This window comes from Paenibacillus tyrphae (assembly GCF_000722545.1).
GTDB lineage: Bacteria > Bacillota > Bacilli > Paenibacillales > NBRC-103111 > Paenibacillus_G > Paenibacillus_G tyrfis.
Genome location: NZ_JNVM01000012.1, coordinates 57,672 through 114,987 on the forward strand (window position 1 = coordinate 57,672; position 57,316 = coordinate 114,987).

The following is a 57,316-nucleotide window of genomic DNA, read 5'->3' on the forward strand; positions in this document are numbered from 1 at the left end:
GCTGCGCAAGGTCGGCCTGCAGGACAAGGCGGAGGCCCGTCCGTCCAGCCTGTCCGGCGGACAAAAGCAGCGGGTCGCCATTGCCCGCGCGCTCGCCATGAAGCCGAAGGTGATGCTGTTCGACGAACCGACCTCCGCATTGGACCCGGAGACGGTCGGCGAGGTGCTGCAGGTTATGCGCACCTTGGCGAAGGAAGGCATGACCATGGTCATCGTCACGCACGAGATGGGCTTCGCCCGGGACGTCGCGGACCGCGTCGTTGTGATGGACGGCGGCGTCATTATCGAGGAAGGCAAGCCGTCCGAAATTTTCACGAAGCCGACGCACCCGCGCACCCAAATGTTCCTGAGCCAAGTGCTCGAAAACAAGTAAGGAAGCGCGTAAAATCATACAAAGGAGAAGAAAAAGCGTCATGCACAAATTCACTCATTTGCAGCGTCCCGGCGTTATGTTTACTCCGGGCGCAGGGGACCCGTATGTGACCCGGCTCTGCGACTGGATTACGGAATGGGACGGGCAGCGGCCGCTCGACGCCGCAATAGTCGGGGCTCCGCTGTCGAAAAGCTCGATCAGCTTCTCCGGCGCCCACCTTCATCCTGCTACGCTAAGACAACTGTTCAGTGCCTTTACGACGTACAACTTCGAAGCGGATTTGGACCTAAGCAGCCTGCGCGTCAACGACCTCGGAGATGTCGGCATGCACGTCACCGACATCCCGCAGTGCCACCGCAATATCGAACAGGCGTTTCAAGAAATTTCGCAGCAGCTCCCCTCCACGATTCCGTGTCTGGTGGGAGGCGATCACTCGATTACATTCCCGGCGCTGACGGGCATTCAGAGCGTGCGCCAAGAGCGCATTGGGCTGATCCAATTCGATGCGCACCTCGATGTCCGGGATACGGCCTACGGCGGCAGATCAAACGGAACGCCCATCCGCAGTCTGGTGGAAAACAGCGTTATCCGGGGCGAAGATATCGTGAATATCGGCCTGCGCAGCTTCGCCAATTCCAAAGCGTACCGCGACTTCGCCGAGCAGCAGGGCATTACGCTTTATACGGCAAGACAAGTCCGGGAGGAAGGCATCAAGCCGATTCTGGAGCGGACGATCCGCGAGCTTGCCGCCAAGACGGATTCTGTCTACGTCACATTCGATGTCGACGTGCTGGACCAAGCCGATGTACCCGGCGTGCCGGCGATCGGGCCCGGCGGTCTCTCGCCGGTCGACCTGTTCACCTGCGCCGAGCTGCTCGGGGAGTGGAACCGCGTCATCGGCATGGACATGGTCTGTGTGGACCCGAGCCGGGATACGCGCGACAGGACGTCGCGCATAAGCCTGCACGTCCTGCTGTACTTCTTGACCGGACTCGCCAGACGACGGCACGCGCTCGCTTAATGCAGCTTTACGATGGGACCTGCTGCCGTGACAGCAGGTCTTTTTGTCACAAGCTTGATTTGCCCTGCATATAGTTGTCGTACGCCTGCTTGACCCAATCGAACAAAAAGGCGCTGCCGCCGTGATCGGGGTGAAGCTTTTTCATTAATGTCCGATAACGCTGCTTCAGCTCCTTGGGCGAGGCGTCGTCCGTAGCTCCGATCAGCGCCGGAAAGGACACCGGTCCCCTGCTTGGCCCCGCCGTTCTCGCAGAGTCCGACGAGCTGTCCCCGTAATGCCGGTTATACGACTTTTTCTCGTCCGATGCTTGCCGGTGCAGCTCCTGAAAATCGGCTTCCAGCCTGTCGAGATACGGCGCCAGCTCTTCCTCCGCCCCAGGCCATTCCCCTTCCCAAAATTCGTGTTCGAACTGTTCGTAGAGCGCGTCGAACCGGTCCATCAAATCGTTCAGCATGATCATCGAAGCCCGGATCTTCTCCGTGAGACGGAAAATACGGATGACCTGATGCACCGCCCACTCCGGCATGTTCAGCGCAAAGGCATGAAGCGCCCTGTTCATATATTTGTCGGGCAAGCGAGTATCCTCCCAGAACTCCAGCAAGGCCTGTTGCTGCTCATGGCTGAGCTTCTTTCCGATCTGTACGGCTACCGGCAGGCTGACGGCGCCTTTGCTTAGCTGGGCCTTCCAGCTCTCCGTCAAATTCGTTAGCGCAACCACAACCGGAATCAGCCGATCGTCCGTCACCGTAATGATCTCCGGATCGGGACGGTTCTTCATCGTATCGTCCATTCGCTGTACTCCTCTTCCGCTTCCAAGTCTAGGCCTGACCCGAATTGATCGTATATTGGCACTTCCGCCCGCCTTCCGCCATACATTCCTTACGCGCAACGGGCACGGCAAGCAGGGCTTGAAACAGCGACAGCTCGCACTGGCAGGCCTGCCGGTGGCGGACGGCCACTTGATAGATCGGACAATTCGCTTCCTCGAAGACGAACGTTCCGTCTCCTCTTTTTTCGACTTTAACCATATACCCTTCCTGCTCTTGCAGCCGGGCCAGCCTCTCCACACGTTTCTCCAAATCCAAGCCTCGAAACGTATCCTCATGTCTCTGCAGCCATCTTTCTTTCCGCCGCTGAAACAAGCGGCTGACTTGACCGTCGCCGAAATTATCCTTCACTTCGTCGAGCAAATCGTTGACGATCGCGTCGTAGCCGTTCGCAAACAAAGCCCCGGCCTTTTCCGTCAAGCTGTATAAATAAGTCGGTCTCCCCGCGCTTTGACGTAGGATGTTCGTCTGCACATATTGATCCTTTTGCAGTTCGTGAATATGACGCCGAACAGCCACCCCCGATATGCCCAACTTCTCGGCCGCTTCCTGAATGCTGATTTTGCCCCGCTTTTTTAGCAAAATCAGCAGCGCTCTCCGTGTCGAGCGGTCCTCTTGATACGAGCTTCGAATATTTATCATGCGTTTTCACCTGCCTGATTTTAATCAGTTAATTCGATCTCCGGACGATTCCATTATTCCCCATTATATACCTAACGGATTAGTTTTGTACATGGTAAACTTTTTTGCCCAAAGGAAAATATCACAAATCCATTGTTCATCCCAAAATCTACGTCATTATATTAAAGAAAACTCTCGACGGTGAAGACCATCTTGTGCGAATGGGAAACAACAGGGGGAAATGGTAAAATATGCAGTACCTATCATTTTATCTATTAAAAGGGGATCGGGGCATGAGCCGAAGAAGATTGCAGATTGGCATGTGGATAGCATTCAGCGAAGAGGGTATGGAACGTTTCGGTTCCGATGCGATTAGCGGAATTGAAATTTGCCAGTATCGCGATAACGAAAGCTTATTGTATACAACGAAAGTCTGTAAAGAGAAGGGGCTTTCCTTTGGCATTCATACGCCGGTTTTCGGCGGACAGGCGTACAGGCTCCCGCGAATCACTTCCATAGACCGCGAGGAGCGGGAAGAAGCCTTGCACCGCGTAGAACGCGAAGTCCGTATAGCAGCGGAATATGGCGCCGATTATATTTTGTTTCATTATCCTTTTGTGCCGATATTCCCATTGGAAACGAAACAGGTTTACGCCAACATGCCGAAGCCGGGCGAACGCTATGAAGCCGATCAGATCGATACAGCTCAGTTGCGGGACATTTCCCTTCGATTGTTTGATGCGCTTTGCGAGCTTCAACACCGCTATGGGCAGCGTATCGTATTAGAGCATGATTTTTGGGGAGAGCATGAGGAGCTGCTTACGATGATGTTCCGGGAGCATCCGGAAATCGGGCTGGTTGTGGATACGTCGCGGCTGGATATTTCCGCCAAAGCGTTTCACAATGTCGAACCGATGCGCTGGCTCGAAGCCGTAGCGCCATATGTTTATTTGGTCCATTACAGCAACGTCCGGTACGAAGAGGACCGGTTCATTCATCATCTTCCCGTTCTGCCGGAGCATGATGATGACGACCGCTGTGGGGATGCCTACGCCTATCTCGCCTATTTAGCACAGCGGAACGAACGGTTTCACGTGACCTTCGAGCACAAAGCCAACCTGATCAACCGCAATCAGCTGCTTGAGCTTTATGCCCGAACGGAACGGCTGCTACAAACCTCGCTGAAGAAATCTGACCCGGTTCTAAGTGAATGAATGCAGCCCCCTTGACCTTCACGTAACGGAAAGGTGTACGCTATCGGTGCAACGACATCCGATGAAGGAGAGGTACTTATACTTATGCCGAATCATGATCAAATTTATGCCGAGCAAGCAGGGTGTTACCACCGCTTAATCAGCAAACAACCCGAACTGGCGCATATCGTGCAATCCATCAAGCCGTTCGCAGGACTCGACATCGTCGATCTGGGCGCCGGAAGCGGCAGGTTATCGTCCGTCTTGATCGGACAAGCACGGTCGCTGACGGCAACCGATGCATCCGCCGCGATGCTGGACGTCTTGAAGGAGCGCATCGCCGAAACGGACCGTCCCCGCCTGTGCACAGTCGTCGCGGATCATCGCGAGCTGCCTTTGCCGGACGCGAGCGCGGACTTGATCGTTTCCGGTTGGAGCCTGGGCTACTTGGCGAACAGCAACGATCCGATGTGGTCGTCCAATCTGGAGCGCATCCTGCAGGAAATAAACCGGGTGCTTCGTCCCGGTGGAACCGTCATCATCTTCGAAACGATGGGCACAGGCTTCGAAACGCCGAATCCGCCGGATTTTCTCTTGAACTATTATGCGGCTTTGGAGCGGCAGTATGGCTTTACCCACCAATGGATTCGCTCGGATTATACATTCGAGAGTCTGAGTGAAGCGGAAGAACTAACCCGCTTTTTCTTCGGCGAAGAAGTGGCCTCCCAAGTCGCCGCAAAAGGCTGGACGACCGTTCCCGAATGCGCCGGCATCTGGTTCAAACATTATTAAGCGCTCCCGGCAAGGCAAAGAGGCTGTTCTGTCCGAGAAGTATTCTTCTCGGACAGACAGCCTCCCTTTAGTGTAGAACGTCCTACAACCCTAAAATCGCATCAATCATCGGCTTCGTATCCCCGCCCGGGTACAACAGATAGAGCAGAATGTACACGGCCACACCGGTTGGCGCCGTCAGCAGCCACATGACCGCCGTCCAGCGGCCGATTTTGCGGTGCTTGGCAAACTTCTTATTGAACGCGTGCAGCAGCGTTACAATGCCGAAAACACCTGCGAGCGTTGCGAGCGTAATATGGAAAAACAAAAACAAGTGATAGGCCAGCTTCAAATTCTCCGGTCCGCCGAAAGACGTGTTGCCGATAAAGATCGTCCGGCTGGCATAAATCAGAAAGAATGCCAGCGCAAATCCCGAGCCCCAGAGCATCAGCTTTTGGTGCGTTTCCCGGTTCCCCTTCACAATGTGGTACCAGCCAAACGCGACAAAGACGGCGCTTATCACAATAAAAGACGTACTAATCGTTGGCAAAATCGCTATTTTCACGTGTACCCCACCCGTTCACTTTGCAATAAACATTCCACCTTGCAATTAGGCCCGATTGGCGCTCCCTGCCGGAAAATAAGGCTCATCGGGCAGCTCGTCTTCCTGCTTGCGCTCCCGCCGATACCAACGGAAAAAGGTATAGCCCAAAGCCATGCCGTACACAATCTCCTGCACGATCTTCATGATGACGCCGCCAAGCTGCTGATCGTCGAGCATCGGCAGCAGCAACAGCTGCTCCGGAACGGCTGAGTACATCGCATACATTGGATCATTGGCGAAAATAATCAAAGCACAGGCCGGCGTCAGCAAAATCCCGTTCACGAAAATGTATGCCATCCGCTTCAACTCGGACAACGTGTTGTACTCCGGCAGCGGGCAAAATACCGGGAACCACATTTGGAACGCGGCCAGCAGGAAAAAGATTTTATAGATGAACAACGCTGCGGCGTTGGCCATCAAGGCATCCATGATCATCGGAATATGATACATGGAGAAGATGAAGTTAAAAACGAACAGCGATAGCAGCGGATTCGTCAGGAAACGCACGATCCGTTTGGTCATCTGACCTTTCAACGCGGGACGCAGCAGCCACCCTGGCAGTCCGAGCAGCAAACACGGCGGCATGACCAAGTACAAAATGGACTGCTGGAACATATGAACGCTGAAATAGTAGTGATGGCCGTAATAGGAAAGCGGACTGCCTTCCGCCGCGTACCATAAAGCCAGTCCGGACCAGAACCACATCTTTTGCTTCAATTCGACGGGCTCGCTATCCGCAAAGTCTTTACGCCAGCGGCCTACCGCGAGCGTGTATAATACACCGACAACAATCAACAGCAGCAAAAAACCGGGGCTCCATAATGCAGCGAACGTAGGGCCGGTTTCATGCCCTCCATGGGACATCGTAGGGTCCAAGACGATTATACTCCTTTCCCAACCCGGTTTTTGCGCCGGGAATTGTGTCGAAACGGTGAAAATGTTTGTCGTTACGCAAAAGAGAGGGGCTTACGTACGCAGCCTCCTCTCTCCTCTATCCTACCACCAAACCCAATATACGGCCATGATGACCGCGGTTAATGCGATAAACGCGCCGAATGCCAATCCCATAATCGGGAATAAGTGCCCCCGATCTTTCATGTGCATCCAGTAAGCCAATTGAAATATAATCTGAACAATCGCCAAGCCGACGATAAAGAACAAGATAAACGAACGGTCCAACCCGCCGTACAGCACGACGGCAAATGCCAGCATCGTGAGTACGATGGAGATAATGTACGATAAGTAGTGATTCTTCGGACCTTCCAAACGATGACGATCACCGGCAGACGACGAATGGTGTTGGTTGCTCATTTATGGACCCACCTTCCCCATCAGGTATACGACCGTGAAGATGAATACCCAAATGACGTCGATAAAGTGCCAGTATAAGCCGGCAACGTAATATTTGGGCGCCGTAACTACAGTCAAGCCTTTTTTGAAGCCGCTGATGATCAAAAGCGAAATCCACAGAACACCGAAAGCAACGTGAGCGCCGTGAAAGCCTACCAACGTATAGAAGGAAGTAGCGAACGCGCTTTTCGAGAATGTATGACCTTCATTGACGTAGTGTACGAACTCGTAAATTTCAAGGCCCAAGAAGGCGAGGCCGAGCAAGACGGTAACGGCCATCCAAGCTTGAAGCTTTTGGAACTGGTTGCGATGCAGTGCCATCGTGGCGAACACGCTGGTCAACGAACTGGTAAGCAGGATGAACGTCGATATACCGACCAAGTCGAGCGAGAACAAATGCTGAGCTGTCGGGCCGTCCGGCACTTGGTTGCGAAGCGCGATGTAGGAGGCGAAGAGCGAACCGAACAGTACGCACTCGCCGCCAAGGAACAGCCAGAAGCCCATAACTTTATTTTTGCCTTCTAATGTTGCCGTTTCGGCGTGAGGTGGCAAAGCGCCGCCCGCTTCATGATGTGCTGCACTCATGCCTTCGCCCCCTTATCGTTTAACTCCTCCGGCTCGATATGGAAACCGTGATCATCATACACCGAACGGAAGAACATGCAAATTAACGTCATGCCGATACCGAGGATGCTGACAATATATGTGTGATACATAAATCCGTACCCTGCGATGAACAAGCCGACGGACATCAGGAACGGCAGAATCGAAGGCGACGGCATGTGAATCGAACCGATAGGTTCGGCCGGCGTCATTTCTTTGTTGCCTGCCATTTTTTCTTTCCAGAATGCATCATATCCGCGAACAAGCGGAGTTTGCTTGAAGTTGTACTCCGGCGGCGGCGAAGGAATCGTCCATTCCAGCGTACGAGCATCCCACGGATCTGCCGGGGCCGATATCGGTTTTCTCAACGAAGAGAAACAGTTGATCAGGAAGACGATCGTACCGATCCCCATCAGGAACGCGCCGATGGTACTGATAAAGTTCCCTTGTTCAAGCCCGACGCCCGGCTGATACGTAAACACGCGGCGCGGCATCCCCATCAAGCCCAAGAAGTGCTGCGGGAAGAACGTCATATGGAACCCGATAAAGAAAGTCCAGAAATGAATTTTACCAAGCGTCTCGTTCAGCATGCGGCCGAACATTTTCGGCCACCAGTAGTACGAAGCTGCGAACAACGCGAGGACAAGACCGCCGACGATAACGTAGTGGAAGTGAGCTACGACGAAGTACGTATCGTGATATTGGAAGTCAGCTGCCGGTACGGCAAGCATAACCCCGGTGACACCACCCATAACGAACGTCGGAATAAATGCCGTTGCAAAAATGTTAGCCGTCGTAAAGCGGATTTGACCGCCCCACAGCGTAAACAGCCAGTTGAAGATTTTAACCCCGGTCGGTATCGCAATCGCCATCGTAGCGACCCCGAAGATCGCATCCCCGACAGGACCGATCCCTGTCGTAAACATATGGTGAGCCCATACCATGAAGCCTAAAAATCCGATAAGAGCCGTTGCGAATACCATGGAGCTATATCCGAACAAACGCTTTTTCGAGAACGTCGACACGATATCCGAAATGATACCGAACGCCGGCAAAATCAAGATGTAAACTTCGGGGTGCCCGAAAATCCAGAAAAGGTGTTCCCAAAGTACCGGGTTACCGCCCTTCGCCACATCGAAGAAAGCGCCGCTAAAAATCCGGTCGAACATCAATTCGACAAGCCCTACCGTAATGGCCGGGAAAGCGAAAAGAATGAGCAAAGAAGTAATGAACGCGGCCCAAGTAAACATTGGCATTCTCATGTAAGTCATGCCAGGTGCACGCATGTTGATGATCGTGACGAGGAAGTTAATCCCCCCGATCAGCGTACCGAGACCTGCAATCTGCAAGCCGAGAACGTAGAAGTCTACGCCCTTGAATACGCCGGATGGGTCAATGATGCCTGCAAGCGGCGGGTAAGCCGTCCAGCCCGCTGCCGGCGCGCCGCCGAGAAACCACGAGGTGTTCAACAGCAAGCCGCCGAAGAAGAACAACCAGAAGCCCAGTGCGTTCACGAACGGGAACGCTACGTCGCGGGCTCCGATCTGAAGCGGTACGATCGCATTCATAAAACAGAAGATGACCGGCATCGCCGCAAGGAAGATCATCGTCGTACCGTGCATGGTTGTCAATTGGTTAAACGTATCTCCGATGAAGATTTTCTGATCGGGATAAAGCAGCTGAATCCGGATCAAGATGGCCTCAATGCCGCCCATCAGAAAGAAGATCCCGCCCGCGATCAAATATAAAATTCCGATCTTTTTATGGTCCACCGTGGTAAGCCAATCCATCAGCCCAGTGTACCGTTTTGCCGTGTGTCCGTGAGCCACCGTATAAACCTCCTTTTTCCGCGATGCTCGTTACTTTAACTTCAACGAATTCAAGTATTTGATTACATCATTGATTTGGTCGTCCTTCAATCCAACTTTAGGCATTTTGTTGCCTGGTTTCACCGATTGAGGATCGGAAATCCACTGCTTCAAACTTTCATCGTTGTGCGGCAAAATGCCAGCAACGAGCTCACGGGAAGCAAAGCCGTTCAAGTTCGGACCCGCGCCGAGTCCCTGTGCGTTAACCGCGTGACAGGACAAACAGTTGTCTTTGAAGATCTGTTCACCTTTTTGCGCGTCGGCCGGAACGGAAGCAGGCGTTTTCATTTTGGTGACCCATTGATCGAAATCGGCTTGATCCATCGATTTCACTTTAAAGTCCATCAGGGAGTGAGAGGCGCCGCAAAGCTCCGCGCACTTTCCTTTGAAGACGTCCACTTCGTCTGCTTGCAAGTAATACACGTTGGTGTTTCCGGGGTTCGTGTCCATTTTACCGCCGAGCGACGGAACCCAGAAGGAGTGCTTCACATCGGAAGCGGTTAATTCGAAGGCGATCTTTTTGTTTGTCGGAATGACTAAGTCTTGAGCTGTTGCGATCCCCAATTCCGGATATTCGAATTGCCACCAGAAGGCGTGAGCCGTCACTTTAACGTGCACCGCATCTTTGTTGTCTCTGTGGTCTTCCAAAAGCTTAAAGGTGTACTGTACGGTAGGAACGGCCAAAATGAGGAGCAATACGATCGGAATAACCGTCCAAATAATCTCCAGTGTGTGGCTGCCTTCCACCTGCTTCGGGATGATGTCTTTGTCGCCTTTTTTCTTTCTGAAGCGGACCAAGACATACAAATAAATTACAAAAACGACCACGACAACCAGAAGCATGATCCCGAAGCTGAGCTTCATCAGGAATAGCTGATCTCTGGCGACCGGTCCCCTTGGCTTTAAGGCGGAAATCGTCTGGTCTCCACACCCCGTTAACAGCAACATCATCAACCCAAAAAGAGGGATGAATCGCCACAGATTTTGCCATCGAATCATCTTAATCAATCCCACCTTATAAAGCAAATATTTTTCGATCAAAATAGGTCATAACTTGTCAATGAACCTAATCACCATATTAACTATAAATTCGGACCCGTTTTTTGTCAATGAATCTGAAGAAGTTCACAAATTGTTCGGAACTCTTTATTGGCTAGGGTTTAAGCGTTTTCGCCTCTACTTGGTTATTTCCATATAGCGGTGGTTTTATGCATCATTTGGACCTCGCTTTCCTGCGCATAAATCCTTCCCGATAATCAATCCTAAGAAGGAGATTTTCAAAGGAGGGCACTCATGATGCGTTATTTCCGATGGATCGGATCGGCAGCGGCCTTGGGCCTCGCCATGACGATGACCGGCTGTTTTTCATGGTACGATTACAACAGCGCCCAGAATTACGGCAGCAAGCGAGATATGCCAAGGCAGGACACGTCGCGCGCTTATCAAACTCAGCAGCAGTATGCCCCCGTATCCCACAAAGTAACCAAACTGGAGATGAATCAGCATTTGTCCGATCAGGTGGCCGCTATGGACGGGGTCAGCAGCGCGATCGTCATGATGGGCGATAACACCGCCTATGTCGCCATCACGATGGATAGCACCGCCAGCGGAACGCGGGGGGGCGAAGGCAAAGGAACGGAAACGAATAACTACGGCTTGGTAAAAGGGCTGTACAGCACGTACGACGATCAAAGCGATTACGCCCCGTCCGACCAGTTGATCAGCAGAGGCAGCGGCGGGGAAACGGAGATGCACCACGAGCATTTGTCGCATTTGTTCAAGCAGAAGATTGCAGAAAAAATCCGTCTGAATCAGCCGACGGTACATGACGTCTATATTTCGGCGAACCGTATCGTCGTCAACGCGTTCAACAAGATGGCGCAGGACAGCTGGAGCGGAAGAAGTCTGGAGCCGTATCATGCTCAATTCACGGAAATGATGGATCGGACGTTCGGAACGGACGTTACGGTTCCGAATCAAGCGGAAGGGAACGGCCGCGAGTATTGAGCCGGGGTCCCGCCATCGCATTGGCGCAAGGCTGCTGCACCCGGCTTTTTCAGCCCCGTGCAGTTTCTTTTTGCCGCCGGTTCCTGTAGAATTGCTTTTATAATTGAAGGTTCTCTTAGAAGAATAATTCGAATTACGGGGAGATAATATAATGAAGAAAAATAATTTTGCCCTGCTCGGAATCGGAAGCGATTTGGCCGAGGCTATGCAGAAACATGGATATAACGAGCCGACGCCGATCCAAAGCGAGGCGATCCCGGTTGCTCTAGCCGGCCACGACATCATCGCTCAAGCGCAGACCGGTACGGGCAAAACGCTGGCTTTTGCGCTGCCGATTCTGGAAAACGTCAATCCCGCCAACCCAAACGTGCAGGCGCTGATCGTTACCCCGACCCGCGAGCTTGCCATTCAAATTACGGAAGAAATCAAGCGCTGGGCTCCGCTCAAAGGCTTGCGCGTGCTGTCCGCTTATGGAGGGCAGGATGTCGAGCGCCAGATCCGCAAGCTGGAAGGAAATATACATATTATTGTAGCGACGCCTGGACGGCTCCTCGATCATTTACGTCGGGAAACGGTGCAGCTTCATAAGCTGTCCGTTCTCGTGTTGGATGAAGCGGATCAAATGCTGCACATGGGCTTCTTGCCGGAGGTCGTGGAAATTATTTCGGTGACCCCAAGCCGCAGGCAGACGCTGCTGTTCTCGGCTACGATGCCTCCGCGCATCCGTCAGCTGGCTAAAGAGTATATGCGGCAGCCGGTTGAAATCGAAGTGAAATCGAAACGCGTGACGCTGGACGAAATCGAGCAGGTCGTGATTCAGACCACGGACCGCGGAAAGCTGGAAACGCTCTGTAAATTGATCGATCAAGAAAATCCGTATCTGGCGATGATTTTTTGCCGTACGAAGCTTCGAGCGAGCAAGCTGATGAACGAGCTGGAGGAACGCGGGTATTCGTGCGACGAGCTGCACGGAGACTTGACCCAGGCGAAGCGCGAGCAGGTCATGAAGCGGTTTCGCGAGGCCAAAATCCAGCTGCTCGTAGCGACCGATATCGCGGCGCGCGGGCTCGACGTCGAAGGCATCACGCACGTGTTCAACTACGACATCCCGCATGATGCCGAAAGCTATATTCACCGCATCGGGCGGACGGGACGCGCAGGCCAGACTGGCAAAGCGTTTACGTTCGCCGCGCCGCGGGATGCGATGTACCTGGAGCAGATCGAGCGGGGCATTAAAGCGACGATCGCGAAGCGGCCGGGCAAAGCGGCGGCGGAGCACGGCGACGCGGGTGAGGGCACGGCACGCGGACGCAGAGGCGGCGCGGATGCGAGCGCTGGCGCCACGCGCGGACGGCGCAGCGGCGCGGATGCGACAGCGGGCGCAACGCGTGGGCGGCGCAGCGCAGCGGACGCGGCTGCAGGCGCAACGCGCGGGCGGCGCGGCGGCGCGGACGCGGCAGCGGGCCCAACGCGCGGGCGGCGCGGCGGCGCGGACGCGGCTGCGGGCCCAGCGCGCGGGCGGCGCGGCGGCGCGGACGCGGCTGCAGGCGCAGCGCGCGGGCGGCGCAGCGGCGCGGATGCGGCGGCGGGCGCAGCGCGCGGGCGGCGCAGCGGCGCGGACGCGAGCGCTGGCGCAGCGCGCGGGCGGCGCAGCGGCGCGGACGCGGCAGCAGGCGCAGCGCGCGGGCGACGCGGCGGCGCGGACGCGGCTGCAGGCGCAGCGCGCGGGCGACGCGGCGGTGCGGACGCGAGCGCTGGCGCAGCGCGTGGGCGGCGCAGCGGCGCGGACGCGGCGGCGGGCGCAGCGCGCGGACGCCGGGGCGGCGACGCGGACGCGGCAGCGGGCGCAGCGCGTGGGCGGCGCAGCGGCGCGGACGCGGCAGCAGGCGCAGCGCGTGGGCGGCGCAGCGGCGCGGATGCGAACGCTGGCGCAGCGCGCGGGCGCCGGGGCGGCGGAAGCGGGAAGCAGCGGAAGCGCTGAAACGCTTTCAAGAGCATCTTTACCTCGTCTGAGAAACCATGTAAAATAAAGGGTAGCACTCGGCAAGGAACTGCACTTCCCAAATGAAGGAGGGTTTCTATGTACGAACTGAAAGACAAGGAACTCATTTTTGTATTCACGGGTCCGAACGGGGCCGGTCGCCGAACCGTCGCTCAGATGTCCGGCAGCACGCTCGGCATCAAACAGGTAATTTCGTACACGACCCGCCCTCCCCGCTCTTCGGAGGTCGACGGGCAAGATTACCATTTCGTCGCTCGGAAGCAATTTGAGGAAGCCGAAACAAACCGGGAGTTCATCGAAGTGATCGAATTGGACGGGAACCGGTACGGGGTTAAAGAATCCGACGTAGCCGATATGGTCCAAAAGCACGGAGCCGTCTACTTGATTTTGAACCGTCAAGGCGCGGAGACCCTGAAGTCCCTGTACGGCGATCGTATCGTGCGAATCTTCATTTACGCCGATCGGGATACGGTCAAGCGTCGCGAGAAGGAGCGCGGGGATTCCCCCGAGCTGATCGACCGCTATATGTCCCATTACGAGGAAGAAATGGCGTATAAAGACTCCTGTGAGCACACGTTCGAAAATTTGGATCTGGCACACACCGTCTTTGATCTGACCAAAGCGTTGGACGACAACTACCTGCACCGCAATTTGCTTGACCTGGATTAAGAGTAACTCCCAAGCTAATGCAGACAAGAGACCGGCCTGCTCTTTCGAGAGCGTCGGTCCTTTTTATTCAACCGGAGGAGAGAAGCCGAACGAATGAACAGACCCGAAACGATAGAATATGGAGCGCATTATCAGGAGTATATTGCACAGGTTCCCGATGGGGATATTCAGGAACTGCTCCGTACCCAACTGAAAGCGACGACCGAGCTGCTCCACTCGCTAACCGGGGAACAAACCCTCGTTCGTTATGCCGAAGGCAAATGGAGTCTGAAAGAAGTGCTCGGCCACATCACGGATACCGAGCGGGTCTTAAGCTACCGCTTGCTGTGCATCGCGCGTGGGGATCAGACCACGTTCCCTTCCATGGACGAGCATCTCTACGTTTCCGGTGCAAAATTCGATGACCTGCCGCTTACTTCTCTGTTGGAAGAATTCACGGCAGTCCGGCAGGCGACGCTGACCCTGCTTGCGGGCTTGCGTCCGGAAGTCTGGCTGCGCCAAGGAACGGCGGCAGGCTGTAATACATCCGTGCGAGCCCTGGCCTACATTATCGCGGGGCACGAGCTTCACCAAGTTCGAGTCATCCAAGAACGGTACCTCGCGGCGCAGCCATAATCCCGGCCGCACGGAAAGCATCAAAATCCCAACAACCAGGCAGACAGGAGGTATGACCATGCCTATTCTCTCGATCGAACCGACGCCCAGCCCGAATACCATGAAAATCAATTTGGATACTTCCTTGCCCAAAGACGTCCGCGAAACGTTCAGCCGCGAGCAAGCCGGCCAACTGGCAGATCCTAAGCTTCGGCAACTGCTCGCCATTGATGGCGTCAAAAGCTTGTACCGCGCGGCGGATTTTATCGCCTTGGATCGGACAGCCAAGGGCGATTGGCAGCACATTCTCGCCGAAGTCCGGGACATTCTGGGTGTCGTCCCGTCCGGCGCAGCGCAGAACCAGGCGGATGCAGCCGCCCAAAAGCCCGCTTCCCCGGATAGCTCCGCGGAAACAACCGATGCGACATTCGGCGAAGTCAAGGTACTCCTGCAGCATTTTCGCGGCATTCCGCTGCAGGTCCGGGTAACGAATGGCGTGGAAGAACGGCGGGCCGCCCTGCCTCAACGGTTTAGCGACGCCGCCATCCGCGGGGCGGCAGCCGCGCCGAACCTGATCAAAGAGCGTTCCTTGGACGATTGGGATACGCGCTACGGCGAGCTTCAAGACGTCTTGGACGAAGTGGTTCAGGAGCTGGACGCCGCCTACAGCGACGAACAGCTCGAACGGTTGATTGCCCAAGCCGAACAGGGGCCGGCTCAAGGCGACGTAAAGGAGCTGGCAGCTTCCGGCCGTACGACGCTGAGCTACGAAGAAACCGAGCGAAGGCTTCAGGACCCGGATTGGAAGCAGCGATATGCGGCACTGGAGCAGATCAAGCCCTCCGAGGAAACGCTGCCGCTGCTGCTCAAAGGTCTGGAGGACGAACGTTCGACGGTTAGGCGCTTAGCTACCGTCTATTTGGGAGATTTGAAAGAACCGCATGTGCTTCCCTACCTGTACCGTGCTTTGCGAGACTCTTCCTCTTCCGTCCGCCGGACTGCAGGAGACACACTCTCGGATATCGGGGACCCTGCAGCACAGGATGCGATGATCGGGGCTTTGCAGGATTCCAATAAGCTGGTGCGCTGGCGGGCAGCCCGCTTCCTCTATGAAGTAGGCGACGAAGGAGTGATTCAATCCCTGCGAGCGGCACAGGACGACCCGGAATTTGAAGTGCGGATGCAGGTGCGCATGGCGCTGGAACGCATCGAAGGCGGCCAAGCGGCCGTCGGATCGGTCTGGCAGCAGATGGCCCGACGCAATGAGAATGCCTGAACGACAAAAGGCCAAGCCTACGGATAACCACCGGAGGCTTGGCCTTTTTACCATCTGCTCGAATAATGCAAGGCTTGTTGAACCGATCAGTATCGCAGTAAGCGGCTTCATATATAAGCCTCCAAATGGCATGCCTTCAAAAAAACACCTTTTTCATAACGGCAAGCTACTGCCGCTTAACCAGCTTCACGGCCCGCAGCTTCACCGGATCGGCCTGCCATATTTCCGTAAATCCGGATTTGGGACGGATTAGCGCAGAGCAAAGCGAGAGCGTGCACGTGCCCGGCTGGTCGAAGACGATCGTTCCCAGATGCGAACGGACTTCGCTGTACGGATGCTGGCAGGCCGTGGAATTTTTGATCACTTGATCCGGCTTCGGCTGCGCCGTGAACCGCCGGTTCCCGGAAGCCGCCTCGACGCCTTCCCGAAACGCCTCTTCCCATGAAGCGCCATCCTTCTGAAAACAAACAAGCTCAAGATCAAATGTGCCTGGAGCTATGATTTGAAAGCTCCACTCTACTGTTTTCGCATCCGCATCGATGCGGCCGTTTGCCCACTCCAGCTTCACATGACCGGACGGCTGCTGGCTCAAACGCGTATCGACGGAAAGCTCCCCTTCGATGTCTACGGCGATAACCGTCATGCAATCGTTGGCCGGCTTGTCCGGCAGTCTGATCGCCAGCGTGTGGTGATCGAGCCCGGCATCGTAGCTTTGTGCGGTCTCAAGCGGCGTTCGGCTTGGATCGCTTAGCACATAAGCTTGTTTCACTTTGTTTTTGAGCCCGTACAAGCGCAATTCTCTCTGCCAGTCGTCGCTTGTCAGATGTAGGTAGACGCGGCTAGGCTTCACGGTAACAGAGCCCCATTCCATCTCGTACGGAAAAGGACTGGCCGCCGCGCCGTACACCGCTTCCCCATAAACGCTCAGCCAAGCGCCCACCTCGCGCAGCCTTTCGGCGGATAATTGCGGGATAAGCCCTCCGGCGTCCGGCCCGACGTTGAGCAGGAGGTTGCCTCCCTTGCTCACAATATGAACCAGCTTCCGGATGATGGCTTCCGGCTGTTTCCAGATCTGGTCCTTCGTGCTGAAGCCCCACGATTGGTTCAACGTCATCGGCGTCTCCCACGCGCGGGAGTCTTCACCATACATCGGAATTTCGTTATCGCCCTTCGATTGGTAGTCCCCCATGCCTGGGTAATGACTGACCCGGCTGTTGATCAAGCAGTCCGGCTGGAGGCTTCGCACAAGCTCCACGAGCTCCTCGCTATCTTCTTTTGACAGCCCGCCCGCCGTATCGAACCATAGCAGACCGACAGGTCCGTATTGGGTAAGCAGCTCCCGGATTTGAGGCTTCGCCAGCCCGTTCCAATATGTCGGAAAATGCTTCGAGTCCGTATCATAGTCCCACACGTTGTTATATTTGTTGTGCACGGCATGCGGATGATGCCAATCAATGACGTGGGAATAATAGAAGCACAGCACAATGCCTTGCTCGCGGCATTCTTCGGTCAGCTCCCGCATCGGGTCGCGCCTGAACGGCGTAGCGTCCGTGATGTTGAACGGCTCCGCCTGCGAACGGAACATGGCGAACCCGTCATGATGCTTCGCTGTGATGACGATATATTTCATGCCCGCCGCTTTGGCCAGCCCTACCCATGTCTTGGCGTTGAAGCGAACGGGATTGAACGTCTCCGCGAGCCGCTCGTAATCGCGAACCGGAATGTTCAATTCGTACATGACCCACTCGCCCCGGCCCAAAGCCGCATACAAGCCCCAGTGGATAAACATGCCGAATTTGGCATCCTTCCACCATTTGATTTTGTCCTCATCGCTTGTCACCGTCATCGCGCATCTACCTCTCGCTTCTACCAATATATATTCCAGTCTTTCAACACCCGAACAAGCCCTTCGAAATAGTAATAGTCGCCCCAGATGCAGCATTCGTCGATCCCATTGCCCAAAGGCTTACCGTAGACCGCATGAAGCAGGATGCCGTTCGAATGCGGAACCCCGGCCGTCGTATACCGCCGCGCCAGCGAGTCCAGCATCCCCAAAGCGGCATTCTCGTAGGCTCGCTTGTATTCGTTAGACAATGGCAGATGCTTGGCCACTTCGAGCAAGCCGCAAGCGGCGATGGCCGCTGCCGAGCTGTCCCGCTCCTCCGGCCCGTCCGTAAAGATCAGATCCCAATAACACACCGAATCGTCGGGCAACCGGTTTAAAAAGTAGTTGGCCGTCTTTTGCGCGATAGCGAGATACGAATCATCCCGCGTATAGTTGTAGCTGAGCGGAAAACCATAAATGGCCCACGCCTGCCCGCGCGACCAGCACGAATCGTCGGAGAAGCCTTGCGACGTTTTGCCGTATTTCGGCTGTCCCGTATCCACGTCCATGTAGAACGTATGATAGCTTGAAGCATCTTCGCGAATGATGTGCGCCGCCGCTTGTGCGGCGTGATTGATGGCGATCCGGCGGTATTCCGGATTGCCCGTCGTCTCCGTTGCCCAGTACAGCAAGGGTAAATTCATAAGGCAATCGATAATCATCCGCCCGCGCTGGTTCGGCTGGTTTAAATTGCCCCACGCCTGAATGATGCCCGCCTTCTCAAAATAACGTCCGATCAGCAAATCGGCGGCTTGAAGCGCCGTGTCCTTGGCCTGTTCGTTTCCGGTCAATTTATAGGCCGCTACGCAGGATAGCGAGTACAAGAATCCGAGATCGTGCGTCTCGGTTGCGATTTTTCGCTCGATCCGCTCCCGGTAGCTGTCGAGCTGCGCTTCCGCCGCCCGGCGGTAACGGTCATGACCGGTCATCTCGTAGGCCAGCCACAGCATTCCCGTCCAAAAAGAGGACGTCCACTCGGTATTGCCGATCGGCTTGTACACGTTCCCCTCGCTTGCAGGCGACGGAAATTGCAGCGCGAACGTCCCTAGATTGCGGTCGATTTGCGCCAGCACGTATTGTACGGCGCGCTCCCAATCGTCCCGCCGCGCCGCAGGCGGTTCCGCGTAGCGATGCCGGGCTTTCAGCCCTTCGTCGACGACTTGTTTCATGGCAGCCTCCCCATTCTTCTTGCGTTTCCGTTCCCGTGCGTTAATCCAGCGAAATTTTTATGACGTAAACCTTTTATCCTCGCAAACAAATGAAACGGCTCATACGGTCCACAGCATCGTCTCGCCCTGCTCTCCGTCCCTAACTTCCAGCAATAGACCCTCGCTGTCCGACGGATCGCCGATCAGCCGGAGCGAGAGCGGAGCATCGCCTTTCCGGCAAGCCCGGAAGACGGTAACAAACGCCGTGCGGATGCACGACGGCACCCTGCGAATGCAGGCGCTGCGGACTTGAACGGGGGGCATGAACGGCGATTCGGCCAAATAGACGCTGGCGCCCCACGGCTCGGCCAAGCCGTAAACCTGCAGCCGCTCGTCTTCCCCGTCTTCTCCGTTCCAGCTCCATTCGAGCATCCAATCGTCCTGCAGACCTTCGAGACGCCTCACCTGCCGTAAATGCGGGTAGCCGTCCGTATCCGACAGCGATTCCGCCAAATCAGCGGTATACCGAACGGGCAGCGCTTCGACTGGGTTTCCCTGCGTATGCATCACCCAGTCTACGGTCGAAGGCTCGCCCGCGGTCACCCGGAATACGTCCACCAGCAGCCCGCCGGCCAGTGTCAGCCGCCGGTTCAGCCGGACGCCTTCGTAAGCGTCCTCCGCTTCGGCCTCGACCCGGATGATGCCGGAATCGCTCACCGCCTTGCGCAGCCGGCCGCAAGCCTCCTGCTGGGAGCGGCCGTTGACCGTCACCGTGTTGTGCGCCACGGTATGCACGTACCAAGCCTTGTGCAGCTTGTGTCCGTACGGAACCATGCCCGCGTCGGCCAGCCAACTGCGGCCCCTTGCATAATACAGCAGATTCAGCTTGTCATAATGTCCATGCCAATCGCCATGCTCCCCGTAATCGACGAGAAGCGCCTGCGCCTCTTCACCTGCGCCGCATGTCACGCTGACCATCCCGGGCTTGCTCAATACCGTAATCGCAGCGGCCTCGCCTGCTGCACCTGTCTCCCCAGCGCACCCTTTCATCGAAAGCTCCGCCTCAGACAACGGCAACGGCAACGTCTCCAACGGCGCTCCAAACAACACGCCGTACAAAGAACCGCGATCGCTGCTCCGCACAATCTCTTCTCCGATGCCGTAAAACGCATACGCCCATTCATACAAATGTGCGTAAGACCGAATATCGACGACCTTGGAGTCGTGAAGGGCGGGAAACGTGCCGTCCGGCAGCATCGCCTTGAGCGGAATATCAAACATCGCACGCAGCCTCGGATGCTCGTACAGCTTCTCGCCGAACCCCATAGCGGCCCAAGCGATCACCGCCTGCGCTTCAAGCGTATAGAAATGGTAGCTCCATGCGCCTTCGAACCAGAACCCGTCTTCGCCGACGCCGCTTTCCATCTGGAAATGGAATCCGTTCGCTTCGTCATCCAGCGCTCGCTTCAATAGGGCGAGATCGCCGAGCGCTTCGGCGATCGCCGCCAGCGCCGCATTGTGGTACGTCTGCCAGTTGGAGCGGTCCCTCGGATTGCGGTCGATGACCCGGACTACCGGACGGAACAAACGTTCCTCAATTTCATCCAGCTCCCCCGCGCTCAGTATTGAAGCATGGCGCAAGATCGTGCACGCTTGGGCTAGCGGATAAATCCAGCTAGCTTCGGACAGCGTCTGGTTTTGGACTTTAGCCCCGTACTTGCCGGCCTCCTCGCCCACCTTGCCGAAAATATCGTGAAGCGGGAAGCGGTCGTAATGCCGGGCGTAAAACAGCAGCACGGTTTTCGCCCACTGCGCGTACGCAGCCTCACCCGACGCCGCGTACACCACAGCGGCCAGCCGGGCGTCCTGTGCGAAGCGGTTATGCTCCTCAGCCATGGCCGCTTCGTCCCACGGGGACCCGCTCCAGACGCGGAGGCAGCACGGACATTCGTGATGATGCCGGTCCACGCGCACAAGCGCAGAGCCGTCATCGGGGCAGATGTAGCGATGGCTCCAGCCCCCGCCGAGCAGCGGAATGTCCGGAGGCTGGTTCACTTGAGCGATTAACCGCGCTTTCCACTGTTCCACGCCCCGCTTCACCCAATCGCAATCCTGCATCCGGGCTCGGAGGCACTGCGTCCATGCCGGCGTGCCTATTCCATCCATCGCTTTCCCTCCTCCCTAAGCGGCAAGCCGGAGGACGGAGAACATCCGTCCCCGGACTGCCTTACGCCCATGCCGAAGCACGACGGGCTTACTTATTTCTTTTTGCTTTCGTTATATTGGTCCATGTACTCTTTCATGATCTGGGCACCCAAGCCTTTGCTCCAAGCCTCGATTTCCGCCTGCACAGCTTCCCAATTGCCGGTGCCCATTACATAGTTGACCGCGGCGGCCGACAGCTTTTTCTGATGATCCGGATTTTTGCTGGCCGTTTCGGAGACGAAGGCGATGAACGGGTTCGGCACGCCGACTTGATCGAAGCCGTCCAGCACTTCTTTTTGCGCCTTCTTGATCTCGGGAACCTGGGAATCCGCATAAATGTATTTGTCGTAAGAGTTCTGCAGCACAAGCAGCATCGGTTTTTCTTTGTCGTACAGCTTCTTCTGTTCCTCGTTGCGTTCCACGGCGCCGGACTCTTTGTCGTACTTGGTATAGTGCACGCCCGGTATGCCCGCCTTCGCCATCTCCGTACCTTCATCGGAAGCGGTCCAATTGAGGAACTCGACGATTTTCTTCACTTTATCCTTCGCCACGCTCGTCGGAACGACCCAGATGCCGTAATAGCCTTCGATCATCTGCACGCCCTTTTTGCCGCCCGGTCCTTCCAGATAAGGCACCCCGACCAGCTCCGCTTTCGGATCGGTCTTTCGCATCACCGCCAGGTTGTTCTCGTTCATCATACTGACGTTGTCGACCATCGCGCCGGCGACGCCGGACTTGAACTTGTCCTTCACCTGACCGGTCTTCAGCACCGGGGCGTCCTTATCGATCAGCCCTGAGGTGTACGCCATGCGAAGCCAATCGAGATAAGCCTTGTATTCCGGCGTTTGGAAATAAGCCACCGGCTTATCCCCTTCGATTTTGTACGAGTACGGAAGGCCGAAGGCAAAAGCGACCGGGTTAACCGATCCGAACCACGGCGTCGTGAACGGACCTGCGATCATCGGGACCGTCTTGCCGCCCCCAGCCGGGTCTTTCTCTTTGAACACCTTGAGTACGTTCGTCAGCTCATCTACCGTTTTGGGCACCTGCAAATTGTATTTGTCCAGCCAATCCTTGCGTAGGAAGAAGTTAGCATTGCCCCCGCCGTGCGTGCTGCGCGGTCTCGGAATGCCGAAAATCTCATTTTTCACCGTCGTGTTGTCCCATGTGTATTGAGGAATCTTTTGCAGATTCGGCATGTCCTTCGCCAGCGCCGTCAAGTTGTGAAACGCTCCCTGCTTGACGAGCTTCGTGTACTTCTCGTCCTTGCCGTCCGTCAGCAAAATGAGGTCGTACTGGCTTCCCGAGGCGATGGCAATGTTCACTTTATCCGGATATACGTCGCCCGGCACGAATTCGAGATTCAGCTTGACGTTGGCTTTCTTTTCGATCTCTTTGAGCGCTTGGCTGTTCTCAAGCACGGGTGGCTCCCCGGCGGACAGCACCGCAAGCGCCTTGATCGTCGTCGGTTCGTTTGAAGCCGCTGCGGGCTTGCCCGCTTCTTTCGTTCCGGCGCCGGACGAACAGCCAACGACGCTGCCCAGAGCCAGAATGGTGACGCATGTCCCTGCGAGCCACGGTTTCGTTTTCATCGTAGAAAACCCCTCTCATCGACTTGGAATAGTTACTCTTTAATCGAGCCGAGCATGGCTCCTTTGGCAAAATGCTTCTGCAGGAAAGGATAGACGACGACGATCGGAATCATCGCTACGATAATGGCCGCCATCTTCACATTGTCGCCGACCTTGCTGGCCAGCTCGAAATCCAGATTGTTCTCGGAAGCAATGTTAGCTTCACCGGCGATGACCATCAGGCGCAGCAGCACTTGAATCGGCCATTTGGCGTTGTCGCTCAAATAAATGATCGCCCCGAAAAATTCGTTCCAATGTCCGACCATAAAGAACAGCGAAAACGTAGCGATGATCGGCATCGATAGCGGAATGACCACGGAGAGCAAAATGCGCGGTTCCCCTGCCCCGTCGATGCGGGCGGCTTCGTCCAAGCTTTCCGGCAAGCTTTGAAAAAACGTCTTCATGACCAGCACGGTAAAAGCATTCGTCGCGCCCGGCAAAATCAAGGCCCAATAGCTGTCCAGCAGCCCGATCGACTTAATCAGCAAATATTTCGGAATAAGCCCGCCGCTGAACACCATCGTAAAGAGCATCATCAGCAGCATGAGCTTTCGGCCGGGCAGCGTTTTTTTGGAAAGCGCGTAGGCGAGCGTAATCGACACCAGCAGGTTAACGGCCGTCCCGACCACCGTAATGTAGACCGTATTTCCGATGCTCCGCACGAAACGGTCCGTCGAGAACAAATAGCGGTACGCCTCGAAATTCAGCTGCTCCGGGATCAAATAAAACCGGCCGCCGAGCGATTCGCTAACTGGACTGAGCGAGACGGTCAGCATGTACCAGAACGGGATGACGACAGCCAAGCACAGCACAAGCAGCAACAACATATTGACGGCATCAAAGACGGAAATGCGCCTCAGCCTCAGTCCCATGGTTCCCCTCCTAGAATAGGCCTTCTTCTTTAAACAGCTTGGATACGAAATTCGCCGTCAGCATCAGAATGAGTCCGACGACCGAATTGAACAGACCGACGGCGATACTGAAGCTGAACTCGAACCGCTGCAGCCCCACTTTGTACACATACAGATCGAATACGTTCGATACGTCATCGTTGAAATTGTTCCACATCAGGAACACCTGCATGAAGTTCGAGTCCAGGATCGAGCCGAGCCGCAAAATCAGTAGCACGATGATCGTGCTTCGAATGCCCGGAAGCGTAATATGCCAGATCCGGTGCCAGCGGTTCGCGCCGTCGACCGTCGCCGCTTCGTACTGCTCGGGGTTAATTCCTGCAAGCGCTGCCATAAAAATGATCGTGCCCCACCCGGCATCCTTCCATATTTGCTGCATGACGATTAAGGGACGGAACCATTCGCTGCTCATCAGGAATGGAACGTTCTGATCAAGCCATTGGCCCAAGTAGTGGTTGATCACCCCGGACGGCCCGAAAAAAATGAACGTGATGCCGACGATGATGACCCAGGATACGAAGTGCGGAAGATAGACGACCGTCTGTACGAGCCGTTTGTACAAGCTGAACCGGACCTCGTTGAGCAGCAGAGATAATACGATCGTAAAGGGGAAGAAAAAAATCAAATTGTAGAAGCTGAGCAGCAGCGTGTTTTTTAATAATTGAAAGAACGTCGGCTCCGAGAAAAATTGCCGGAAATGCTCGAACCCAACCCATTCGCTGCCCAGCACACCCTTGTACGGGCTGTAATCCTGAAACGCCAGGAGCACGCCCCACATCGGCACATAATGAAAAAGGATAAAGTACGCAATGCCCGGGGCCGCCAGCATATAAAACCAGAGGTGCTTTCGAAACGCCTGCTTTTTGAATAAAGTCGCTTTCCTGACGGACAGCCGCTTGTCCGACACCGCATGCTCCATGTCCGAACCTCCTTCGCTTGTCTGGTGCTGTAGCTCGACTATATCCGCTCTGCGAAAGCCGTTGCAACAGTAAACTTTTACGGCAGGTGGACTTTTTCGTCCGTAAAAAAAGTGCAGTCGGCTGCAAAATAGTGCACATCCCGCCGGATCAGCGCAAAAAACCCGCAAAGCGGTTAAGCTTCACGGGTATCGCTCCGGAACATTTCGCGGTATCGGGTCGGCGTCACTCCTTCGTGCTTTTTGAACACGCGGTAGTAATACGATGGCTGGTAGCCGACGCGATAGGCGATGTCATTCACTTTTTCGTTCGAATAAAGCAGCAGTTCCTTAGACTTATCCAGACGCAGCTTGGTCAAATAGTCGATGAAATTGACGCCGGTCGTCTCCTTGAACCCGACACTGAGCTTGGACAAGCTGATGCCGTACCGGTCGCAATACGTCTCTAGCGAAATATCAAGCGCGTACTCCTCCGTCAGCGACTGCTTCACTTTCTCGACCGTTTCCTGCATGAGCCGGTCCTGCGTATCGTTCAATGTGCTCGACAATGCCCCCATGTAAGCGCTTAGCTTCGCATGAAACCAAGAAGCCATCTCATCGGGCTCGCGCAGACGGTTCAATTGCTCGTACAAGTCGACATTCGGGTAGAGGAGTTGCGGGCTAAGCCCCGACAGCAACATATGATGCAGCAGCGTTCCGAGCAGTTGGTTCATGCCCTGCCGGACCTGCATCTCGGTCTGACCGTGCTCCGTCAGCTCCTTCATAAACGTCTCCAGCGCGCCTGCCACCGCTTCCCGGTCGCCGGAACGCATATGGCGGATCATCTCCTTCTCCGCGGAGAAGGGGTACAGAATCGGGGCGTCATGGACCACCAAGCTTTCCAAATCCAGAATTTGATTCATTTCGTTCAAATTCCGGTAGCCGAACGAGCGGACGACCTGTTCGTATACCCGCGGCAGCTCGGACAGCAGCTCCGTTTCCTTCGCCAAGCCGACCAACAGGTTCATATGCAAAATCGCATGAAGCGAATGAATCAGCTCCTCGCTGAACGCATGCAGCTGCTTCCGCACGTCGCCCATGTCCTCATCCTTCGGCACGAGCAGCAGCAGGCTGACGGACAGCTCCTGCTCGTTCACGACACCGAACTGCTCGAACCGCTTCTCCGCCAGCTCCCCGATCACATTGGCCGCGGCAAACGTCACGAGCTGCTCGTCGCCTTCGCCGAACCGGCCCTGCAATTTGGAGAAGCCGAGCAGCCGGACATTTATGAGCACGAACGTCTTGTCACTGAGCTCCCACCCGTACTGCTCCATCCGGTGCCACAGCTCCTCCTCGTTCAGATGGGACAAGTGGTCGTTCATGAGCTGGAACAAGAACAATTCCCTGAGCGTAAGCAGATGCTGCTCGACCCGTTCGTGCAGCTGCTTGCTCTGGCTGTTCAAGTGGAGCCACTGCCGTTCGATGAGCTCCAGCTCGTCCTGCCCCTTCAAGTCGCCCAAGCCGTGCTTGTCCGACCGGAACAGCTGAACCACCCGGGCAATGGGCCGGACCAGTCTTCGCGAAGCGATCCACGACATCAAGCCCGCGACCGCGATCCCGAGTCCGCCCATCGCCAGAAGCGCCCGGGAGGTGTTGACGACCGGCTGCGTCAGCTTGGAAACCGGAGTGGCGGAGACGTACTGCCAGCCGTGCTTCTCCAGCGTACCGAACGAAACGGCGTATTTCTCCCCGCTCCACTCCCGGAAGAACGAACCCGACTTCGCCTGAGCCGACTCCTTCGCCACTTCGTCGCGGAGAAAATACTCGAACCGGTGCTTGTCCGGTTCCTTGGTCACGTTCGCATCAAGCCAATCCCCGTTCGTCTTCAGCAAAAAAGCCGCTCCCTGCAGCTCCCCGTCCATTTGCAGCAGCCGGTTCATCTCGGCCGCATTGAACTGGACGAGCAAATACCCGAAGGGAGACCGATCCGGAATCGTCTGCACGAGCGCGAGCGACCCTTGGGAGAAGGTCCAGTACTGCTCCATGTCTTTCAGGAATAACGAACGAAAAAATTCATTTTCTTCGGGATTGTCGATCGGTATCGCCACTTTACTGTTCAGCGCCGAGACGTACAAGGACGAATCGGGCAGGAACAGGCGCACTTCGCGGATTAGGGGGCTGGAGTTGCTCATGACGAGCAGCGTCCGGGCCAGCTTCTGTGTGAACACGATTTCCTGCTGGAACGATTCGAGCGTCATATCGCCGAGCGGGGGCTGCAGCATCGGATTGTACTTCCACATCGTCACCATCTTTTCGAGCTGGCTCAATTGGTCGTTCATTCGGAGCACCGTTTGCTCCAGCCGGACCTCATGCGTCCGGTTCACTTCCTGCTCGATTTGCCGGACACCGACGTAATAGGTCAGGAACGCCAGAAGTGCGGCCGGCACGCTGGCGACCAGCAGGACGAAAACGAGGCTTTTACGGTAAAAGGCGTTTTTCGGGTTCATAAAATAATTGAGCATGGCGGCACCTCGATCGCGTTTCTACCTCCAAAATAACGGGCAGCGCCTCCTGAAGTCAAGAATGCGTTTTCATTTCGGCGCTGACGCGGGGCGGCACATCACCTCCCGCCCTCGCCCGGCTATTGCCGCATCGTCTCCCCGTGATGCAGCACCTGCAGCCGCTCCGGCTCAAGCTTCTGCCTCGCCCATTCTGCGAGCAAACGGTCGAGCGCCTCGCGCGGCGTGTCGTCCGCGAGACGGAACGCGCCGTAATGCATCGGCACGAACAGCTCGGCCCCGCAGTCGAGAAACGCCTGAACCGCCTGCTCAGGGCTCACATGCTGCTGGGACATAAACCATTCCGGCTCGTAAGCGCCAATCGGCATCAGCGCCCACTTGATCGGGAAGCGGTCGCCGATCAGCTTGAAGCCCGGGAAATAGCCGCTATCCCCGGCAAAATAGATCGCGTCCTGCTCCCCGCCATGACTCGTCGGCCGAACAATCCAGCCGCCCCAATGCGACGTATTCATATCGAACAATGTACGGCGTGTCCAATGCTGCGCCGGGACAAAATGCAGTTCCAGCGACCCGAGCCGGAATTCCTCCCACCAGTTGGCTTCAGTCACGTGCGCGAACCCGCAGGAGCGCAGCTTGGCTCCCAGCCCGGCCGGGACAAACAGCTGCATCCCGGCGTTGGTCCGGGCGAGCTGACGCAGCGTCGGCAGGTGCATGTGGTCGTAATGACTGTGCGACAGCAGCACCGCGTCGATCGGCGGAAGCTCCTCCAGCCGCAAGCCGGGCGGCGCAAGGCGCTTCTCCAGCCCCATTCGGGTCGCCCATACCGGGTCGGTAATCAGGTTTTGGCCCCCCATCTGCACCAAAAACGTCGAATGCCCGATCCAAGTAACCGTCGTCTGCGTCCGGTTGCTGCGCAAGTAATCGAGCTGCCGCGATTCGGCCTGTGGCACGCGGTAGGACAAATCTTTAATTTTCGCTTTGCGCTCCTTGCGCCATTGGCGCAGGTGGGCCAGCTTTTTGCGGTTTTGGCTGCCGTCCAAATTTTCGTACCGCCGACGAGTAATCAAGTGCTGTCCTCTCCCTTTTCTCCAGCCTTAGCTGCTCTTTTATCAAAACTATACCTTACTCGCCCCCTTCTTCTCAATTTCACCTGCGTATTCTCTTGATCTCGATCATGGTATAATGGATTCCACTAAGTTTGGTAGGAGGCAACGGACGGATGGAACGAAAACGGGTGCTTATTTTCTCAGGGGGCCGACTGGGGGGCTGGGCTTTGCGGGAAATCCGCACAGGCGACGTGCTGGTCGGGGCGGACCGCGGGGCGCTCTTTCTGGTGCGGCACGGATACCGGCCGGATATGGCGCTCGGGGATTTCGACTCCGTCAGCTCGGTGGAGCTTGAAGAGATACGCCAGGCTAGTCGCGAGTTCGTCGCCTGTGATCCGGTGTGGAAAGACTTGACCGACACGGAGATGGCTTTCACCTGGGCGCTTGAACAAAACCCCGAAGAGATTGTGCTGCTGGGCGTGCTTGGCACCCGATGGGACCATTCGCTCGCGAATGTCCATCTGCTGCGCAAGGCTTTGGCCGCAGGCATCCACTGCCGCATCGCCGACGCCTGCAACGAGCTGATGCTGATGGACGGCAGCGTGCCGCTAACGGTTAAGCGGAGCCGATTCACCCATGTGTCGCTGCTCCCGCTCAGCATCGAGGTCACGGGAATTACGCTCGAAGGGTTCCAGTACCCGCTACACGAGGCGACACTGACGATCGGGCAATCGCTCGGGATCAGCAACGTGCTGCTTGGCGAAGCCGGGCAAATTCGCATCCGGGACGGCTTGCTGCTCGTGATTCAGAGCCGGGATGAAGAGGAAGCGGAGTCCGAGTAAGCAAGCGAACAGGAATTCTTGCTTTTAAGTCAGCATAAACTCCTCCAGATATTTTTCAATCTTTTCGATAGAAGCTATGGAAAATTTTTTATTTTTATAATGGATCAGCCCCTCATGGATACACTGAGCGATCGAACGATTTAAGCTTCGAATGGGCGCGCAGACCTCGCTGGACAGCACTTGCTTGGTGAGGTTGTCCAAATCGCCGATTTTATAATGATTTAGCACACTAAATAAAATCCGGTCTTTCAAGGTCAGCAGCGATAGCTTCGCCGCGGTATCCGTACTCAGCATTAATTTGGAGGCCAGTTGCTTCACAAGATATAAATTAAAATCAAAATCGAGCGTCATCCATTCGTACACCTTGGTTTTATGGAGAGCTATCGTTTCGCAGTTTTGTTTGGCAATCACGCCGAGCGTTTTGATTTGGTCGTTAAAAATCTCGATCTCCCCGAAGCAGCTATACGCATCGTAGATATATACGGAAAGCATCGCTCCCGCATAGCTTTGTCTGTACACCTCCGCTTGACCCGCGGTTAAAATATATAGATAATGATTTTCCTCATGCGGCCGAAGAATCAGGCTGCCTTTTTTATGCGTTCTATATCTAAATTCCTTTCTAATCTGCTCCGGCGCGGCATTCACAATCTCTTTGAAATCCATGTGCTCCACCTTCTTTTGCCTTTTGGTCATTTGACCTATTTTCATGATCATTGGATTTATATAATTAGACCACACTGAAACAGGAGGTCTTACTTATGAGAAAATTAATTATTGATACGGATACCGGCAGTGACGATGCTGTAGCCATCATTATGGCATTAAAATCAGCCGATGTTAAGGTCGAAGCGATCACGACCGTGTGCGGCAATGTCCCGCTTGAATTGGCCACCAAAAATGCGCTGATGACCATCGAAGTGGCGAATGGGCAGAAGCCGCCTCTTTATGTTGGAGCGGCCAAGCCGCTGATGCGCGATCTGGTTACCGCCGTCAATGTACATGGCGAGGATGGGATGGGAGATTGCGATTTGATTCATCCTACGCTTTTGCCGGAAAGCCGGCATGCCGTGGATGCGATTCTGGACCTTGTTGAAAGGAACCCTGGAGAAATCGAATTTGTCACCATCGGTCCCGTGACCAATATTGCCCTTGCGATTCTAAAAGCCCCCGAGACCATGAAAAAGGTAAAGCATATTTACACGATGGGCACTTCCGGCTTTGGCCCTGGAAATACGACACCGGTTGCCGAGTTTAATGTGTATGTCGATGCGGAAGCTTATCGTATTATGCTCAGCTCAGGTATCCCTATGACCATTATTGGATTTGATGTTTGTTTAGGTGAAGCGGCTTTGACTCAAGACGATATGGATGTATTGCTGGCAAGCGGCAAGCCGGAAGCCGTATTTTCCGTGAAATGCAACCGTTCCTTGCTGGAATACAATATCCAAAGATGCAATGAACCGATTGTGGACTTGCCCGATGCCGTGGCCATGGGTGTCGTGCTCTGGAATGAAATCGTCGTTGAAGATAAATGGTGTTACTGCTACGTCTGCACGATGGAAGAAGCCGCTTATGGTCAGGTAATCCTCAATGACGGCAGCAAGCTTGCCATTTCCGACGGTTTTGCAGGCCATACCCCGAATGCCAAAGTATACAAAACGATTAACAATCCGTTATTCAAACAAAAATTAATCAGCTTGCTTGTAAGGTAACAGAGGATATGATGAAGATCAACTATGTGCATTGTTTTATTACTCAAGATCAACAATTTCTGATGCTTCAAAGGAACAACCCTCCTTTTAAGAATATGTGGAATTGCGTGGGTGGCAAGATTATGCCGGATGAAACGCCCCGGGAGGCCGTCATTCGTGAAGTCAAGGAGGAAACCGGACTGGACCTCCAGTCTGTGCAATTCAAAGGAATTGCCACCTGGAATCAGGCAGGCGGCATGTACATTTTTGTTGCCGAGACATTTACAGGAGAATTAACGGAATGCACGGAGGGAACACTGGCTTGGAAAAGCAAGGAGTGGATTCTGCAGTCGCCGGAAGTTGTGAGCAGCATCCGGACGATCCTGGATGATGTTCTTGCGACGGATGTCCCTGTGGAATATGCCCTCTTTTACACGGGAGCGGAATATGAAGGAAATATATGGAAATATGAGGTGTGCCGTAACGATGAACATAACGATTCGAAAAGAATTACCCGAGGATTATCGTAGTACGGAAGAAGTAGTAAAGCGCGCTTTTGCCAATATGGAATTCAGCGATCAAAAAGAACATGAACTGGTGGCTCGAATCAGAAAATCCGACGTATTCCTCCCTGAACTATCTTTGGTAGCTATGAATCAAGACAATAAAGCAATCGTCGGACATATTCTTCTAAGTAAAATAAAAATTATCTTTAACCATCAAATGGCAGAATCTCTTGCTCTTGCTCCTGTTTCGGTCTTACCGGATTACCAAAATCAAGGCATCGGAAGGCTCTTAATTACCGAAGCTTTACACAAAGCAAAAGAACTCGGATACCATTCCGTTATCGTACTGGGACATCCGGAATATTATCCGAAGTTTGGTTTCAAAAAAGCTTCATTATGGGGGATTAAAGCACCTTTTGAAGTGCCGGAAGAAGCGTTAATGGCATTAGAGCTGTGTGAAAATGCGCTTGATCATGTTTCAGGGATTGTTGAATATCCAAGCGTATTCTTGTTAGAGTCGTAAGGATTATGCGCTCGCGTGTATGCTTTAATTTATTCATTGGCAATTTATTCGAAGAGGAACGCACCGTAAGCTAAGACACGGGAGGCGTTCTTTTTTTGAATTAACACGCCGGTTTTAATCCTCATTCTCATTATCACTACTGTAATCTCAATTGTAGGGATACGTCACGATAACAGAAAATGATAGGCGCTGGGGGAATGGTTAGTTTGCCTTGACCTTATACCTTAATGCTAAAATGTACTTATCCAGCTCATTTGTTAATGGGGTTAATTCATAATTCACATCCTCTAATGATAGGGTATTGGTATATGTTAATTTGTTGTCCCCATCCATGATCGTAAGGTAATATAAGTATCCAAAACTACGGGATTGATCGCTCTTTTTACTAAGCTTGATTTCTTTTAGCTTACTCGAAATGTCGCCGATCGTCAGCGCATCGTTGATCTTTATGACTTTTCCACTATCTCCATACTTCACTTCAATTTTCGTAATGTTATTAAAATCGCTTTTTAATATCGTGGACAAAGGGATCGGAACAGCCGGGGCATCTTTTAAGGTAATTTCATTGAGGTTGGCGTTATAATTTATCGATATCCCTATATTTTCCGCAATAAATCGAATAGGGACATAGGCATGGTTTTCGTAATTTAATACCTTGTATTCGCTCATATCCATTCTCTTGTCATTGAAACTGATCTTCACTGGAAATAAGAAAGCTTGAATGGCATCCGAGGCATAAACCATCGTTGACATGGAAACAAACGCACCACAAATAAATCCGATGACATACTTCCTCATTTTGTATCAACCTCCAAAAGATCGATTTCCCGTTTAGACGCGAATTTCGTATAAAAGTTTTGGAGCCCTCCGAGCATGACACGCGACGATTTCCCTAAAACAAATCTCATAGATAGTTCGACAGAATGATACATTTTTCAACAAAATAGTACTTTAATCCTGCCAAAATCTTGTAAACGCCTTCAAAATCCTGTAAAGTACTAGTCATATATTCATAGTTCCCTAAACAGAAAAGGAGAGATGATTCAGTGGAAAAAGGAATGCAACGATTATCGGTTATATTGGTCCTGGCCTCGTTTGTCTCGCTATTCTCCGCTTTTACGGCGATGGCTGCGGGCGATAAGGAGAAGCGTTTTGAGACGAAGAACGGCGGCTACGTTACCATTTCGAATATCGTTGAGACCAAGAAGATCAAGGATGTCGGTTACGGCGAAACGATGTATGTCGCAACTGCGCCCGTGACGGTGACGTTTTACGGCGAGCTGGCGGATGATGACATGATTGCCAAGTGGGCCGACGAGGATAGTCTGGAGTACGTCGGTATCAAAAATAACAAAGCGCAGCTTACGGAACCAGTTAAATATGGGGTTTTCCCCATATTCAAAGGCCAAACTAGAGGGGATAACGATCCGATCCTTTTAGAGGTCGTCGCAAGCCCCGGCGAAGCCAAGCAACCGGAAGCAACGCCGCAAGTCAAAACCGAAGCATTGTCGGCTTCGCCTACGCCTGCCAAAGTGCTGGTCAACAGCAAAGACACGGCCTTCGAAGCTTATAACATTAACGGCAATAACTACTTTAAATTGCGGGATTTGGCCATGTCCGTCAACGATTCGGAAAAAAGCTTCGAAGTAAGCTGGGACGCCGCGAAAAACGCAATCTCGCTCGCATCCAATAAAGCGTATACTCCCGAAGGAAACGAGCTAACGATTTCCGGAAAGCCGACCGGCAAGCAAGTAACGGAGACGACGGCCAATCTCTCTCTTAACGGGAAAGAAGTAAAATTCACCGCCTACCTCATCGACGGGAACAACTATTTTAAACTTAGAGACATAGCCGGCTTAATGAATATCGGTGTGACGTGGGATGAAAAAGCAAATGCGATTCGCATCGACACCAAGGCGGATTACAAGGAGTAAGCTTTTCCGGTAAGGCAAAAAGCCACCGCAAACACGCCTATAACAACCTTTTACGTTGAGTAACGATCTAAACGTTCTTATATAAAATACGCCCCCTTGAGAGGGGGCGCGATCATTACTTATGTGTCTTCGTTCCTTTTTTTCCGGTGTTAGGGTTGGTATTGCCTTTGGTACTCCAATTGTTGTTGAAGCTCTTGTCTTTGTTGGATCGATTATGGGACTGGACGTGAGTGCCGTTTTTCTTGGTGTAGCTCTTTACTTTAGTCGCTGCGGAAGCAGAACCGGCGAAACTGAGTGCGAGCACGGCGCTCATCATGAGCAGGATCAGTTTTTTCATGGTTGTCCTCCTTCATTCCGAAATGAAAATCAGGACCATTTTACCATATTGCCGGTTATTTACACCTAAAGTTTTTATAAAGGTTCATTGGATTTCATGTCCAAAAAAACAAGGGGATTCGCAGCGCTCTGGCAGCGCCGTCGAATTCCCTTGTTGCTGTTGCTCATCAAGCCGTCGTCTGAGCCGCACTGCCGGATTGGAGCTGGTACATGCGGTAGTACCGCCCTTGCAGCCGCATCAGCTGCTCGTGATTGCCCCGTTCGACGATCTCACCGCGATGGAGCACGAGAATTTGATCGGCTTCACGGATCGTGGACAGACGGTGGGCGATCACGAACGTCGTCCGGCCTTCGCTGACGACCCGCAGCGCCTCCTGAATGAGTCCCTCCGTCTCGCTGTCGATGCTGGCCGTCGCCTCATCGAGAATGAGGATGGCCGGGTCGAAGGCGAGCGCCCGAGCGAAGGAGATGAGCTGCCGCTGTCCGGCGGACAACGTGCTGCCCCGCTCGACCACCGGCTCGTCTACGCCGCCGGGCAGCTGCCCGACAAAGGAGGCCGCACCGACATCCTTGAGCGCCTGGCGAACCTGCTCCGGCCCGATCCGTTCGTTGTACAGGCTCACGTTGAACTTGATGTCGCCTGCAAACAAAAACGGGTCTTGCAGCACGATACCCATATGCTTGCGCAGCGCCTGCTTCGAGAGCGTACGGATTTCCGTTCCGTCGATGCGGATTTCCCCTTCCGTCGGCTCGTAGAAGCCGAGCAGCAGGTTCATGATCGAGCTTTTGCCCGAGCCGGTATGCCCGACAAGCGCTATGGTCTCGCCTTTGCGCGCCTCGAACGAAATGCCGCGAAGCACGGGCTCCCCGGTTTTGTAGGCGAAGGTGACGTTGTCGAAGACGACATGGCCTTCCGGCCGCGGTACTGCGACCGACGAAGCCACTTCGGCGCCTTCGATATCGAGCAGGTGAAACACTTTTTCCGCCGACACGACAGCCCGCTGCGCATTCAGCATTTGGTCAAAAATCCCGATGATCGGCTGGAAAAGCCGCCCCGTATAATCGATAAACGCGTAGAACACGCCAAACGAGATCGAGGTCTGGAGCGATTGCCCGCCGAAATACCAGATGGCACCGGCGGTAAAAAAGGCTCCGACGAGTCCCGTGAAATTGCGCGAGGAAAGCGAAAATACGCGGTTCTGCTTGATATGGTTCCGGTAACGGTCCTCGTTGAGCGCATCGAACTCCCGCAGGCGGTTCTTCTCCTGCCGGAACGCTTGCAGGATCGGCATGACCGCGATCGATTCGCTGATCATCGCATTCATATCGCTCAGCCGGGCCCGCATGATGGCAACGTACTTTTGCGAAAATTTCAAATGAATGAACATAACGACGGCAAACAACGGAAGCAGCAGCAGCGAGACGAGTGCCAGCTTGACATCAAGCAAAAATAAAGCGATGTAGATGCCTGCGATGTTGATCGTGCTCACCACAAACGTCGCCATAAAGCTCATGAACAGATCGCGGATCGCTTCCGTATCGTTCGCAATCCGCGATACGACCTGCCCGATCGGCGTATTATCGAAATAGCGGATCGGCATCCGCTGAATGTGGCGCATCAGATCCATCCGCATCCGCTGGATGATGCGCAGCGCCGTCGTCTGCAGCGTCAAGCCCTGCACGTAATGCAGAATGCTGCCAAGCGCAAGCAGACCGACGAACAGCCCCAGCCAGCGAGCGACCGGACCGACGTCATACTGGTAAAACTGTGCCGTCTCTGACGCAGACAGCTTGCGAGCCGGGTACACCTCGCTGCCGCCTCCAGGCACCGTGCGCTTCACCTCGGCCGCTTCTCCGTCCTTCGTCTGGCCGACGAGCGACCATTGTCCATCCAACGCAGCCGGCTGGCGCACCAAGTACAAGCCGCCCTCCAGCTGCAAAATCCGCGCGTCCTTCATCACGGACCGGTTAAAGACGACGCCGCGACGTTCCGCCTCCTCCATCCAATCCTGACGAATGTAGAGTTTTCCGTCTATTTGGGTCTGTTTTACCCCATCTTTGGGAAGCTCAAGGCCGGAGGCGATTTCAACCCACGGTAGCCCGATGGCGCCGATGTGGCGGTCGATGATCGTTTTGGCGATAAACGGCCCTGCCAGCTCCGCGCCGACCGCAAAGCAGAGCACCAGCAGCGCTAACGCGATACGGTATTTAAAAAGGAGCGCGTAACCGAGTAGCCTGCGCAAAATGGGTTTGCCCGATGATTCGTTCGTTTCTATGGCGATGTGACTCACGTCCTTCCCGATTGGCCTGGAATCGCGGCCCTATGATGAAGCGTCCAGCAAGCTTGCTTCAAGCTGCTGACGCTCGAACTGCTCCTTATACCAGCCGCCGCGCTGCAGCAGCTGCTCGTGCGTGCCTTCCTCCGCGATGCGCCCGTCCTCCAGCACGACGATCCAGTCGGCATGCATGACGGCGGACAGCCGATGCGTGGCGATCAGCGTCGTCTTCCCGGCGCGCTCCGCACGGATATGCCCGAGAATGGCACTTTCGGTTCGGGCGTCCACGGCGGACAGCGAATCGTCGAGAATGAGAATTTCCGGGTCGGTCAGCAATGCGCGCGCAATGCTTACCCGCTGCTTTTGCCCGCCGGACAGCATGACACCGTTCTCGCCAACGATCGTTTGCAGCCCTTCAGGCAGCTGCCCTACATCCTGCGTAAACGAAGCCATCTCAATGGCCCGGCTGATTTCCTCCGGCGAAGCATCCGGACGCCCCAGCGCAATGTTGTCGCGCACGGACTTGGACAGTAGCAGGTGCTCCTGCGATACGTAGCCGATCCAGCCGCGCACGTGCTCGATCGCCAGCTCCTCGATCGGCACATCCGAGAGACGTACGCCGCCGACCGGGGCCGGGTAAAAGCGCAGCAGTTGCTTCAGCAGGGTGCTTTTGCCGCTGCCGGTCCGCCCTACGATACCTAGCGTCTGTCCGCGCTTCAGCCGCAAGGAGACGCCGGTCAAACTGTCCTGGGCCGCTCCCGGATACCGGAACGTTAGGTCACGCAGCTCGATCGATTCCGGACGGCCGACCTCTACCGGATGAGCAGAACTTTGCACGTCAGGCTGCTGCTCGAAGCTGCGCGTCAAGCGATCGACGGAAGCCGTCCCGCGCTGCAGCACGTTGATGAACTCGCCAAAGGCGATCATCGGCCAGATCAGCATGCCGAGGTAAATGTTAAACGATACGAGCTGCCCAAGCGTAATGTCGTTGTGGAACACCAGATACGCCCCGTACCCGATGCCAATAACGTAGCTCAAGCCAACGATCAGCGAGATGGCCGGATGGAACAAAGCATTGATGGCAGCCACGCGAATATTCTTATCCATCACGTCGCGGGTGATCCGGTCAAATGCGTCGAGGTCGTGCTCCTCCTGCACATACGAGCGGATCACGCGCATGCCGGAAATCGACTCCAGCGCTTGATCGTTCATCCGTCCGAACGCCGTCTGCGCGGCAATGAACCGCTTTCGCGTATGCTTGCCAAGGACGCTGATCAGCACCGTGAGCAGCGGCAGCGGCAGCAGCGCCGCCAGCATCAGTTTCCAGCTGATGAATGAAATCATCGTCACGAGCACAACCGTCGTGCCGACAATCGTATTCACAAGCGTCATGACGCCGTAACCGGCCGTCTGGCCGATGGCGGGCACGTCGTTGGTGGCTAGAGCCATCAGTTCCCCGGTGCTGTTACGCTGGAAAAATGACGGCGACATCCGGGTCAAATGAGCGGTAAACCGGCTGCGCAGCAGCTTTTCGAGCAGCAGCGAATTGCCGAATAGCGTCGTAATCCATACGTAGATCATGATATACAGTACAACGGCCAGACCGATGAGCAGCAGCACGCTCTGCCGCAGTCCTTCGACGGTCAGAGAACCGGTGCGAATGTGGTCAATGACGCTTCCGATCATCTGCGGCGGCAAAATATTCAGCACGCTGACCGCAGCCATCAGCACGATAGCCAGCGTATACCGCCCCCAGCGGTCGCGAAAAAACCAGGCAAGACGCCCGACAAACGACAAAGGAATCCACCTCTTTCTCTCTCCAGAATTGAAATTGCCGGGAGCATCCGACTTGTTTGTATAGGAAACATACATTCGCTTTTCACTCTAATACCATACCATATTATGGGCGTCTTGCCACCGGGAATTTTTTTATGAAATGAATTTTCTTGCCACAAACTTTGCAGGAGAAGTCAAACGAAAATAAGCCTAGCCCTACTCTGGAATTTGCCTTTTTTCCAAGCGGTTCTTAGGACAATCCTCTCTCTTTGCGCAAATCACGAATCCGAGCGTCTAGGTTATGCGAGAATAATATTTATAACTACAAAATTATATCAAAATAATATCTGTTAACAGATGTATTCTAAGAATCCAGTTATCTATACTTATTGAATAAGAGGCGTGGACGATGCCGAAAACTCAGAAATTACAAGTGACCTAAACACGAAGCTCCTATCCATCCAAAAGGAGTGGCTTTATGAAGGGTGTCCAAGATGGGATCAACTTGCGATCGTTTCTATTACAAATCGAGGCAGGAAGTTCAATAGTAATCTTGCATGACATCTAGTAGAAATTTTAAGAATAAAGAAGAAAAATGACGAATTCAGGAGAAATATTAGCCTTATATACAAATAACTAATTATTCTGAATATTTACAATAATTTAATAATAGGCTATCCTAACAGTAAGCAAGATAAATGATTCACCTGATTAACCCTACGGATATTACCCTGATTCACACCGAAGTTTGTATCGTTTATATCTTTCAATCCGGATTTGGTCTAAAGAATTTGGTAGTGCCGGGTTGGAATTGATATAAAAATAAACAAGGGAAAGGGGATAGTCCATTGAAGTAAGGAAGCGAAGCATGCCCCGCCGCGCTTACCTGAAATCTGTACTGTACGCGCACCGAATGAAGGCTATACCGAGGGCATGCGGGAATTCGATAAGACCTGTTACTCGTTCGCGTACCCTAACGACAGCTTGATTGGAGTGTGTTTTTCGAAAATTGAATAAGCAACCTATACCAACATAGGGATTCTGGTTATCACAGATAAGCAGGGTCCCTATTCTCGTGCGTCATACTTCCAAGCCATCCGGGCATACTAACGGGCGAAGCAACGTTTAAGGAGGGTTATGGCAAAGATGGCAAACGACAAAAGCATGCCTCCGGTATCCGGCGAAGAAGTCGAAACGGACGGCATTTACTCGAACGAGTGGGGCCGGGAGGAAACGCTCAAGCGCGGCGACGAATTTCCGTACGACGAGGCGATGGGACAGACCGAGTGGGAGCTTGTCAGCCTTCCGCTCGAAAGCCAAGAGGAAGAGATGTATAAGGACACGAAAAATAACACGAAACCGCGGCTGCATATCGACCGAGGCGATAAATGAGCTGAGCGTTACCCGTGTGAAAAGAAGAGCGCTTCCCCTGTCGCGGAGAAGCGCTTTTTGGTGTGGATTTGGTGCATCATTTCCGGCCGTAATCCGCCTTGATCTCGCCCCATGCTTTCGTGTTCCACTTGACGATTTTGTTCTTGTAGGTGTTGCTGCGCAGCCAAGCTTCAGCGCGGTCCACAAGCGCCCAGATTTCCTGGGTCGAGGCGTCTCGCACCAAGGTGGAAGCGACCGTTTTATTGCGCACCCAACTGATCGCCGTCATCGAATCGCTGTAGATCGTCATGTCGCTGCCTTGTCGCTTCAAATAAGCGAGTGCATGGACGATCGCGAGGAATTCGCCCATATTGTTCGTGCCTTTGGAGATCGGTTTCTGCTGAAATACGATTTCGCCGGTGCGCGTGTACACGCCTTTATACTCGACAATACCGGGATTGCCGCTGCAGCCTACATCGACGGACAAGCTCTCGGGATCGTACTCGCCCGCAGTCTCCGCGCCTGCGGCTTTGGAGGTCCGTCCCCCGCTCTTGCCCGTACCGCCGGTGCCGGCTCCTGCGCGCGCCGCGGCTCCGAACGCCTTCTTCCAGCCGGCGGCGAACATTGCCTTGGCCTCCGCCTCGCTCTCGTACGCCTTGAACTTCGCCTGCGGAAACCCGTTCGTCTGGGCTTGGCATTCGGCCCACGTTTTATAAATACCGGGCTGACGCCCTTCCCATACGACATAATACTTCGATTTTGCCACAGTGTTCCTCCTTGGTTCGGCGCAGCGATCCCGATTGCGATACCGCCGCGCCGTCCGAAATCGCCGCTAGCCCTGACGCTGCTTGAAAAATTCGATAAAATAAGCCCCATACTTGAAAAATTTCGCTTCCCCGACGCCCTTGATCTTGAGCATGGCTGCCGGGTTCGTCGGCTGCACGCCGCACATCTCGCGCAGCGTGCTGTCCGGGAATACGATATACGGCGGGATGCCTTCCCGCTTCGCAATCTCCGTGCGCAGCTTCCGCAGCTCGTCGAACAGCTCCGCTTCGACGTCCTGAACAACCGGTGCGGACGGCTTCAACCGGATGCGCTGCTCGACCCGTTCCTTGCCGCAGAGCACATCGGACGCCTTAGACGACAACCGGAGCACCGGATATTTGCCTTCCGTGAGCTGTAAATAGCCTTCGGCGACAAGGAGCTGGATCAGGTCGACGATGTCTTTTTCCGTCCGGGTCCGCATCAACCCGTAGGTGCTGAGACTGTCGAAGCCGAAATCCAGCACCTTCTTGTTGCGCGAGCCCTTGAGCACCGAGGCGACCAGCGTCATGCCGAACCGCTCCCGCATACGCTTGACGCAGGAGAAAATCTGCTGCGCTTCGAGCGTAATATCCGTCAGCTCCATATCCGGGCTGACGCAGTTGCTGCACTGTCCGCAGTCTTCTTCCGCTTCCCCGCCGAAATAGCGGACAATGTACCGCTGCAAGCACTGCGGAGTGTGGCAGTAGTCGGCCATCTGCTGCAGCCGGCGGTACTCCTGCGCCTGCCGCTCCGGGTCCGAGACGGATTGCTCAATCAGAAACTTCTGAATATGAATGTCCTGCGGGCTAAACAGCAGCATGCAGTCGCTCGGCTCGCCGTCGCGGCCCGCCCGCCCGGCTTCCTGGTAATAGGCTTCCATATTTTTCGGCATATTAAAATGGACGACGTACCGCACGTTCGACTTGTCGATGCCCATCCCGAATGCGTTGCTCGCCACCATGACGCGCACCTCGTCGTACAGAAACCGCTCCTGCGCATCCGCGCGCTCCTTGTCCGTCAGACCGGCATGGTATTTGCCCGCGGCTACACCCTGGCGCTGCAAATATTCGCACAACTGGTCGACTTCCTTGCGCGTCGCCGCGTAGACGATGCCCGCTTCCCCGGCATGCTCGCGGATGTACCCCATCAGCACGTCGCGCTTGTTCTCGCCCTTGATGACCGAAAACGACAGGTTCTCTCGCGCAAAGCCGGTCACGAACACCTGCGGCTCGCTCAGCTTCAAGTGCTTCACGATATCCTCGCGCACCTGGTCCGTCGCCGTCGCCGTAAATGCGGCCAGCAGCGGCCGGTCCGGCAGATGCGAGACCAGCTCGTTGATCCTCATGTAGCTCGGGCGGAAGTCATGTCCCCACTGGGACACACAGTGCGCCTCGTCCACGGCCACCATCGGCACGACGAGCCCGGAGAGCAGCTCCAGGAAGCGCTCCGATTCGAGACGCTCCGGCGCGACATAGAGCAGCTTGTATTCGCCACGCTCGGCCTTGCGGATACGCATCTCTACCTGCGCATAGGATAGCGAGCTGTTGATATAGGCCGCGGGCACGCCGATGCTATCGAGCCCGTCCACCTGGTCCTTCATCAGCGAAATCAGCGGCGAAACGACAATCGTTGTCCCGCTCATCATCAGTGCCGGAATCTGATAGCAGATCGATTTTCCTCCGCCTGTCGGCATGATGCCGAGCGTATCCCGCCCGCTCAGCAGGCTTTCGATCACCCGCTTCTGCCCTTCGCGAAAATCCGGGTATCCGTAATATTTACGCAGCAGTTCCTGCGCTTCCGGCATCGTCCCTATCGGTTGCCCCGGCTGGCGCTTAACCGCCTGCGGTCTTCGGACCGGTGCTTCGAACAAGTCCGTTTGGACTGGCCGCCGGTTGCGGAATTCCATGTTTCCTGCCGCCGGTCTTCCGTTTCCGGCTTGGCGGTCATCTCCTCCGGAGCTCCGGCCCGCCTCCCGCGGGTCCCGGTAATCGAAATCGGCCGGCGGCTCGTACCAGCTATCGTCTGCCGACGGCCCCGGGTCTGCAGGTCCGGGGTCCATCGGATCGTACCAATCATCCTGTCGTTTCATGCTTCCTTACTTACTCCTCCCACTTGTTTCGCCCGCCGCGATACGATCGGCTCCCCATTCCAGATAAGCTCCGTCTCCGCACGGCGCGCTTTGACCTCCGGCTCCTCGAGCAGGAGGAAAAAGTTTTTGGTCGGCAGCTCCCCGAGCCCATGCTTCGCCGACAGCTTGTCCAGGTATGGACGCATGTCCTCCAAATTGCCGGACATATTGTTCCCGCTGTCCGCAAACGCATAAAGCGCGCTCGCCGCCGGAACGCGTTTGACCCGGAACTGCTCCGCCGCCCGCAAGTAAAAATCCCAGTCCCAATAATGATACATCTCCGCATCAAACGGACCGAGCCGCTCATGCAGCTCCGGACGGTACAGGCAGCCTGACGAGAAGAACGTCGAGAACCGCCGCATCGCCGCGAAGTCGTGCTCATAGGCGAATACAAACCGTTTCGTCGCCCGGCGCACCCCGTTGTCCACGGTATAATCGAAAATTTCTACATCCGGATAGACCAGATCGCTATCTTCGATTTCGCGCAGCATCCGCTCCACATGAGACGGCAGCAGCAAATCGTCGTCGTCGCACAGCATGATATAATCGCCCCGAACCAGCTCCAGCCCGCGGTTGCGCGCATGTACGTGCTTGAGATTGCTTTCCATATCGACCACGGTCAGATCCAGCTCCGGATACAACTCCTTAAGCTCGTCGACCGGTTCCCCGTTATCGTTGACCACAATAATCTGCAAGTGACGGTACGTCTGCCGCCACAACGATTCGATCAGCTCGGCCAAAAAATCCAGCCGGTTATAGGTTGGAATAATGACGGATATCAACGGCTGCCGGTTCATTCCCCTTCCCCTCGCTCTCGTTTCTTCTACTGAACACTATACCGAAAAATCGGCGAAAGGGAAACTAGCCGAAAGGAGAACCGATGCTGCCAATGAAAGTCAAGGAGTTGAGGGCATGATGCATTTTGACACAGGAAGATTCGGGTTGCAACAAAACCGAATGGAAAGAGCTTGCCCAGGGAAGCATGAAAATTATTTTTCCGCCTGCAGCCCTATGGTACAATGGAAGAAAGCCATGGAACGATCGGCAGAAAAACTCATCGACGAGACTGCCGAGACGGCTAAGACCGGACTGAACGAAGGAGGATTCTGCCATGCCGTCAAGAAAACAAGAGCCGGCCGTCCTTTCGGACACAGCGGAGAAGACCGATAGGAACGGAAAGCTTTTGGAGGGGATCGAAGCAGCCTCCGCTGAGACCATCGCAGCCGAACGGCAGCAGCCGGGTACCCGGAGGAAGCGGGGAGCCAAGACCACGACGGAAGCGCAGTCGACGGAGACGAACGGCGCAGACGGCGACGCAGCGGTGAAGCCGCGCGCCTCCAGGCGCAAGAGCGCTGTAGGCGCTCGAGCCGAGACCAGCGGCGCAGACTCCGACGCGGCACCGCAGCCTCAAGAAACTCCCGAAGCGGCCCCGCTGGCCGAGGAGGCGGCGCTAACGGTTGCCGCAGCAGCAGAACCAACTGCCGAGCCTGCCTTGCCAGCCGCGGTGACCGATACGGCAGAGGATGCGGCTCCGGTGCTGCAGCTGCTGGAAACCCGCCTCAAGAAGAAGGAGCGCGGTGAGACCCACGACAAGGACCGGGTATTCATCCGCAAGGATTTGAAGCTGCGTCTGGATGCTCTCGCCGAGAACCGCGGCAAAGGCTTCAAAACGCTGCTGTTGAACTACGGCTTGGAGAAGGCGCTGGACGAGTTGGAGCAAGCGGAAGCGGCACGGCAGGAAGATTGATCGTTCTTAGACGAAGCGAGTTCACCCCGATAACGGAATGAACTCGCTTCGCTTCGTTTTGTTAACCGTCTCCGCTTCGCTGAACGCCAATCTCTCCTTCTATCCCCCAAGCTCCCCTTTACGGCTTGCCTTCCCAAAAAAACTGATAGCCGAATCCCCGAACCGTACGGATATGCCGGGGCGCTGAAGGATCGCGTTCGAGCTTGCGGCGCAAATTGCTGATATGTACCATCACCGTCCGCTCGTCGCTGAAGCTGTCCCAGCCCCAGACCTGATCGTGAAGCTGCGCCGCACTGAACACCTGATTCGGATGCTTCAGCAAAAAAAACAACAGCTGCCGCTCCTTGGCAAACAAATCGACCGGCTCTCCGCCAACTCGCACTTCATAATTATGCAGGTTGGCTTCCACCTCGCCGAACCGGAGCAATGCGGCTTTTTCCTTACTCTGCTGCGGCGATGCCGTCCGGCGCCTGAGATTGGCCTTGACCCGGGCGACCAGCACGAGCGGGTCGAACGGCTTGGTCATATAATCGTCGCCGCCGGTATCCAAGCCCACGATAATATCGTCCGCTTCCCGTTTGCAGCTCAGGAACAGGATCGGAATATCCGAATGCTCGCGGATGCGCCGGCAAAGCTGCACGCCGTCGGTATCCGGCAGCACGATGTCCAGAATCATCAGATCGGGCTTCTCGCGGAGCAGCAGCTCCAAGATCTGGCTGCCTTCCTCCGCCATAAGCACCCGAAAGCCGTGATTTTGCAAATAGAGCGCGATCAAGCCGCGGATTTCCTCGTCGTCGTCCACGATTAAAATTTTTGCTTCGTCCGTCATCCCTTCGGCCCCTCCTCCCGAAAAGCCCCCTCCGCGAATGGGTTTAAAGGCTCGTTCGATAACGGAAGCGTAAAGAAAAAGGTACTGCCGCTGCCCACCTGACTATTCACGCCAATCGTCCCCCCATGATGCTCCATAATCTCCTTACAGATGGCAAGTCCTAGCCCGGTGCCCGCCGAGCGGTTTTTACGCGAATTTTTCCCCCGGTAAAACCGGTCGAATACGAAAGGCAAATCCTCCTCGTCAATGCCGAAGCCCGTGTCCCGTACGCTCACCCGGATGGCGGATTGGCCGTTATCCGGATGCCTTACCCAGTCGACCGAGATTTGAATCGTTCCGTCCGCCGGCGTAAATTTGCGAGCGTTAAACAACAGATTGACAACCACCTGTTCGATCCGCACCACGTCGATCCAAGCCACGGCCTCTTCGTCCTGACCTTCCGGAAGACCGGCCGTCAAGTCGATGAACTCAAACGAATACCCGTCCTGCTTCACGGTCCATTCGTATTTTTCGTACAGCGCGCGGACAAAAGGCACCGGATGCACGAACTGGCAGTCAAAGCGGATTTTGCCCGCTTCGAATTTGGATAGCTCGAACAAGTCGCCGATGATGCGGTTCAAAATGAGCGTCTTGTCATAGCTGAGCTGCAAGTAGCGGTCGCGGTTCGGCTCGTCCACCCGGTCCAGCACGGCTTTGATATAGCCTTGAATCAAGGTCAAAGGCGTCCCCAGCTCGTGGGAAATATTGGAGAGGAGATGCCGCCTGGATTGCTCCATCTTAACCAGCTCCCGATTCGCCTCGTGGAGACTCGCATTTGTCATCTCCAAAGCCTCGGTCCGCTCGCGCACTTTGCCTTCGAGCGATTCGTTCCAGCGCTGCAGCTCGGAGGATAGCTTTTCCACGTGCGTGAACGACTTGGAGAACCGGTGCGACAGGTCCACCGCCTGCATCAAAACGTAGTACATCATGCCGAACTGTACGGAATCGCCGGTGTTCAGCACCTGATTGTAGAACAGCGTGTCGTTGAGCGCTGTGACGAAAAAAACGCTCATCGCCAGCAGGTTAAGAAAAGCGCCCTCCCGTTTCCGCACGAACGCCAACACAAACACGTAGCCGATATAAGCGAAAATCGCCAGTATCGCAATCTGAAAAGCAAGCATCGAATGCGTGTAAACCCGTGCGGGGGCGAAGGCGATAAAACAACTGTACATGAGAAGAACGGCGACAATCGGGCGGCGCATGCCCGGACGCATTTCCGCGGGATAACGCGCAGCGACGTACAGAACGAACATGAGCACGCCCAGACTGACGGACAAGTATTCAAGATGTGTCTGCCACTCCCACGGAAGTCCGGGAGCGAAACGGGCGGCGAGCGTTTCCCCGGTCACAGCCGTCCGAAGCCCGATCGCCAGACACAAGCATCCGAAATAAAGCGAGGCCCGGTCTTTGCGGCGGGCCACAAACAGGCCAAGGTGGTATAAGCCCATCGTGAACAAGCTGCCGACGATCAACAGTTCAATAGCGTTAGACAGCTCCCGGCGGAGCGTCACAGCATCGGCGCTGCCCATCCGGATCGGCTCCCAGAGCCCGCCTTTTCGCTGCACGAAGTTCGACACCTGGATGACGATCTCGGTTTTGCCGCCACTCAGATGGAAAAATACGGGCTTCGGGACGTTCGCCGGCGTCATCGTCTCCCGGCTTGTCCCCACCGTTCCGCTCGCTGCCGCCTCTTTCCCGTCGATCCACAGCTTGTACGCGGTAGCTACGCTGGGCATATAGAGCGCGACATCTTTGCCGGTGTCGGCATCCGCCGTTTGGATGACGAGCCGGTACGTCACGTAGCCGTCCCCGGATAACTTGCTCCCTTGGTAGGTTTGGCCCTGCCATACCTGCGGCACCTTCGTATAGGACAGAGCGTCGCTCCCCGCACCGGCAGCCAGCTCGGCCGGTGTCAGCAAGCGGTTCCAATACCATTCCCACTCCCCGTTCAACGCAACAAGCCCGTCCTGCTCCCAGTGCCAACTTGATAAATCAAGAACGCCCCGGACCGCGGCCGGGGCTGAAGTCTGGGCCCGGGCGGAAGGTGCGGCACACAGCGATAGTATGACGATAAACAAGCAAAGCCAGACTGTTATTTTTCTCATATGCAGGCTCCTTGGAGCTTCCAAATCCAATTGATATATGCTTACCATAAGCAAATCGCTATCCAGAGTCAATAGAAATCGGCACCGTTACAAGCGTGCTTTTCCCCGTTATTCCATGCTAACAGACCAAGCTTAAAACCGGTTTAAAAATGGCATTTAAATGGAAAACGGCCTGCGCAAAAAAGCGGATTTCCACTTTTTTATACAGGCCGTGCTTCGGACTTGACTTAAATGGGCAGCAAAGCGACGTTGTCACGCTGCTTGAGGTTCTCGACCATCCGGTACCATGCGGCCGGTTTTTGCGGGAGTACCGCATAATATCGCTCGAGAAAGCTCGAGACCAACGAAGCGGGAACCGAGGCTTGCTCCTCGTCCGCAATCGGCATGAAGCAAAGATCGAGCCCGTGTACCGCCTCGCCGTCATTGTGCCAGGACGGATGCACATAGTCCGTATCCAGCTTCCGATAGCCGAGGTGCGCCAACACCTCGCGGCGGACGAACGAATTCATCGCACTCACACCTCCAAACTCCAGCTTGCCCGCCAGCTGCGGGTTGTAGATCTCGGCGAACATGCCAAGGAACGCTCCGCCGCATGCCGCTACGACCGAGCGCAGATCGGCCATCCGGCGACGTGCCAGAAACGGTCCGACGCCAAGGCCGTCCCGTCCGATAATCGTAAAATCGGTCATCGCGACCTGTAAATCTTCGTAATAACGGTATTCCGTCGCGCCGACGACTTCGCCGTCCAGGACAGCGACGAACACCCGGATGCCCGGATCTTGAAGCGGCTCCGCCCACAGTTCGTATTCCAGTACTTCTTCCGGCGGAAACACGCGCTGCATCAGCTCATGCATTTGGCGAAAATACGGGTCGCCGATATCGGTTATTCGATGGTATTGCACAGGCTTCACCCTCCCCTGATGGCTTGCTGCTGCTTGCAACAAGCGGCTAAGCTTATATTATATCGATATGCGGAAGGATCTACAATACGGCGTTATTGTCGCTTTCGCCGCCCCCACGGCTTCCAAACCGACAGAACAATCATCGCGGCAAGAGACAGAACCTGCAGCACGATGCCGACCCACAGCTGCCCGTTATTGACGACGAAATCCGGCTGCTGCCAGACGTCCATGCCGCTTGCCGGAATCATCGTTACCGACCGCAGCGTCCAAAAATACATCCCGACTGCGCCGAGCAGGATGCACAGCAGCGTCAATCCTTCCTTGGCGATAATCCAATAGTAGCGAAACAGTCCCCAAGACGTGAGCACGGAAAGCAGCACGCCGGTCACGACCGTCCCGATCGTCGAAGCCCGCAGCGACGATGTCGACAGCAGGTGCATCACGGTATAGCAGGCGCTCAGCACTCCCGGATCGCCGGTGGTTGCGGATACGATGCCCAGAACCACAAATACGACCGAATTGCCGAGCCAGATGGCCGAGAATAGGATGTGCGCCGACAGCAGCCACTTTCTTTGCCCAACCGTTAATTTCATCTTGATCCCCCCCTCCCTGAACCGAATGTTTTGATTTCCTGTAACGAAGCCCCTCAAGTTGTCGTTTACAGTATAGTCCCCGGCTCTAAACGGCCTCTAAACCGTTTATTAAAATCAAATTAAAAAAACGGAGGCCGCCAAGGCACTCCGTTTCTTTTCATATATATCAGGTTGCGGCAGCTTCCGGCAATCCGCGTCGCAGCAGCCGTTTGCCTGCGCTCGTCCGGTAAAACAGCCGCTCCAGCAGGCTGAAGACGCTGCCCGCCAGCCAGTACAGCCCCAGCGCCACCGGCGCCCGCCACGTAATGATGAGCGGGATCAGCAGGAGGATCGCCCCGAACAACAGCCGCTTGCTTCCGCTCATGGAGGCGGCTGCATCGGCCAGCGGGATCATGCTTACCGCGAACGACAGCAGCCCCGTGACGATCGGGATCAAATGGAACGGATCGGCTTCGGCCAAATGCGCGACCCAAGGGATCAAAATCGAGGTCATCGTACTGCCGTGCGTAAAGAACAGGCCATACATCGCCATAAGCACCGGCATTTGAATGATGGCCGATAGCGGCGCGCTTAAAGGATTGATCCCGTACTTGCCGTAAACTTTGGTCGTTTCTTGAACCAGCTTGGCCGGGTCGTTCCTGCACGTTTCCCGCAGCTTACTAAGCTCGGGGGAGGCGGCGGTGGAACGGACCTGCTGTCGGGCGGCCAGCAGATTGAAACGGTACAGCGAACTCTTCACCAGCAGCGTAAGCACGATGACCGCTGCCCCCCAGTCGCGGGTCCAGTCGAACGTCCAGGACAGCACATAAGCTAACAGATCAATAATAGGTTGAAACCATGTATACATGTGAGCGCTCCTTCCGTTGCGATTGAGCCTCGATCGTCTCTCAATCGTCAACCGTGAAATTTTCGGTCAACCGACCATCTCATTCCAACGGAAGGGAGCGCTTGCTTCTTCGGATAACGCCGAGGACCGCGGCGGGCATTTTCGGCGAACGAAGACGGTACGCGGACTTTTTCTGGCCCGATCATGACGTTTGAGCGGAAGCTTGGCAAGCTCGACGGCCGGCTCGAAGACGAAGGTCAACTGCTTTCCCGACCATCCGAACCATGGCACGACGAACAGCGAAGCCAGCCCGAGCGCCAGCAGCAGCGCCAGATCTAAAGACCACTCCATATCCGTTCACCTCCTTTAACGCGAATTCGCTTACTTAACGTTTTACGGGATTGGCCGTAATTCGTTTCACTGCGATAAGGCACTCCCTTGCTGCGCCAAGAGCTTGCGGTATTTCACGAAGCTGACGATACGCCAAGGCACGACATAGGCGACCGCGATCAAGTAGAACAGCATCCCCAGCTCGGCCGGATCAAGCCCCGACAAGTAGCTGCGCAGCGCCAGCCGGATAACGATGAGTCCGACCAGGGCAAAAATAAACGCTTTGCTCTTTTTCGGATAAATCTGCCCATCTTCGCGAAACTCGTAATTCGTCGTCATAATCATCGGAACGGATAAAATAAGACCGAACAGCAGGGACAGCGTTACCTCCTTCACGGTCAAATGAAGCTGCGGGTTGAGCAGACCGAGTATGCCGAAGCCCATAAAAAGAAGCGGCAGCAGCAGCCGGTATCCGTTGCCTTTCACCGGTTTGGTCGCAGCGCGCATTCTCCGCCAGAGCACAAGCGCGATGATGACAATCATAAAAATCACGGGAGAAATTGATTCCATGCGATACCATCCTTATAGTTTTGATATAAACTATTTTACACATAAATTATATAGTCAATCAAACAAATATGGCTTGTCCATCCAAGCAAAATTAAGGAAACGACAAAAAACCCTTGCCTGGCAAGCGGCAGGGGCTGAATCAGCTTTAGGACCTCTTCTTCATCCGGGCGTAGGACAAAATGCGTCTGTACATCGTTTTGTTCTTAAGGGCGTTAAAAATCGATTTATCCGGCCTCGTGTTAACTTCGAGAATCCAGGGCTTCAGCTTGGCATCGATCGCGACATCGACGCCGAAAGCGGGGAATTTCGGATACTTTGCGCTCATATACTCGCTGACGCCTCTGCCCAGTGTTTTCAGCTCTTGAATGAATCCGGTGCGGCGTTTCCCCCGAATATGAGGGGAAATCAGCATGTCTACGGGCATCGGGGTTCCTCCGTTGTGATAGTTCGTAACGATTTTTCTCGGTCTGGCCAGCCGGCCGACCATCCCCGTCACGTCCCAGCCCCGCTGCCTGTTGCGTTGGACCATGATGCGCAGATCGAACGGGCGTTTCTTGTAATGCAGCAGCGGGATTGCTTTTTGCACGAGATAGCTTCGCCGGGCCGTATGTCTGGAGACCGCAGAGTACAGGCTGCCGAACGAATGAAACGTCCGGGTCGCATAGCCGCTCTTCAGCGTGTAGCGCCCGTTGCCTGTGCTGGTTATTTTCATGATCCCGTAGCCGCCCGTGCCGTTGTTCGGCTTCAGGTAAACGGCTCCCCATCGCTTCAGCATGGAGCTAACCGCAGCCCGGCTCGCCCTTTGCGTCTCCGGAAGGTACGGCTTCCAACGTGCGCCGGTCTTCAGATAAGAGTGTTTCCCCCACTTCGTGTTGGCATAAACCAATCGATCACCTCCCGTCTAAACCATGGTATTGTATGTATGCTTCACGGTTTTGGGAATAGGCATATACAGAAGGTCAACGGTTCGCGAGGGAATATTTTCAAAAAAACATTGCATTCCTTATAATTCCGAGTATAATACTAGGTAAATAAATTGATTTTACCATGCTAGGGGATGACGAACATGATTTCTTCTGCCATGAAAGCAGCAGCCGCTCTCTGGGTCAACGACTACCTAGATTTGTACAATTACGCCGGACGGATCGGAGATACGGCCTGGCAGCAAGAGATTGTCGACATCCTGAAGCAAAAAGACGCGTATGTATCGGAGGCTGTGCGTTCAAGTAAACTTGAGGAGCTGTGGACGACCTTCGATTCGATCAACCGCAAAATGCTGGAGCTTTACCGGGAGCTGCGGGAGACGAACGATTCGTGGGTTACGGAACGGCTGAAAGAGCAAGTGAGGGAATTGAAAACGGAACGCCTTACGGTCTCCAGAAAAATCAAGGCGGAACAAGCTTAGAGGTTGTTTTCATGCGCGGGAAAGTAAATATGGCATACGGAGGACCGTTCTGCCAGTGGCTTGGTGCGAACGCGGCTTGCAGACGACTGCTCAGCCGGTGGTCTCTTGATGCATGCAGCAGACTGCTCTGCAGAGGGCTGAATCCATTTTGAGCGAATGGATCAGGCTGGGCATTACATGGATGCTTGTTTCATCTCGCGCATCATGTTCATCATCATCGTCATCGTCTCGTCGCATTCTTGCATTTTGGACATCATCATGTCCATATCCATGGCATCCATCATTTTCATTTCCATCATCATGTTCATCATGGATTTCATGGAGTTCATTTTGCACATCATCTCATCCATACACATCGTCATCATCATGTTCATGCACATTTTTTCCACTTGGTTCACCTCCTCTATGAAATCTACTAAATTGTACTCCACACCCAAAATACTATAAATTCCCAGAGACATCAAGTCTTTTTTTGCTTTTTTGGTTGAAAATGGATTATATTTGTGATAAAATTTTAGCTTATTTTCTATTAAATTGATCGGAATGAGAGGTAATCTTGGATAAACGCCTTTCTTGACCCCGGCCCGCGCTTCCGCTACTCTGAAAGAAAGTGATATGCGGGAGGAGAATGACCATGTCCGAACGGCCGCCAAAGCGGGATCAGACGTACGGTGTCGGAAAAGATCCGACAGACCGCCCTATCATTCCTTTGCCGAAAGAAACGCTTGAAGACCGGGATGCCATGCTCGCAGCGCAGAAAGAACGGCAGAGCTGGATCGACGAGGCTTACGAGGATTTTGTCAAAAACGGCGGCCTGGAGCATTTGCCCGGCTTCGGTAAGCCGCTGACGGTACCGGCCGAAGACGCATGGTCGTCCTTGCTTAAGCAAGCCAAGGTCGAGCACCCGTGGGTCATGCTGCGGAAGGAAATCGGCTCGCTGATGGAGAAAGCGATGAGTCGGATGTCCAAAAGCTCCTTCGACCCAGAAATCGACGCGCTCATCGAGGATGCGAACAAGCAGATCGCGGAGCTGAACCGCCAAGCCCCGAGCCTGTCCCTGCACCGCAGCCGCTTGTCCCGCGACAACCTGCACGAACAGTATGACCGCTGGTATGCGAATAAGTGATTTCGCCGATGCACAACAATAACATGCAAAACCCCCGGAGCCTCCTCTCCCTGTCGAGAGAGCGCTGCCGGGGGTATTTTGTCGATATCCGCTTTTCCGAATTAGAACGATTCGTTAATGACCACGTCGCTGAGCGGCAGACGTTCTGTCGCGCGTGCCGGGCTGGCCGCTTTACCGATCGGGAGAAGCATAACCGGGACATAGCGTTCCGGAATGTTGAACTCTTGGATCAAAGCAGCCGGATTGTAGCCGCCCATCGGAACGGTATCATAGCCTTTCGCGCGCGCAGCCAGCATAAGCTGCATAGCGGCCAGCGAGGCATTGCGGATTGCTTCGTCGCGGCCTACCGCCGGATTGTTCGCATAGGCACCGTTAATTTGGCCGAGCATCGTGTCGCGGACTTCCGGCGTCGCCTTTTCAAAGACGATCGGGGCAGTCAAGTTCGCTTGCAGGTCGCCGAGCACGACAACAACCGCGGATGCGTCGGATACTTGCTGTTGGCCGAACGCGATCGGCAAAAGACGGTCTTTGTTCGCCTGCTCGCGAATGACCAGAAAACGCCAATGCTGCAAGTTCCAGGACGACGGTGCGCTTGCGGCCAGCTCCAAAATTTCATTCAGCTCCGCATCCGGGATAACGACGTCCCGTTGATATTGACGGACGGAATGACGGGTCAGAATAACTTGCTCTGCGGTTTGTTGTTGTTCGATTTGGCTCATAATTTCCACTCCTTTATTGTATAACTCTATTTAGTATAATAACGCAACTAACTTACTTTTGTAAAGTACCATACAAAAAATTACGAAACCTATTTTTGATCCTTGATCCATACGGCGGCGCACATAGTTTTTACCTTGAATCCGGTAAATACAGCGTGAAGGTGCTTCCTTTTCCTTCCTCGCTTCGCAGCGTCAAGCGACCGCCCAACAGCTTCGCCAGCTCCAGCGAAATGGATAGCCCAAGGCTCGTTCCCCCGTATCTGCGACTGATTGAGTCGTCCGCCTGTCGGAACGCTTCGAAGATGAGCCGCTGCTTCTCCTCGGCGATGCCGATCCCTGTATCCGTCACCGAAAAAGCGATTCATTCGCCGCTGTCCCCTGCTTCCCGTCCTCCGGTACAGCTGCCAAGCCGCTTTTGCTTACTGGGGCTATTATACCTTATTGGGAGTTTTATGTAACGAGAGGAAGCCGGCAGAGAGCGTTGTATAGATTTTGTTCAGATTTATTTGTTAGAATAGGACGGATAAACCATTCAAAGAAAGGAGTTGTTTCAGCGTGTTCCATCTGTCGCACGTCCTTGGACGAATCAGAAACCGCTGGTTTGCGGCGGCTTCGTTCGTCACGGGGAGCGTGTGGTCCACTCATTTGGCCGTGCTGGTATTCCACTGGGACGACAACGTGCGCTATGATACGACTTTGACCCTTATTTCTTTACTTGCTGGCATCATGACGACGTTCCTTATCTTTCATCTGGCTCTGTTCGGAAACAAAAGCCGCCTTCGACTGGCGGGCGGCGGCTTGCTCACGATGATCGGGATGGCAACGATGTATATAACAGGCAGCGAAGCCGCCATCGCTCCGGATGACGACAGAGCTTATTTCGTCCACTCCGTTCTGCGCCCGGTAGATTTGTTTTTGCTGTTCGGTGTTCTGGCCGCGATGTGTCTTGTGTATATCGTCGCTTGGCGGGCCATGCGCCTTCAGCGGCAAGCGCTCGAGAAGCTGGCGTATACGGATCCTCTCACCGGTTTGCTCAACCGGAACGCCTGGGACCGCTACGCCGAGAAAAACACCGTAAACCGGAATGCGGCGTTCTTGTTTTTGGATTTGGACGAATTCAAGTCCGTCAACGATACGCTCGGACACGACATCGGAGATTTGTTGATCTGGGAAGTGGGACAGCGTTTAAAAGCGTTCCAGAACAAGCATCGGCAAATTTTCCGGCTCGGCGGGGACGAATTTCTGTTGGTCGCGCTCCAGTGCAGTGAGGCGTCCGCCCAAAAAACGGCTTCCGACATACTCGAAACGATCAAGGCCCCTTACCGCTTGGCAGGAAAGGTGGTCCATGTCTCCGGCAGCATCGGCATCTGCCTCGGCTCCGTTCCCGGGTCTAGCTGTACCACTATGCTAAAAAATGCGGATGCCGCCATGTACCGCGCCAAATTGTCGGGAAGAAACCGGTTCTTCACGTATCGCGAGGGAACGAGCACATTTTTTTTGAGCCCGCTGCGCGGTACGGGCAAAGGCTTGCCCAAGAGCATCGCTAAAGGCAGAGGAGCCTAAGCTCCGCAGCTTATTGCACGGCCGGACAAAAAAGGGCCGCTTCCCCCTTAAGAAGCGTTTACATTTTCCGTTGGCTTCCTGTATAGTGAGAGTATCACGAACACAGGGAGTGATGCTCGTTGTTGATGCGAACGACTGAGTTTTATGAGACCCTGCCCTCCAAATGCTGCGATACGTGCGGCGAACCGCTGGAGGAAATGGCCGATTGTTACACGTCCACCTGTACGAAGTGCAAAGGTCATACGTTCTACCCGCTCAGCCCGATCTCCGGGCCGACAGCTCATCCGGAATAGTCTGACGCCCCTGCCGAGGGGGCGTTTTTTTGTTTGCGCTAAAAAAAGCCGCTCATCCCCTTCCGGAATGAGCGGCTTTCCACCAAAGCGTTGCCGATCCGGCCTCGCTGCTTTACCACGCCTCGCGAATCGTAGTCGTCGTCTGCCACGCTTTCCGCACAGAAGACGCCGTCTGCTGAAGATGCATAATCGCATCCCAAGCCTGCTCCGTCGGGCGCTGGCGGCGGAACTGCTGCGCCCTTCCCTGCATCGCGGCCAGCGCAAGCCGGTTGTCCGCAAGCTCCAGCAACTGATCCTGGAGCGCTCGGGCGGCCGTCGCCCGGATAGCGACGCCGGCTTTCTCCAACACCGCGGCGTTGTCTTCCTCCTGGCCGGGAATCGGCTTGTACAGCAGCATCGGCAAGCCCATGGCGACCGCCTCCGCCGTCGTCAGCCCGCCCGGCTTGGTCACCAGCAAGTCGGCGACCGCCATCCATTCGTGAATTTCCTCCACGAACCCTTTGACGATGACGCGGTTCGTCGGATGCTTCCGCAGCTCCGCTTCCAGCTCTTCGCGCATGGCCGCGTTGCTTCCGCAGATGACAACCAACTGCAGCCGCTCCAGCAGAGACGTCGAACGGATCAGCGAACGGACGCCTTCGTCTAGCATGCCGCTGCCGCCGCCCATCACGAGCACGACCGGGAGCTGCGGATCAAGACCGAACGACTGGCACAGCCGGTCCCGATCGAACGATTCGGAGAAGCGGCGGCGCACCGGAATGCCGGTCACGCGGACGCGGGAGGACGACACGCCGTGCAGACGCAGCGCAGATGCTACCTGCTCAGACCCGACCAGATACAAATCCGTATGCGGCTGCAGCCACAGACTGTGGTCGGTATGGTCCGTAATGACCGTAACGAGCGGCGTAGAAATTGCGCCCTTTTCTTTAAGCAGCGAGACGGCCGCCGCGGCAAGCGGGAACGTGCAGACAATAATGTCCGGCCTTTTCTCCTCCAGAAGCGTCAGGAACCGGGACAGCCCCAAGCTCAAAAATGTTTTGAACGGAATCGGCATCGCCTCTTTCCGTCTTGTTTTGCGATATAAATAGCCGTAGACCGACGGCACTTTCTCGACGCCCTTCATAAAGCAGTACTTCACCATCGGATGAAGATACGGATATACTTCCTGCATAAAATCGATCACCTCGGCCCGGACGCGGTCCGCCAAGCCTTCCCCGCATGTTTCCGCCAGCGCCCGCGCCGCCTGCCGGTGACCGTCACCCAAGTCGCCGGAGAGCACCAAAACGCGCGCAGCCGCGGGGATCTCGCCGTTCGTCAACATAAGTAGCCCCCCAGTAACTATTCTTTGTTTTCCCTTCTACTCTATATATTAAACGAAAAACCTGAAGAAATCCCATCCTCAGAGCTTAAAACTTTCTTAAGTACGCGAATGACCCGGACGTAACTTCGGAGTGCACCCATAGCGCCCAACGGGAATACACTATCAGCAAAAGCCCATATTTACCATGATCGGAGGTTCCTTATGAAGCCTTACCCTGAATACCCTTATTATGCGATGGAAACGGAATGCCGCGAAAAGCCGATTGCGTTCCCGCCCCAGCATCAAGAGCGGCAGCCCGGACTCGAATATTTGATGAACCCGCGGCCGATCTTCGACAATCCCGCCTATGTCGGCAGCGGCAAGCTCCTCGGTAAAGCCGCCCTGATTACGGGCGGGGACAGCGGGATCGGGCGCGCGACAGCCGTCGCCTTTGCCAAAGAAGGGGCCGATGTATCTATCGCCTACTTATACGAACATCCGGACGCGGCCGAAACGAAGCAGCATATCGAGCAGCTTGGCCGGCGCTGCCTGGTCATCCCGGCAGACCTGCGGGACAAAGCTTCGTGTACGGGCGTCGTCACGCAAACTCTTGCCGCTTTCGGCAAGCTGGACGTGTTGGTCAACAATATAGGGGTCCAGTACCCGCAGTGGAGCATCCTGGATATTTCTGAGGAACAGCTGATCGAGACGTTCCGAACGAATATATTCTCGTTCTTTTTCGTCACTCAGGCGGCTCTGCCTT

At 54.9% G+C, this 57,316-nt stretch carries 57 protein-coding genes and 1 pseudogene (2 of these 58 only partly in view); 22 read left to right on the forward strand and 36 right to left on the reverse strand.

The features are described 5' to 3' along the window. On the forward strand, positions 1-373 hold the final stretch of the coding sequence (locus ET33_RS15835; RefSeq protein WP_036683361.1) for an amino acid ABC transporter ATP-binding protein. The gene continues 398 nt to the left of window position 1, outside the view; only the last 373 of its 771 coding nucleotides appear in the window; the start codon falls outside the window, past its left edge; the stop codon is at positions 371-373. A gap of 40 nt (positions 374-413) precedes the next feature. Beyond that, a complete protein-coding gene (locus ET33_RS15840; protein WP_051775367.1) occupies positions 414-1,394 on the forward strand; it encodes an agmatinase family protein in 981 nt (326 codons plus the stop codon). A 46-nt stretch (positions 1,395-1,440) separates the two neighbouring features. Here the strand turns inward: ET33_RS15840 and ET33_RS15845 are convergent, their stop codons facing one another. Beyond that, positions 1,441-2,184 (reverse strand): J domain-containing protein, encoded by a 744-nt coding sequence (locus ET33_RS15845; RefSeq protein WP_051775368.1) that lies wholly within the window; start codon positions 2,182-2,184, stop codon positions 1,441-1,443. 28 nt (positions 2,185-2,212) lie between these two features. Further along, positions 2,213-2,863, reverse strand: coding sequence for a helix-turn-helix transcriptional regulator (locus tag ET33_RS15850; protein WP_036683365.1), 651 nt, complete (start codon positions 2,861-2,863; stop codon positions 2,213-2,215). A gap of 272 nt (positions 2,864-3,135) precedes the next feature. Here ET33_RS15850 and ET33_RS15855 point away from each other — a divergent pair, with 272 nt between their 5' ends. Both ET33_RS15855 and ET33_RS15860 read left to right on the forward strand, forming a co-directional pair. Further along, positions 3,136-4,056 (forward strand): sugar phosphate isomerase/epimerase family protein, encoded by a 921-nt coding sequence (locus ET33_RS15855; RefSeq protein ID WP_036683375.1) that lies wholly within the window; start codon positions 3,136-3,138, stop codon positions 4,054-4,056. 84 nt (positions 4,057-4,140) lie between these two features. After that, positions 4,141-4,827, forward strand: coding sequence for a class I SAM-dependent methyltransferase (locus tag ET33_RS15860; protein ID WP_036683378.1), 687 nt, complete (start codon positions 4,141-4,143; stop codon positions 4,825-4,827). A gap of 82 nt (positions 4,828-4,909) precedes the next feature. Here ET33_RS15860 and ET33_RS15865 read toward each other — a convergent pair whose 3' ends face one another. The 6 genes from ET33_RS15865 to coxB form a co-directional block, all read right to left on the reverse strand. Continuing rightward, positions 4,910-5,371 (reverse strand): DUF420 domain-containing protein, encoded by a 462-nt coding sequence (locus ET33_RS15865; protein WP_036683382.1) that lies wholly within the window; start codon positions 5,369-5,371, stop codon positions 4,910-4,912. A 45-nt stretch (positions 5,372-5,416) separates the two neighbouring features. Then, entirely contained in the window at positions 5,417-6,286 is an 870-nt protein-coding gene (locus ET33_RS15870; RefSeq protein WP_152570646.1) for a cytochrome c oxidase assembly protein, read from the reverse strand. A 120-nt stretch (positions 6,287-6,406) separates the two neighbouring features. Continuing rightward, the gene (locus ET33_RS15875) at positions 6,407-6,721 is read right to left on the reverse strand and encodes a cytochrome C oxidase subunit IV family protein (RefSeq protein WP_036683386.1); all 315 of its coding nucleotides are present in this window, start codon (positions 6,719-6,721) and stop codon (positions 6,407-6,409) included. Beyond that, positions 6,722-7,345: a cytochrome (ubi)quinol oxidase subunit III gene (locus ET33_RS15880; RefSeq protein WP_036683390.1), complete on the reverse strand. Its 624-nt coding sequence runs from the start codon at positions 7,343-7,345 to the stop codon at positions 6,722-6,724. Then, positions 7,342-9,153, reverse strand: coding sequence for a cytochrome c oxidase subunit I (gene ctaD / locus ET33_RS15885; RefSeq protein WP_051775387.1), 1,812 nt, complete (start codon positions 9,151-9,153; stop codon positions 7,342-7,344). The genes ET33_RS15880 and ctaD overlap by 4 nt, the downstream gene beginning before the upstream one ends. Before the next feature lie 69 nt (positions 9,154-9,222). Next, positions 9,223-10,230: a cytochrome c oxidase subunit II gene (coxB, locus tag ET33_RS15890; RefSeq protein ID WP_036683397.1), complete on the reverse strand. Its 1,008-nt coding sequence runs from the start codon at positions 10,228-10,230 to the stop codon at positions 9,223-9,225. Between the two features lie 294 nt (positions 10,231-10,524). Between coxB and ET33_RS15895 the strand changes: the two genes are divergently transcribed. From ET33_RS15895 to ET33_RS15915, 5 genes are all read left to right on the forward strand, one after another. Next, positions 10,525-11,238, forward strand: a complete 714-nt coding sequence (locus ET33_RS15895) for a YhcN/YlaJ family sporulation lipoprotein (protein WP_036683401.1) — start codon at positions 10,525-10,527, stop codon at positions 11,236-11,238. Positions 11,239-11,389: 151 nt separating this feature from the next. Further along, positions 11,390-13,219 (forward strand): DEAD/DEAH box helicase, encoded by a 1,830-nt coding sequence (locus ET33_RS15900; protein ID WP_036683405.1) that lies wholly within the window; start codon positions 11,390-11,392, stop codon positions 13,217-13,219. A gap of 99 nt (positions 13,220-13,318) precedes the next feature. Beyond that, a complete protein-coding gene (locus ET33_RS15905; RefSeq protein WP_036683408.1) occupies positions 13,319-13,909 on the forward strand; it encodes a guanylate kinase in 591 nt (196 codons plus the stop codon). 93 nt (positions 13,910-14,002) lie between these two features. Further along, positions 14,003-14,524: a DinB family protein gene (locus ET33_RS15910; protein ID WP_036683411.1), complete on the forward strand. Its 522-nt coding sequence runs from the start codon at positions 14,003-14,005 to the stop codon at positions 14,522-14,524. 58 nt (positions 14,525-14,582) lie between these two features. After that, entirely contained in the window at positions 14,583-15,779 is a 1,197-nt protein-coding gene (locus ET33_RS15915) for a virulence factor (RefSeq protein ID WP_036683415.1), read from the forward strand. 166 nt (positions 15,780-15,945) lie between these two features. On the opposite strand, the gene ET33_RS15920 is transcribed toward ET33_RS15915, so the two are convergent. The 8 genes from ET33_RS15920 to ET33_RS15955 form a co-directional block, all read right to left on the reverse strand. Beyond that, positions 15,946-17,625, reverse strand: a complete 1,680-nt coding sequence (locus ET33_RS15920; protein ID WP_036683417.1) for an alpha-L-fucosidase — start codon at positions 17,623-17,625, stop codon at positions 15,946-15,948. Positions 17,626-17,645: 20 nt separating this feature from the next. Further along, the gene (locus tag ET33_RS15925) at positions 17,646-18,833 is read right to left on the reverse strand and encodes a glycoside hydrolase family 88 protein (RefSeq protein ID WP_036683419.1); all 1,188 of its coding nucleotides are present in this window, start codon (positions 18,831-18,833) and stop codon (positions 17,646-17,648) included. A 99-nt stretch (positions 18,834-18,932) separates the two neighbouring features. After that, on the reverse strand, positions 18,933-20,978 hold the full coding sequence (locus tag ET33_RS15930; protein ID WP_036683422.1) for a heparinase II/III domain-containing protein: 2,046 nt from the start codon (positions 20,976-20,978) through the stop codon (positions 18,933-18,935). A gap of 92 nt (positions 20,979-21,070) precedes the next feature. Continuing rightward, positions 21,071-22,609 carry an extracellular solute-binding protein gene (locus tag ET33_RS36435; RefSeq protein ID WP_051775369.1) on the reverse strand — a complete coding sequence of 513 codons (1,539 nt, stop codon included), beginning with the start codon at positions 22,607-22,609 and terminating at the stop codon, positions 21,071-21,073. A gap of 32 nt (positions 22,610-22,641) precedes the next feature. Beyond that, complete coding sequence (locus ET33_RS15940; RefSeq protein ID WP_036683427.1) at positions 22,642-23,520, reverse strand: carbohydrate ABC transporter permease; 879 nt, start codon at positions 23,518-23,520, stop codon at positions 22,642-22,644. Positions 23,521-23,530: 10 nt separating this feature from the next. Further along, positions 23,531-24,478 (reverse strand): ABC transporter permease, encoded by a 948-nt coding sequence (locus ET33_RS15945; protein ID WP_036683430.1) that lies wholly within the window; start codon positions 24,476-24,478, stop codon positions 23,531-23,533. A gap of 173 nt (positions 24,479-24,651) precedes the next feature. Next, positions 24,652-26,976, reverse strand: coding sequence for an AraC family transcriptional regulator (locus ET33_RS15950; protein WP_036683433.1), 2,325 nt, complete (start codon positions 26,974-26,976; stop codon positions 24,652-24,654). A gap of 119 nt (positions 26,977-27,095) precedes the next feature. Then, positions 27,096-28,040 (reverse strand): MBL fold metallo-hydrolase, encoded by a 945-nt coding sequence (locus tag ET33_RS15955; protein WP_081890340.1) that lies wholly within the window; start codon positions 28,038-28,040, stop codon positions 27,096-27,098. A gap of 152 nt (positions 28,041-28,192) precedes the next feature. Between ET33_RS15955 and ET33_RS15960 the strand changes: the two genes are divergently transcribed. Further along, a complete protein-coding gene (locus tag ET33_RS15960; RefSeq protein ID WP_036683435.1) occupies positions 28,193-28,861 on the forward strand; it encodes a thiamine diphosphokinase in 669 nt (222 codons plus the stop codon). Positions 28,862-28,885: 24 nt separating this feature from the next. Here the strand turns inward: ET33_RS15960 and ET33_RS15965 are convergent, their stop codons facing one another. Continuing rightward, entirely contained in the window at positions 28,886-29,524 is a 639-nt protein-coding gene (locus tag ET33_RS15965; protein ID WP_235206728.1) for a Crp/Fnr family transcriptional regulator, read from the reverse strand. 95 nt (positions 29,525-29,619) lie between these two features. Between ET33_RS15965 and ET33_RS15970 the strand changes: the two genes are divergently transcribed. From ET33_RS15970 to ET33_RS15980, 3 genes are read left to right on the forward strand one after another with little or no spacing between them, the layout of a single operon-like run. Further along, a complete protein-coding gene (locus tag ET33_RS15970; protein ID WP_036683439.1) occupies positions 29,620-30,573 on the forward strand; it encodes a nucleoside hydrolase in 954 nt (317 codons plus the stop codon). Between the two features lie 11 nt (positions 30,574-30,584). After that, positions 30,585-31,082 (forward strand): NUDIX hydrolase, encoded by a 498-nt coding sequence (locus ET33_RS36440; RefSeq protein WP_051775370.1) that lies wholly within the window; start codon positions 30,585-30,587, stop codon positions 31,080-31,082. Further along, entirely contained in the window at positions 31,039-31,581 is a 543-nt protein-coding gene (locus ET33_RS15980) for a GNAT family N-acetyltransferase (RefSeq protein ID WP_036683442.1), read from the forward strand. Before ET33_RS36440 ends, ET33_RS15980 begins: the two co-directional genes overlap by 44 nt. 201 nt (positions 31,582-31,782) lie before the next feature. Here ET33_RS15980 and ET33_RS36445 read toward each other — a convergent pair whose 3' ends face one another. Further along, entirely contained in the window at positions 31,783-32,379 is a 597-nt protein-coding gene (locus ET33_RS36445) for a stalk domain-containing protein (protein ID WP_051775371.1), read from the reverse strand. Positions 32,380-32,627: 248 nt separating this feature from the next. On the opposite strand from ET33_RS36445, the gene ET33_RS36450 reads away from it, so the two are divergent. Next, positions 32,628-33,515, forward strand: coding sequence for a hypothetical protein (locus tag ET33_RS36450; protein WP_051775372.1), 888 nt, complete (start codon positions 32,628-32,630; stop codon positions 33,513-33,515). A 115-nt stretch (positions 33,516-33,630) separates the two neighbouring features. Here the strand turns inward: ET33_RS36450 and ET33_RS15995 are convergent, their stop codons facing one another. The 3 genes from ET33_RS15995 to ET33_RS16005 all read right to left on the reverse strand — a co-directional run bounded on the left by ET33_RS15995 (position 33,631) and on the right by ET33_RS16005 (position 37,924). Then, positions 33,631-33,852 (reverse strand): hypothetical protein, encoded by a 222-nt coding sequence (locus ET33_RS15995; protein WP_036683445.1) that lies wholly within the window; start codon positions 33,850-33,852, stop codon positions 33,631-33,633. A 166-nt stretch (positions 33,853-34,018) separates the two neighbouring features. Beyond that, positions 34,019-36,142, reverse strand: coding sequence for an ABC transporter ATP-binding protein (locus ET33_RS16000; RefSeq protein ID WP_374701687.1), 2,124 nt, complete (start codon positions 36,140-36,142; stop codon positions 34,019-34,021). Positions 36,143-36,172: 30 nt separating this feature from the next. Then, positions 36,173-37,924, reverse strand: coding sequence for an ABC transporter ATP-binding protein (locus tag ET33_RS16005; protein ID WP_036683449.1), 1,752 nt, complete (start codon positions 37,922-37,924; stop codon positions 36,173-36,175). Between the two features lie 1,125 nt (positions 37,925-39,049). On the opposite strand from ET33_RS16005, the gene ET33_RS16010 reads away from it, so the two are divergent. Beyond that, positions 39,050-39,295 carry a hypothetical protein gene (locus ET33_RS16010; protein WP_010492983.1) on the forward strand — a complete coding sequence of 82 codons (246 nt, stop codon included), beginning with the start codon at positions 39,050-39,052 and terminating at the stop codon, positions 39,293-39,295. Between the two features lie 76 nt (positions 39,296-39,371). On the opposite strand, the gene rnhA is transcribed toward ET33_RS16010, so the two are convergent. From rnhA to ET33_RS16025, 3 genes are all read right to left on the reverse strand, one after another. Continuing rightward, entirely contained in the window at positions 39,372-40,040 is a 669-nt protein-coding gene (gene rnhA, locus ET33_RS16015) for a ribonuclease H (protein WP_036683454.1), read from the reverse strand. Between the two features lie 66 nt (positions 40,041-40,106). Continuing rightward, entirely contained in the window at positions 40,107-41,882 is a 1,776-nt protein-coding gene (gene recQ / locus ET33_RS16020) for a DNA helicase RecQ (RefSeq protein WP_036683881.1), read from the reverse strand. 281 nt (positions 41,883-42,163) lie between these two features. Continuing rightward, the gene (locus ET33_RS16025; protein WP_036683457.1) at positions 42,164-43,003 is read right to left on the reverse strand and encodes a glycosyltransferase family 2 protein; all 840 of its coding nucleotides are present in this window, start codon (positions 43,001-43,003) and stop codon (positions 42,164-42,166) included. Between ET33_RS16025 and ET33_RS38435 the strand changes: the two genes are divergently transcribed. Then, a complete protein-coding gene (locus tag ET33_RS38435) occupies positions 42,975-43,376 on the forward strand; it encodes a hypothetical protein (RefSeq protein WP_152570647.1) in 402 nt (133 codons plus the stop codon). The genes ET33_RS16025 and ET33_RS38435 overlap by 29 nt on opposite strands. Further along, positions 43,318-43,953 carry a hypothetical protein gene (locus tag ET33_RS16030; RefSeq protein ID WP_036683462.1) on the forward strand — a complete coding sequence of 212 codons (636 nt, stop codon included), beginning with the start codon at positions 43,318-43,320 and terminating at the stop codon, positions 43,951-43,953. Before ET33_RS38435 ends, ET33_RS16030 begins: the two co-directional genes overlap by 59 nt. A gap of 118 nt (positions 43,954-44,071) precedes the next feature. Here ET33_RS16030 and ET33_RS16035 read toward each other — a convergent pair whose 3' ends face one another. The 8 genes from ET33_RS16035 to ET33_RS16070 all read right to left on the reverse strand — a co-directional run bounded on the left by ET33_RS16035 (position 44,072) and on the right by ET33_RS16070 (position 51,033). After that, on the reverse strand, positions 44,072-44,782 hold the full coding sequence (locus tag ET33_RS16035) for a response regulator transcription factor (RefSeq protein ID WP_036683465.1): 711 nt from the start codon (positions 44,780-44,782) through the stop codon (positions 44,072-44,074). Beyond that, a complete protein-coding gene (locus ET33_RS16040) occupies positions 44,779-46,926 on the reverse strand; it encodes a sensor histidine kinase (RefSeq protein ID WP_051775373.1) in 2,148 nt (715 codons plus the stop codon). The genes ET33_RS16035 and ET33_RS16040 overlap by 4 nt, the downstream gene beginning before the upstream one ends. Positions 46,927-47,153: 227 nt before the next feature. Further along, positions 47,154-47,828 (reverse strand): hypothetical protein, encoded by a 675-nt coding sequence (locus tag ET33_RS16045; protein ID WP_036683469.1) that lies wholly within the window; start codon positions 47,826-47,828, stop codon positions 47,154-47,156. Between the two features lie 92 nt (positions 47,829-47,920). Beyond that, entirely contained in the window at positions 47,921-48,421 is a 501-nt protein-coding gene (locus tag ET33_RS16050) for a hypothetical protein (protein WP_036683473.1), read from the reverse strand. A gap of 166 nt (positions 48,422-48,587) precedes the next feature. Continuing rightward, positions 48,588-49,268 (reverse strand): YidC/Oxa1 family membrane protein insertase, encoded by a 681-nt coding sequence (locus ET33_RS16055; protein WP_036683476.1) that lies wholly within the window; start codon positions 49,266-49,268, stop codon positions 48,588-48,590. Between the two features lie 66 nt (positions 49,269-49,334). Then, complete coding sequence (locus ET33_RS16060; protein WP_036683479.1) at positions 49,335-49,598, reverse strand: hypothetical protein; 264 nt, start codon at positions 49,596-49,598, stop codon at positions 49,335-49,337. A 66-nt stretch (positions 49,599-49,664) separates the two neighbouring features. Next, entirely contained in the window at positions 49,665-50,147 is a 483-nt protein-coding gene (locus ET33_RS16065) for a cytochrome c biogenesis protein CcdC (protein ID WP_036683483.1), read from the reverse strand. 145 nt (positions 50,148-50,292) lie between these two features. Next, positions 50,293-51,033, reverse strand: a complete 741-nt coding sequence (locus tag ET33_RS16070) for a YheC/YheD family protein (protein WP_036683487.1) — start codon at positions 51,031-51,033, stop codon at positions 50,293-50,295. Positions 51,034-51,213: 180 nt separating this feature from the next. Here ET33_RS16070 and ET33_RS16075 point away from each other — a divergent pair, with 180 nt between their 5' ends. Beyond that, complete coding sequence (locus ET33_RS16075; protein WP_036683490.1) at positions 51,214-51,552, forward strand: hypothetical protein; 339 nt, start codon at positions 51,214-51,216, stop codon at positions 51,550-51,552. Between the two features lie 173 nt (positions 51,553-51,725). On the opposite strand, the gene ET33_RS16080 is transcribed toward ET33_RS16075, so the two are convergent. Continuing rightward, entirely contained in the window at positions 51,726-51,941 is a 216-nt protein-coding gene (locus ET33_RS16080) for a hypothetical protein (RefSeq protein ID WP_010493009.1), read from the reverse strand. 245 nt (positions 51,942-52,186) lie between these two features. On the opposite strand from ET33_RS16080, the gene ET33_RS16085 reads away from it, so the two are divergent. Further along, on the forward strand, positions 52,187-52,678 hold the full coding sequence (locus tag ET33_RS16085) for a DnaJ family domain-containing protein (protein WP_152570648.1): 492 nt from the start codon (positions 52,187-52,189) through the stop codon (positions 52,676-52,678). 101 nt (positions 52,679-52,779) lie between these two features. Here ET33_RS16085 and ET33_RS16090 read toward each other — a convergent pair whose 3' ends face one another. Both ET33_RS16090 and ET33_RS16095 read right to left on the reverse strand, forming a co-directional pair. Further along, a complete protein-coding gene (locus ET33_RS16090; protein ID WP_036683497.1) occupies positions 52,780-53,397 on the reverse strand; it encodes a nitroreductase family protein in 618 nt (205 codons plus the stop codon). A gap of 139 nt (positions 53,398-53,536) precedes the next feature. Further along, positions 53,537-53,758 (reverse strand): annotated as a pseudogene (locus tag ET33_RS16095) (ATP-binding protein); the annotation flags it as partial. A gap of 194 nt (positions 53,759-53,952) precedes the next feature. Here ET33_RS16095 and ET33_RS16100 point away from each other — a divergent pair. After that, a complete protein-coding gene (locus tag ET33_RS16100) occupies positions 53,953-54,960 on the forward strand; it encodes a GGDEF domain-containing protein (protein WP_036683521.1) in 1,008 nt (335 codons plus the stop codon). A 125-nt stretch (positions 54,961-55,085) separates the two neighbouring features. After that, entirely contained in the window at positions 55,086-55,253 is a 168-nt protein-coding gene (gene yhfH, locus ET33_RS37465; RefSeq protein ID WP_235206733.1) for a protein YhfH, read from the forward strand. 112 nt (positions 55,254-55,365) lie between these two features. Here yhfH and ET33_RS16105 read toward each other — a convergent pair whose 3' ends face one another. Beyond that, a complete protein-coding gene (locus ET33_RS16105; protein WP_036683523.1) occupies positions 55,366-56,574 on the reverse strand; it encodes an MGDG synthase family glycosyltransferase in 1,209 nt (402 codons plus the stop codon). A gap of 201 nt (positions 56,575-56,775) precedes the next feature. Here ET33_RS16105 and ET33_RS16110 point away from each other — a divergent pair, with 201 nt between their 5' ends. Further along, a protein-coding gene (locus tag ET33_RS16110) for an SDR family oxidoreductase (RefSeq protein ID WP_036683528.1) crosses the window boundary here: on the forward strand, positions 56,776-57,316 show its 5' portion. Its footprint extends 365 nt past the window's final position; only the first 541 of its 906 coding nucleotides appear in the window; its start codon is at positions 56,776-56,778; the stop codon falls past the right edge of the window.

Coding starts and splice junctions, on each gene's coding strand:
- ET33_RS15840 (WP_051775367.1), top strand. CDS start 414: ATGCACAAATTCACTCATTTGCAGCGTCCCGGCGTTATGTTTACTCCG.
- ET33_RS15845 (WP_051775368.1), bottom strand. CDS start 2,184: ATGGACGATACGATGAAGAACCGTCCCGATCCGGAGATCATTACGGTG.
- ET33_RS15850 (WP_036683365.1), bottom strand. CDS start 2,863: ATGATAAATATTCGAAGCTCGTATCAAGAGGACCGCTCGACACGGAGA.
- ET33_RS15855 (WP_036683375.1), top strand. CDS start 3,136: ATGAGCCGAAGAAGATTGCAGATTGGCATGTGGATAGCATTCAGCGAA.
- ET33_RS15860 (WP_036683378.1), top strand. CDS start 4,141: ATGCCGAATCATGATCAAATTTATGCCGAGCAAGCAGGGTGTTACCAC.
- ET33_RS15875 (WP_036683386.1), bottom strand. CDS start 6,721: ATGAGCAACCAACACCATTCGTCGTCTGCCGGTGATCGTCATCGTTTG.
- ET33_RS15880 (WP_036683390.1), bottom strand. CDS start 7,345: ATGAGTGCAGCACATCATGAAGCGGGCGGCGCTTTGCCACCTCACGCC.
- ctaD (WP_051775387.1), bottom strand. CDS start 9,153: ATGGATTGGCTTACCACGGTGGACCATAAAAAGATCGGAATTTTATAT.
- coxB (WP_036683397.1), bottom strand. CDS start 10,230: ATGATTCGATGGCAAAATCTGTGGCGATTCATCCCTCTTTTTGGGTTG.
- ET33_RS15895 (WP_036683401.1), top strand. CDS start 10,525: ATGATGCGTTATTTCCGATGGATCGGATCGGCAGCGGCCTTGGGCCTC.
- ET33_RS15900 (WP_036683405.1), top strand. CDS start 11,390: ATGAAGAAAAATAATTTTGCCCTGCTCGGAATCGGAAGCGATTTGGCC.
- ET33_RS15905 (WP_036683408.1), top strand. CDS start 13,319: ATGTACGAACTGAAAGACAAGGAACTCATTTTTGTATTCACGGGTCCG.
- ET33_RS15910 (WP_036683411.1), top strand. CDS start 14,003: ATGAACAGACCCGAAACGATAGAATATGGAGCGCATTATCAGGAGTAT.
- ET33_RS15915 (WP_036683415.1), top strand. CDS start 14,583: ATGCCTATTCTCTCGATCGAACCGACGCCCAGCCCGAATACCATGAAA.
- ET33_RS15920 (WP_036683417.1), bottom strand. CDS start 17,625: ATGACGGTGACAAGCGATGAGGACAAAATCAAATGGTGGAAGGATGCC.
- ET33_RS15925 (WP_036683419.1), bottom strand. CDS start 18,833: ATGAAACAAGTCGTCGACGAAGGGCTGAAAGCCCGGCATCGCTACGCG.
- ET33_RS15930 (WP_036683422.1), bottom strand. CDS start 20,978: ATGGATGGAATAGGCACGCCGGCATGGACGCAGTGCCTCCGAGCCCGG.
- ET33_RS36435 (WP_051775369.1), bottom strand. CDS start 22,609: ATGAAAACGAAACCGTGGCTCGCAGGGACATGCGTCACCATTCTGGCT.
- ET33_RS15940 (WP_036683427.1), bottom strand. CDS start 23,520: ATGGGACTGAGGCTGAGGCGCATTTCCGTCTTTGATGCCGTCAATATG.
- ET33_RS15945 (WP_036683430.1), bottom strand. CDS start 24,478: ATGGAGCATGCGGTGTCGGACAAGCGGCTGTCCGTCAGGAAAGCGACT.
- ET33_RS15950 (WP_036683433.1), bottom strand. CDS start 26,976: ATGCTCAATTATTTTATGAACCCGAAAAACGCCTTTTACCGTAAAAGC.
- ET33_RS15960 (WP_036683435.1), top strand. CDS start 28,193: ATGGAACGAAAACGGGTGCTTATTTTCTCAGGGGGCCGACTGGGGGGC.
- ET33_RS15965 (WP_235206728.1), bottom strand. CDS start 29,524: ATGGATTTCAAAGAGATTGTGAATGCCGCGCCGGAGCAGATTAGAAAG.
- ET33_RS15970 (WP_036683439.1), top strand. CDS start 29,620: ATGAGAAAATTAATTATTGATACGGATACCGGCAGTGACGATGCTGTA.
- ET33_RS36440 (WP_051775370.1), top strand. CDS start 30,585: ATGAAGATCAACTATGTGCATTGTTTTATTACTCAAGATCAACAATTT.
- ET33_RS15980 (WP_036683442.1), top strand. CDS start 31,039: ATGAACATAACGATTCGAAAAGAATTACCCGAGGATTATCGTAGTACG.
- ET33_RS36445 (WP_051775371.1), bottom strand. CDS start 32,379: ATGAGGAAGTATGTCATCGGATTTATTTGTGGTGCGTTTGTTTCCATG.
- ET33_RS15995 (WP_036683445.1), bottom strand. CDS start 33,852: ATGAAAAAACTGATCCTGCTCATGATGAGCGCCGTGCTCGCACTCAGT.
- ET33_RS16010 (WP_010492983.1), top strand. CDS start 39,050: ATGGCAAACGACAAAAGCATGCCTCCGGTATCCGGCGAAGAAGTCGAA.
- recQ (WP_036683881.1), bottom strand. CDS start 41,882: ATGCCGGAAGCGCAGGAACTGCTGCGTAAATATTACGGATACCCGGAT.
- ET33_RS38435 (WP_152570647.1), top strand. CDS start 42,975: ATGACGGATATCAACGGCTGCCGGTTCATTCCCCTTCCCCTCGCTCTC.
- ET33_RS16025 (WP_036683457.1), bottom strand. CDS start 43,003: ATGAACCGGCAGCCGTTGATATCCGTCATTATTCCAACCTATAACCGG.
- ET33_RS16030 (WP_036683462.1), top strand. CDS start 43,318: ATGCCGTCAAGAAAACAAGAGCCGGCCGTCCTTTCGGACACAGCGGAG.
- ET33_RS16035 (WP_036683465.1), bottom strand. CDS start 44,782: ATGACGGACGAAGCAAAAATTTTAATCGTGGACGACGACGAGGAAATC.
- ET33_RS16040 (WP_051775373.1), bottom strand. CDS start 46,926: ATGAGAAAAATAACAGTCTGGCTTTGCTTGTTTATCGTCATACTATCG.
- ET33_RS16050 (WP_036683473.1), bottom strand. CDS start 48,421: ATGAAATTAACGGTTGGGCAAAGAAAGTGGCTGCTGTCGGCGCACATC.
- ET33_RS16055 (WP_036683476.1), bottom strand. CDS start 49,268: ATGTATACATGGTTTCAACCTATTATTGATCTGTTAGCTTATGTGCTG.
- ET33_RS16060 (WP_036683479.1), bottom strand. CDS start 49,598: ATGGAGTGGTCTTTAGATCTGGCGCTGCTGCTGGCGCTCGGGCTGGCT.
- ET33_RS16065 (WP_036683483.1), bottom strand. CDS start 50,147: ATGGAATCAATTTCTCCCGTGATTTTTATGATTGTCATCATCGCGCTT.
- ET33_RS16075 (WP_036683490.1), top strand. CDS start 51,214: ATGATTTCTTCTGCCATGAAAGCAGCAGCCGCTCTCTGGGTCAACGAC.
- ET33_RS16085 (WP_152570648.1), top strand. CDS start 52,187: ATGTCCGAACGGCCGCCAAAGCGGGATCAGACGTACGGTGTCGGAAAA.
- ET33_RS16090 (WP_036683497.1), bottom strand. CDS start 53,397: ATGAGCCAAATCGAACAACAACAAACCGCAGAGCAAGTTATTCTGACC.
- yhfH (WP_235206733.1), top strand. CDS start 55,086: ATGCGAACGACTGAGTTTTATGAGACCCTGCCCTCCAAATGCTGCGAT.
- ET33_RS16105 (WP_036683523.1), bottom strand. CDS start 56,574: ATGTTGACGAACGGCGAGATCCCCGCGGCTGCGCGCGTTTTGGTGCTC.